This is a genomic window from Streptomyces herbicida (assembly GCF_032656585.1).
GTDB classification, from domain to species: Bacteria; Actinomycetota; Actinomycetes; order Streptomycetales; family Streptomycetaceae; genus Streptomyces; species Streptomyces herbicida.
On record NZ_JAUYWJ010000035.1, the window covers coordinates 1 to 55729 of the forward strand.

Below are 55729 nucleotides of genomic sequence, written 5' to 3' on the forward strand. Positions count from 1 at the left end.
ACGCTGTTGAGTTCTCAAGGAACGGACGCTTCCTTTGTACTCACCCTCTCGGGCTTTCCTCCGGGCGCTTCCCTTCGGTCTTGCGTTTCCGACTCTATCAGACCTTTTCTCGATCCGATTTCCTCGGCGCTTTCCAGGTTCCCGCTTCCGCGTTTCCCTTTCCGGCGGTTCCGACTCTATCAGATCCTTTCGGGCCTGATTCCCAGTCAGCAGGGTTTGTCTTCCCGGCCGTTGAGCCGTTCCGACGAGTGAGACTTTAGCGGATTCCTGGCGCCCGAGCTAATCGGGGCCTGCGCCCTTTCGAACGCGGATTCCTCATTTCGCAAATACGCACGCCAAAGCGCACGGCGACGGATCGCCGATTGACGTTGGTACCTGCGGAATGGCTGTCCGGGGACCGACCGGAGTCGGTGCTCACGTCGGACAACTCGGAGAACACTACGTATCCGGTTGGGGTGTGTCAACTCACGGCCAGGTGGCGCCCCAAGGGCGTAGCCTGGCCGACGTGATGACGCGTACGTGCACCCGGCAGTGGTGGCCCGCCTGACGGCGGCCGTACTCACGTATGCACTCAACGGCCGCCGCCCCGGCGGCCGTTCTCGTATCCCCCTCCAGGGCTCCTGAGAGCCGGCCGGCCGGGCCGGCGGTCTCGACCAGGAGGTGGAACAGGGATGACACGGGTCTTCAGCGGGATCAAGCCGACCGGGCACCTGACGCTGGGGAACTATCTGGGAGCCATGCGGCAGTGGGCCGCGGTGGACCAGCACCAGTCCGATGCGGTGTTCTGCATCGTCGATCTGCACGGGATGACCGTGGACCACGATCCGGCACGGCTGCGCAGGCTCACTCGTCAGGCGGCGACGCTGTTGCTGGCGTCCGGGCTCGATCCCGAGCTGTGCACCGTGTTCGTACAGAGTCATGTGGACGAGCACGCTCGGCTGTCGTACGTGCTGGAGTGCGTGGCGACCGACGGCGAGATGCGGCGGATGATCCAGTACAAGGAGAAGGCCGCGCGGGAGCGGGCCAGGGGCGGGAGTGTGCGGCTGTCCCTGCTGACGTATCCGGTGCTGATGGCGGCGGACATCCTGGCGTACGGGGCGGACGAGGTGCCGGTGGGGGACGACCAGGCGCAGCACGTGGAGCTGTGCCGGGATCTGGCGGTGCGCTTCAACCAGCGGTACGGGCACACGTTCGTGGTGCCGAAGGCGACGCTTCCGCGGGTGGCTGCGCGGGTGATGAACCTTCAGGAGCCGACGGCGAAGATGGGGAAGTCGGACGACTCTGGGCCGGGCATCGTCTATCTGCTCGACGAGCCGGACGTGGTGCGCAAGAAGGTGATGCGGGCCGTTACCGACAGCGGGCGGGAGGTCGTGTACGACCGGGAGGGGCGGCCGGGGGTGACGAATCTGCTGGAGATTCTCGCTGCGTGCACGGGTGGGAACCCTGAGTCACTGGCGGACGTTCACCAGTCGTACGGCGCTTTGAAGAAGGACACCGCGGAGGCGGTGGTCGAGGTTCTCAGGCCCGTGCAGGCCAGGCACAAGGAGTTGTGTGCCGACCCGGGATATGTCGAGGAGGTGCTGCGGCATGGTGCGAAGAAGGCTCGGGCGATGGCGCGGCCGACCGTCGATACCGCTTACCGGGCGATCGGGCTGCTGCCGCCGGTGGCGAAGCCCGCGCTGAACGCGGCCCGGTAGGCGCGCGGGCTGGTGGCGAGGCGCGATGCGAAGTGCTGGCGCATCGTGACCTCGCTGCCGAAGCCGGCGCGGCGGGCGATCTCGGGCATGGGCAGGTCGGTGCGTTCGAGGAGTTTCTGGGCCGCGGCGATGCGCTGGTCCAGGAGCCACCTCAGCGGTGTCGTGCCGGTGGCGGCCGTGAAGTGGCGGGCGAAGGAGCGCGGCGACATGCCCGCTCGGGCGGCCAGATCGGCGACCGTGAGCGGTTCGTGGAGGTGGCGCAGGGCGTGTTCCTGTACGGCGGCGAGGGTGTCGGCGTCGCGGTCCGCGCGCGGGGTGGGGTGCTCGATGAACTGTGCCTGCGTGCCGGTGCGGAAGGGGGCGGTGACCATCGAGCGGGCGATGGTGGCGGCCGCCTCGGCGCCGTGGGACCGGCGTACCAGGTGGAGGCAGAGGTCGATGCCGGCCGCGGTGCCGGCGGCGGTCCAGATGTTGTCGTCCTCGATGAAGAGGGCGTCGGGGACGACGGCGATATGGGGGTGGTGGGCGCGCAGGAGCTCGACGAGGTTCCAGTGGGTGATGGCTCGGCGGCCGTCGAGGAGGCCTGCCTGGGCGAGGGTGAAGGCGCCGCCGCAGAGGGCGGCGAGGGTGGTGCCGCGGGCGTGGGCGCGGCGCAGGGCGTCGAGCACGGGGGCGGGTGCGGGAGTGAGGTGGTCGTCGAGGCCGGGGACGACGATGAGATCGGCTCGGTTCAGCCAGTTCAGAGTGCGGTCGGCGTACAGGGCGAAGCCGCCGCGCATGGGGATGGGGGTGGTGGTGTCGGTGGCGACTCTGCGCAGGTCGAAGGCGGGGGCGCCGCGATCGGTGCGGTCGGTGCCCCAGACCTCGGTGATGACGGAGACGTCGAAGGCGCGGACACCGGGGAAGGCGACGAGGGCCACGCGGTACGGGGCTGTGGTCACGTCTGGCAGTAAACCATCGATCGCTGTCTTCTACCCTTCTGGGGCGGGCGTGCCTGCGGCGGCAGGATCGAGGGCATGGAGATCGCAGAGAACGCAGCGCTGGTGGTCGTCGACGTGCAGAAGGGCTTCGAGGAGGCCGAGTTCTGGGGGCCGCGCAACAATCCCGGGGCGGACGACAACCTCGCCTCGCTGATCGACGCATGGCAGGGGGCGGCGCGGCCGGTCGTCTTCGTGCGGCACGACTCGTCGAAGCCGCAGTCGCCCTTGCGGCCGGGATACGTGGGCAATGACTTCAAGGACTATGTGGAGCAGCGGCGCGGGAAGGGGGACGGCAGTGAGCTGCTGATCACGAAGACCGTGAACTCCGCCTTCCTCGGCACGCCGGATCTGGCGGCCTGGCTGAGGGCGCAGGGGATCGCGCAGGTGGTACTGGCCGGGATCCAGACCAATATGTGCGTGGAGACGACGGCCCGGATGGGCGGGAATCTCGGGTTCGACGTGCTGGTCGCGTACGACGCGACGTACACCTTCGACCTGGAGGGGCCGTTCGGCTGGCGGCGCACCGCGGACGAGCTGGCGCAGGCGTCGGCGGTGTCCCTGCACGGGGGCGGCTTCGCACGGGTGCTGACCACGAAGGAGATCGTGGACGCGGCGGGCTGAGGTGCCGCCCCCCGGGGGACGGTTCCGGGTCAGTCCTTCTTGCCGGAGGCCAGTTCGCGGCTGCGGTCGCGGGCGGCTTCGAGGGCGGCGATCAGGGCGGCTCGTACGCCGTGGTTCTCCAGTTCACGGATGGCGTTGATGGTGGTGCCCGCGGGTGAGGTGACGTTCTCGCGGAGCTTGACCGGGTGTTCGCCGCTGTCGCGGAGCATCACCGCGGCGCCGATGGCGGACTGGACGATGAGGTCGTGGGCCTTGTCGCGGGGCAGGCCGAGGAGGATGCCGGCGTCGGTCATGGCTTCGACCAGGTAGAAGAAGTAGGCCGGGCCGGAGCCGGAGAGGGCGGTGCAGGCGTCCTGCTGGGACTCGGGGACGCGGAGCGTCTTGCCGACGGCGCCGAAGATCTCCTCGGCATGGGCCATGTGTTCGGCGGTGGCGTGGCTGCCCGCGGAGATGACGGACATGGCCTCGTCGACGAGGGCCGGGGTGTTCGTCATGACCCGGACGACCGGGGTGCCCGCGGCCAGGCGCTCCTCGAAGAAGGAGGTGGGGATACCCGCGGCTCCGCTGATGACCAGGCGGTCGGTGGGGATGTGCGGGGCGAGTTCGTCGAGGAGGGCGCCCATGTCCTGCGGCTTGACCGTGAGGATCAGGGTGTCGGCGTTCTTGGCGGCCTCGGCGTTGCTGACCGGGGTTACTCCGTAGCGGGTGCGGAGTTCTTCGGCCCGTTCGGAGCGGCGGGTGGTGACCAGGAGGTCGGCGGGGGCCCAGCCGGCTCGGATCATTCCGCTGAGCAGGGCTTCGCCGATCTTGCCGGTGCCGAGGACTGCGACTTTCTGGGTCATGGTGCGGGTGCCCTCCGGGGGTTGCGTCGTCCGGGTTCATCCTCGCACCGGTGCGCAGGAGCGGGGTTTCGCTGTCCGGTGGGCGGACGTCCGTTGCCGGGTTGCCGTCGAGGGTCCGCGCCCCCGCCGCCCCTGCCCGTCCCGTCCCGTCCCGTCCCCAGGGGCTGCCGCTCCTTCGACCCCGCCCGGGGGCTGCGCCCCCAGACCCTCGCTTCGGCCTGAACGGCCGCGTCCTCGAACGCCGGACGGGCTGCACGGTGCTGGCCTTCTCGAAGCGAGCCGTTACGCCGTCCGGCGTCGCAGGGTGGCCGCTCCCAGTCCCAGTACCAGTACCGCGGACCCGGCCACGATCAGGACGTCCCTGAGGAAGGTCGTCGTCATGTCCGTGTGGTGCAGGACCTCGTTCATGCCGTCGACGGCGTAGGACATGGGGAGGACGTTGGAGATGCCCTCCAGGACGGGGTGCATGTTGGAGCGGGGGGTGAACAGGCCGCAGAGCAGGAGTTGGGGGAAGATCACCGCGGGCATGAACTGGACCGCCTGGAATTCCGAGGCCGCGAAGGCCGAGACGAAGAGGCCGAGGGCCGTGCCGAGCAGCGCGTCGAGCAGGGCGACCAGGAGCAGCAGCCATGCCGAGCCCGTGACGTCCAGGCCCAGGAACCACACGGCCAGGCCGGTGGCCAGTGCCGACTGGACGATGGCGAGGCCGCCGAAGGCGAGGGCGTAGCCGGCGATGAGGTCGCCCTTGCCGAGGGGCATGGCGAGGAGGCGTTCGAGGGTGCCCGAGGTGCGTTCGCGCAGGGTGGCGATGGACGTGACCAGGAACATCGTGATCAGCGGGAAGATCCCGAGCAGTGATGCGCCGATGTTGTCGAAGGTGCGGGCGCTGCCGTCGAAGACATAGCGGAGCAGGAACAGCATCAGGCAGGGGACGAGGATCATCAGCGCGATCGTGCGCGGGTCGTGGCGGAGCTGGCGCAGCACCCGGGTCGCGGTGGCGGTGGTCCGGGAGAGGTTCAGGGCGCTGGTGGGGGCGGGCGCGGTGGTCGTGCTCATCGGGCTGTCTCCTTGGTGCGGCCGGCGGCGACCGCTTCGTCCACCAGGTGCAGGAACGCCGCCTCGACGGTGTCCGCTCCGGTACGGGTGCGCAGGGCGTCGGGGGTGTCGTCGGCGAGGATCTCGCCCTCGCGCATGAGCAGGAGCCGGTGGCAGCGTTCGGCCTCGTCCATGACGTGGGAGGAGATGAGGAGGGTGGCGCCGCGGGTGGCGGCGATGTCGTGGAAGAGGTTCCACAGGTCGCGGCGCAGGACCGGGTCGAGGCCGACGGTGGGTTCGTCGAGGATCAGGAGTTCGGGGGTGCCCAGCAGGGCCACCGCGAGGGAGACGCGGCTGCGCTGGCCACCGGAGAGGTTGCCGGCGAGGGCGTCGGCGTGGCTGGTGAGGTCGACGTCGTTGATGGCCCGGGTGACGTTCTCGCGGCGGCGTTCGGCGGCGATGGGGGTCCCCCCGCGCGAGCGAGTTCGAGCGTGGGGGAGGCCGGGGTCGAGTATCGCGGCGAAGTAGTCGAGGTTCTGGCGGACGGTCAGGTCGTCGTAGACGGACGGGGCCTGGGTGACGTAGCCGATGCGGGTGCGCAGGAGGGGGTCGCCGGCGGGCCGGCCGAGGACCTGGAGGGTGCCCGTGACCTTGGCCTGGGTGCCCACGATCGAGCGCATGAGGGTCGACTTGCCGCATCCCGAGGGGCCCAGCAGGCCGGTGATCTGACCGCGCGGGACGGTGAAGTCGAGGCCGCGCAGGACGGTGCGGGGACCACGGACGACGGTGAGGGCGGCGGCCTCGACGGCCGGGGTCTCCGGTGGCCCGGACGAGTAATTCATCATGCGATGAATAATCCTCGCGGGGCCGTATGCCGTCAAGTGGGGTGCGTTCGGTGGCACGCAGGCGCTGTGGGGTGGCCGGAAGAGTGCGGTCCGCTCGTGCGCACCCGTCTTCACCAGGTGGCCACACGAACCGGGCGGCACTCCAACTCCCTTTTCCGACAATGGATTTCACTGCCATTCGTGCCCTCGCGGGCTTCGCGTTCCTCGTCATCGGAGGTGCTGCCGTCATGCGCCGTGTCGTAGGCAAGGCCGATCTCTTCTCGTCCCTCGTTGTGTTCCTCGTCGCGCTGCCGCTGTGTGTGGGCGTGGCCATGGCCTCCGGTGTCCCGGCCGAACTGGGGCTGGTCACCGGGATAGTGGGCGGGCTGGTCGCCGGGGCGCTGCCGGGCAGCAGCCTGCAGGTGAGCGGCCCGGCGGCGGGGCTGACCGTGCTGGTGTACGAGGCCGTGCGGGAGTACGGGGTCGAAGGGCTCGGCGTGCTGGTGCTCGCAGCCGGGCTGGTGCAGATCGGCCTGGGACTGCTGCGGCTCGGGCGGTGGTTCCGGGCGGTGTCGGTGGCGGTCGTGCACGGGATGCTCGCCGGCATCGGGCTCGTGCTGGTGGCCGGTCAGGTCTACGCCCTCGGGGACGCGGCCGCTCCGGCGGGCGGGCTCGCCAAGATCGCCGGGCTGGTGTCGCTGCCCGCGCGGGTGGGACCGGTGGCGTTGTCGGTGGGCGGTGCCACCATTGCCGTACTGGTGCTGTGGCCGCGCTGGCGGCGGGGAGCCCGGCTGGTGCCCGCGCCACTGGTGGCGGTTGCCGGGGCGACGGCGGTGACCTGGCTGTTCGATCTGGATGTGCGGCGCGTCGAGGTGCGCGGTGTGCTGGATGCCGTACGGCTCCCGGAGGTGGTGGACTTCGGACGGCTGACGGAAGTGGGCGTGCTCGGAACCGTCGCCGCCTTCGCACTGATCGCGTCCGCCGAGTCCCTGTTCAGCGCGGCGGCGGTGGACCGGCTGCACCAGGGACCGCGGACGGAGTACGACAAGGAGCTGATCGCACAGGGAGCGGGGAACGCGGTGTGCGGGGTGCTGGGTGCGCTACCGATGACCGCGGTGATCGTACGGAGCGCGGCGAACGTGCAGGCGGGAGCCCGGACGAAGGCGTCGCGCGTACTGCACGGGGCATGGCTGCTGCTGTTCACGGCGCTGCTGCCCGGTGCGCTCGGGGTGGTTCCGGTGGCGGCGCTGGCCGGACTGCTGGTGCACGCGGGGTGCCGGCTCGTGCCGGTGCGGGAGCTGCGCGGGCTGTGGCGCGGACATCGGGGAGAGGTGGTGGTGCTCTCGGTGACGGCGATCGTGATCGTCGTCGGGAACCTGTTCGAGGGGGTGCTGGTCGGCCTCGTGCTGGCGGTGGCGAAGACCGCGTGGGAGGTCAGCCATGTGCACGTGGAGAGCGAGGACCGGGGAGAAGCGGGGATCGTCGTGCGGGTGCTGGGGCATGCGACGTTCCTGCGGCTGCCGAAGCTGCTGGACGCGTTGGAGGCGGTCCCGCGCGACCGGAAGGTCCGGCTGGAGCTCGGCGGCCTGCGGTATGTGGACCGGGCGTGCGCGGCGGCCCTGGAGGGGTGGGCCGCCGAGCGGACAGCCCTCGGGTCAGGTGTGGGTGGCCACCAGTAGCAGGACGTCGTAGGTCTCCTCGACGACGCCGTCCGGGAAGACCTTCAGCAGATGGGCGCGCTCCTCGTCGAAGAAGGCGGTCCGGCGCTCCTGCGGCGTGAGGAGGAAGACCGAGTGGCTGCCGACGTTGGCGAGATGTGTGGCAAGGGGGACACGGCGGCTCCAGCGGACCTCACGGCGCGTGAAGCGCAGACGGCCGCTGGGGTCGGCGAGTTCGGTCCGGGCGGCCCGCTCCCTCTCGGCGGCGACGTCGTTACCGAAGAAGCGGCCGGCGCGCTCGGCGGCCTCGGCGATCCACTCGACGTCGAGGGCGTGGGTGTTCCACCACAGCGCCAGCGCACCGCCCGGGCGCAGCACGCGCAGCGCCTCCGGCACCGACCGGGCCGGGTCCGTCCAGTGCCAGGCCTGCGCATAGGTGAGGAAGTCGGCGCTCGCGTCGGCCAGGGGGAGGGCGTCGCCGCTGCCCCGGACGATCGGGATGCCGGGCAGGGCGTGGCGGAACTGGGCCGCCATGCCCTCACCGGGCTCCACCGCGACCACATCGGCACCCCGGGCCCGCAGCAGCGCCGTCGCGATACCGGTACCGGCACCCACGTCCACGACCCGGGCACCGCCGAGGGGGCGGGCGGCGAGTTCCTCGACGGCGTCGAAGAGGGCGGGCGGATAGGAGGGCCGGTTCGCGGCGTACTGGGCCGCGGCGGCGTTGAAGGAGTGGGCCCGGTCGGGGGTGGGGGAAGGCGGAGGCGTCATGGTCATACGGCCATGGTGGTGAGGAAGGGGCGCCCGACGACAGCGGGTTTCCCGCCGCCGGCGTCCGCGGGCTATTTCCTCCGGCGCTTCTTCGAGGGGTTCCCGGTGCGCCGCGAGGAGCGGCGTTCGTATTCCTCGCGTGCCTTCTCGTACTCCTCGCGGTGGAGCTTCTCGCCCGGGGCCTCGGTGAGGGAGCGGAAGAAGTAGGCGAGCAGCGAGCCGACGAAGCCGATGGCCAGGAGCCCGCGCAGGGAGGCCTGACGGTCGGGGTCGAGGCGCTTGCCGAACCCGTCCCAGGTGTTGCGGAAGGCCAGCGCGCTGCAGATCGCGAACATCGCCACGACCAGCACGTTCACAAAGGAGCCGGTGCCGGCGATCTGCAGGCCCTGGTAGGCGAACCGGAGCACGAACGCGGACGCGACGGCCGCGGCCAGCGAGCCGGCGGCCACGGCGGCACGCCGGCCCGGGTAACCGTTGTCGTGGTTCACCCAGGACGTGCCGAAGAAGCGCAGGGGCTCGGGGCGGGGCCCGCTCCGGGCTCCGTCGGCGGAGCCCGCGGGGGTGTCCGTGGTGCCGGGTTCGTCGCTCACGGGACGATTATGGCTCCGCGGCGCCGCGGGCTCCGTGCGGGGTCAGCCGCAGCGCGGGGCGATGTAGCCGTCGCTGCCCGTGTTCACGTAGGAATCCGAGACGTACTCGCCGTTGTCGATGTTGTCCCAGATGTTCGTGGTGCCGTAGTAGCCCGCGACCCTCGTGCCCGGCGACTGGCAGTAGATCGCGACCTTGGCGCCCTCGGGCAGGACGCGGACGATGTTGTAGCCGGTGCCCGGGCCGCTGCGGACATTGAGCCTGAGGCCCGGGGCGACCGAGTAGTAGTGCAGGGACGCCGTCGCGGCCGCCGTCGCCACGGCCTCCCCCTCGCCGGCTCCCTCGACCTCTTCGACACGCTCAACAGACATGCGATTCCTCCCCCGTTGGCCCCATGACTGTCATGGGGTCCCGTTCATTCCCCTCTTGCGCGGCACGAAACGCCCTTGTGCAACACGCACGCGGAGGCTAGCAAGCCGACTCCGACTCGTACGAATCATCGACTAGGCTCCCTGCGTCGCGCGCGCGGACGAACAGCACGGGGGTGGTCCCATGGCGCCACAGCGCAACACCGGAGCGGGCGCGGAAGCGGAACTTCCCGAGTACGCCGGTCACTACCGCCTGGAGTCATGCCTGGGCTCGGGCGGCATGGGTGTGGTGCACCTGGCCCGGAGCACCTCCGGGCTGAAGCTCGCGGTGAAGGTCGTACACGCCGAGTTCGCCAAGGATCGCGAGTTCAGGGGCCGTTTCCGGCAGGAGGTGGCCGCGGCCCGAAAGGTCAGCGGCGCCTTCACCGCGCCCGTGGTCGACGCCGACCCGGAGGCCGAACGGCCCTGGATGGCCACGCTGTTCATCCCCGGCCCCACGCTGTCCGATCACGTCAAGCGGAACGGCCCGATGCCCACCGCGCAACTGCGCCGGCTGATGGCCGGGCTCGCGGAGGCGCTGCGCGACATCCACCGGGTCGGGGTCGTCCACCGGGATCTGAAGCCGAGCAACGTGCTGCTCGCCGAGGACGGGCCGAAGGTCATCGACTTCGGCATCTCCCGGCCGAAGGACAGCGAACTGCGCACCGAGACCGGCAAGTTGATCGGCACTCCGCCCTTCATGGCGCCGGAGCAGTTCCGGCGGCCGCGCGAGGTCGGGCCCGCCGCCGACATCTTCGCGCTCGGTTCGGTGCTGGTGCACGCGGCCACCGGGCGCGGGCCGTTCGACTCCGACAGCCCGTATGTCGTCGCCTACCAGGTCGTGCACGACGAGCCCGACCTGACCGGGGTGCCGGAGAGTCTCGCGCCGCTGGTGGTGCGCTGTCTCGCCAAGGAGCCGGAGGACCGGCCGACTCCGGACGAGCTCATGCGCGAGCTGCGGTCGGTGGCCGCGTCGTACGACACCCAGGCGTTCATACCCGCTCAGCGCGCGACGGACGGACCTGCTTCGGAGGCCGGTGCCGAGCCTGCTGGGCAAGCCGGGCACGCCGGCGAGAGCAAGGAAACCGGGGAAACCGGGGAAGCGAAGAAAGCCGCGGATGCCGAACGGCCGTCCAGGCTTCGCGCCGGCCGGAAGGCGGCGCTGGGCATCGGTGCGCTCGGACTTGCCGTGGCCGCCGTGCTGGCCTCGGTCCAGGCGTTCGGCGGCAGCGAACCCGCGCCGACGAGCACGAGTCCTCGTACCGGCGCGGCCGCCTTCAGCGCCTGGCACACGAAGCCCGCGCCCGAGGCGGCGGGGATGCCGCAGTGTGCGTACGGCGCGAAGAAACTGCTCTGTGCGCAGCCCGGCGTGATCTTCGCGCTCTCCCCCACCGACGGGAAGGTGCTGTGGCGGCACTCGGTGGCCACGAAGACCACCAGCGGCCCGCCGGTCCTCGCGGGCGGTCTGATCCAGCCCTACACCGGCGGCGGCTCGCGTCTGACGGCGCTGGACCCCGCCACCGGCAAGGAGGTCTGGAAGCGGCGTCTGCCGACGGACACGATGGTGCGCTACGTCGGCGGCACGGCCCTGCTCACCGCTGCCGACGGAACGGTCACGGGCCTGGACGCCGCGTCGGGCGACACCAGGTGGAGCGGCCGGATCGCGGGCCAGAGCCGCCCGTTGTTCGTCTCGTTCCCCAAAGACCCGCTGGCGTACGCGACGAGCACGTCCGCCGACGGGTCGGGCACGCGGGTGACCGCCGTCGATCCGCTGACCGGTGACGTGCGGTGGGATGCCCGGCTGAAGGGGACACTGACGCCCTTCGGCGCCGAGGACGGCTCGCTCTTCTTCCAATCGGTCGACCGGGTCTACGGGGAAACGACGGCGGTCGTCCGCTACACCCCCGGCTCCCGGGCGGTACGTCGTGTGGCGCTGCCCGTCGCGGCGGCGGGCGCCCACGCCACCGTGCGGGGAAGCGTGGTCTATGTGCTGGCCACCGGCGGCTCCCTGGAGGCCGTGGACATGGCGGCGGGCAAGTCGCTGTGGCATCTGGAGACCTCGGTGACCCGCGGTTCGGACCCGGTCACCGACGGCGAGCACGTCTTCTTCACCGCGGGCGACGGGCGGCTGCTCGCCGTCGACGCCCGCAAGGGCAGGCTCGTCGGGCAGACCCCGGCGCGGCTGGGCGCGAACTCGGCAGAGGTCATGGGAGCGCCGCCCGCCCCCGTGATCAAGAACGGGCGCGTCTGCGCCACCGCCCCCGACGGCACCGTGTTCGCCGTGGACGCGGCCGACCCGTCGGCCTGGTGACACGCGAAGGGGCCGCCCCCGGGGAGGGAGGCGGCCCCTTGCGAAGGCCGGAGCGTCAGCCCAGCTTGGTCACGTCACGGACGGCGCCCTTGTCCGCGCTGGTCGCCATCGCCGCGTAGGCCCGCAGCGCGGCCGAGACCTTCCGCTCCCGGTTCTTCGGCGCGTACGCCCCGTCCAGCGCCTGCTCTCGGCGGGCCAGCTCGGCCTCGTCGACCAGGAGCTCGATCGTGCGGGCCGGGATGTCGATGCGGATGCGGTCGCCGTCCTCGACCAGGGCGATCGTGCCGCCCGAGGCCGCCTCGGGGGACGCGTGGCCGATGGAGAGGCCGGACGTGCCGCCGGAGAAGCGGCCGTCGGTGATCAGGGCGCAGGTCTTGCCCAGGCCGCGGCCCTTGAGGAAGGACGTCGGGTAGAGCATCTCCTGCATGCCCGGGCCGCCCTTCGGGCCCTCGTAGCGGATGACCACCACGTCGCCGTCGGTGACCTGCTTGTTGAGGATCTTCTCGACGGCCTCCTCCTGCGACTCGCAGACCACCGCCGGACCCTCGAAGGTCCAGATCGACTCGTCGACGCCGGCCGTCTTCACCACGCAGCCGTCGACGGCCAGGTTGCCCTTGAGGACGGCCAGGCCGCCGTCCTTGGAGTACGCGTGCTCGACCGAGCGGATGCAGCCGCCCTCGGCGTCGTCGTCCAGCGCCTCCCAGCGCTCGGACTGCGAGAAGGCCTCGGCGGAGCGCACGCAGCCGGGGGCCGCGTGCCACAGTTCCACGGCCTCGGGGGACGGGGAGCCGCCGCGCACGTCCCACGTCTTCAGCCAGTCCGCCAGGGACGGGCTGTGGACCGCGTGCACGTCCTCGTTGAGCAGGCCCCCGCGGTGCAGCTCGCCGAGCAGGGCGGGGATGCCGCCGGCCCGGTGCACGTCCTCCATGTAGTACGTGCGGGTCTTGGCGACGTTCGGGGCGACCTTCGCCAGGCAGGGCACGCGGCGCGAGACCGCGTCGATCTGCTCCAGGCCGAAGGGCACGCCCGCCTCCTGGGCCGCCGCCAGCAGGTGCAGGATCGTGTTCGTGGAGCCGCCCATCGCGATGTCGAGCGCCATGGCGTTCTCGAAGGCCGCGAAGGTGGCGACGTTGAGCGGGAGGACCGTCTCGTCGTCCTGCTCGTAGTAGCGGCGGGTGATGTCCATCACCGTGCGGGCCGCGTCGACGTACAGCTGCTTGCGGGCCGTGTGGGTGGCCAGGACCGAGCCGTTGCCGGGCAGGGACAGGCCGATCGCCTCGGTCAGGCAGTTCATCGAGTTCGCGGTGAACATGCCGGAACAGCTGCCGCAGGTCGGGCAGGCGTTCTCCTCGATACGGAGGATGTCCTCGTCGGAGATCTTGTCGTTGACGGCGTCGGAGATCGCGTCGACCAGGTCGAGGGTGCGGACCGTGCCGTCGACGAGCGTGGCGCGGCCGGCCTCCATGGGTCCGCCGGAGACGAAGACCGTCGGGATGTTCAGGCGCAGGGCCGCCAGCAGCATGCCCGGGGTGATCTTGTCGCAGTTGGAGATGCAGACCAGGGCGTCGGCGCAGTGCGCCTCGACCATGTACTCGACCGAGTCCGCGATCAGGTCGCGGGAGGGCAGGGAGTACAGCATGCCGCCGTGGCCCATCGCGATGCCGTCGTCGACGGCGATGGTGTTGAACTCGCGCGGGATGCCGCCCGCCTCCGTGATCGCCTCGCTGACGATCCGGCCGACCGGCTGGAGGTGGGTGTGGCCCGGCACGAACTCCGTGAAGCTGTTGGCGACCGCGATGATCGGCTTCCGGCCGATGTCCGCACCGGGTACACCGGAGGCGCGCATAAGGGCGCGGGCGCCCGCCATGTTGCGGCCGTGGGTGACTGTGCGGGACCTCAGCTCGGGCATCTCGCTCGCTCCTTCAGAGACTGCGATCAGAGAGACTTCTGATTGCCAACGAGCGTACGCCGGTCATCCAGGGATCGGGACGAGGTGTCCGGAATGCGGGATGAGCGTCTCGGGAAATCCGACCGTCGCTCTCGGGATATCCGGCGGTCGCTCTCGGGAAATCCGGCGGTCGCTCTCGGGAAATCCGGCGGTCAGGGAGCCGTGAGATGTCCTTGGACCACGGGTGCCACCCGGGCCACGATCTGCTCCAGGTCCGCCGAGGCCAGCGGCTCCACCTTGATCACGTACCGCAGCATCGCGCACCCCACCAGCTGCGCCGCCGCCAGCTCGGCCCGCAGCTCCGCGTCGGGCAGGTCCAGCTGGGAGGCGATGCGGCGCAGCAGCTGGGAGGCGACCAGGCGGCGGAAGACGGCGGCCGCGGTCTCGTTGTTGACCGCGGAGCGGACGATCGCCAGCAGCGGCGTGCGGGTGGTGGGATTCTCCCAGATGCCGAAGATGAAGCGGGTGAGCCGCTCGCCGACCCCCTCGAGGGGACCGTCGGCGATCGCGGTCGGCGCGTTGAGCGCGGGCGCGAAGGCGACCTCGATGGCCGCCTCGAACATCTGCTCCTTGGTGCCGAAGTAGTGGTGGACCAGCGCGGAGTCGACACCGGCGGCCTTGGCGATGCCGCGTACCGAGGTCTTCTCGTAGCCGCGCTCGGAGAACTCCTCGCGGGCCGCGGCCAGGATGCGGTCGCGGGTATCGGCGGACTCGGTGCGCGGGGGACGGCCGCGGCGCCTGGAGTTCGCCTCGGTGCGGCGCGGGGTGATGCCGGTCATCGTCGGGGCACCTTCACCGCGGAGGCCAGGTGCAGGCGTGTGTAGGCCAGCGCCTCGGCCAGGTCGGCCTCGCGTTCGGCGCTGGACATCGCGCGCCGGGTGTTGACCTCGATGACGACGTGGCCGTCGAAGCCGGTGAGCGCGAGCCGCTCCAGCACCTCGGCGCAGGGCTGGCTGCCGCGCCCGGGCACCAGGTGCTCGTCTTTCGCCGACCCGTTGCCGTCGGCGAGGTGCACGTGGCCCAGGCGGTCGCCCATGCGGTCGATCATCTGGAGGGCGTCCGTGCGGGCGGTCGCCGTGTGGCTGAGGTCGATCGTGAAGTGGCGGTAGTCGTCGTTGGTCACGTCCCAGTCGGGGGCGTACGCCAGCATCTCGCGGTCGCGGTAGCGCCACGGGTACATGTTCTCGACGGCGAACCGTACGTCCGTCTCGTTCGCCATCCGCCAGATCCCGGCGACGAAGTCACGGGCGTACTGCCGCTGCCAGCGGAACGGCGGGTGGACGACGACCGTGCCGGCGTCGAGCTTCTCGGCGGCCGCCCGGGCGCGCTGGAGCTTGACCCAGGGGTCCGTGGACCAGACGCGCTGGGTGATCAGCAGGCAGGGGGCGTGGACGGCCAGGATCGGGATGCGGTGGTAGTCGCTGAGCCGGCGCAGCGCCTCGATGTCCTGGCTGACCGGGTCGGTCCACACCATGACCTCGACCCCGTCGTACCCGAGGCGCGCGGCGATCTCGAAGGCCGTCGCCGTCGACTCCGGGTAGACGGAGGCCGTCGACAGGGCGACCTTCGCATCCGGGATGCGGACAACGTCCCTTGGTTCTGCCACGGAGACAGATTACGGGGTGAGGTTGGCGGAGCGCGGGGTGCCCGTTGGCCGTTGTGTGCTTTGCCATAGCCGCGGGCGGGCCACCTGCGGCTGGTCGTGCCCGTGCGGCGGAGCCTCGGACGTCATCGCCCCGCGCCCCTTCGGGGGCGCGGTCGCCGACGTCGGTTTCAGGCCGATCCCATGTGGTCGAGCCGTCGCAGGATCACGCCCTCGCGCAGCGCCCAGGGGCAGATCTCCAGGTTCTCCACTCCGAACAGATCCATCGCCCCCTCGGCCACCAGCGCCCCCGCCAGCAGCTGGCCGGAGCGGCCCTCGGAGACGCCGGGCAGTTCCGAGCGCTGTTCGGTGGTCATGCCGGCCAGGCGCGGCACCCAGGCCTCCAGGGACTCCCGCTTCAGCTCGCGCTGGATGTAGAGGCCGTCGGCGGTGCGGGGGGCGCCGGCGATACGGGCCAGCTGCTTGAAGGTCTTGGAGGTGGCGACCACGTGGTCGGGGGCGCCGAAGCGGCTGAACTCTCCCACCGTGCGTGCGATCTCGGCCCGTACATGACGGCGCAGAGTCCTTATCGCCTCGGTGCCGGGCGGGTCCCCGGGCAGCCAGGACGCGGTCAGCCGCCCGGCGCCGAGCGGGAGCGAGACCGCGGCGTCCGGCTCCTCGTCGATGCCGTACGCGATCTCCAGGGAGCCGCCGCCGATGTCCAGGACGAGCAGCTTTCCGGCCGACCAGCCGAACCAGCGGCGGGCGGCGAGGAAGGTGAGCCGGGCCTCCTCGGCGCCGGTGAGGACCTGCAGCTCGACGCCGGTTTCGGCCTGCACGCGCTCGAGGACGTCGTCGGCGTTGCTGGCCTCGCGTACGGCGGAGGTGGCGAACGGCAGCAGTTCCTCGACGCCCTTGTCCTCGGCCGCCTGGAGTGCCTCGTGGATGACACCGATCAGCTTGTCGACCCCGTCGGGGCCGATGGCAGCGTCCCCGTCGAGGAGTTGGGCCAGTCGCAACTCCGCCTTGTGCGAGTGCGCCGGCAGCGGGCGCGCGCCTGGATGCGCATCCACCACCAGCAGATGCACCGTATTAGATCCCACGTCGAGGACACCGAGTCTCATGTACGAAACGCTACTGCCACCTGGGCGCTCGGCCGTCCCCGGAGCGGTCTCGGGCGACTTACCCTGGACGGGTGCCAAAGACGAAAAAGGCGAAAGACCACAAGGCCACCAAATCCTCCAGCGATTCTTCTCGGGTGAAGCCACCGAGGCAGTCGAAGAAGGACCTGTCAGCCGACGAGAAGGGGCTCGACTTCGCACGCGCGTGGGTGGAATTCCCGGATCCGGCGGACGACGAGCAGGTCTTCCGGTGTGATCTGACATGGCTGACCTCTCGCTGGAACTGCATCTTCGGCAGCGGCTGCCAGGGCATCCAGGCGGGCCGCGCGGACGACGGGTGCTGCACGCTGGGCGCGCACTTCTCGGACGAGGACGACGAGAAACGGGTCGCCGAGCACGTGGCGAGGCTCACCCCGGACGTCTGGCAGCACCACGACGAGGGCATGAAGCACGGCTGGGTCTCGGAGGACGACGAGGGCTCCCGCCAGACCCGCCCCTACAAGGGCTCGTGCATCTTCCAGAACCGCCCCGGATTCGAGGGCGGCGCGGGCTGCTCGCTGCACATCCTGGCTCTCAAGGAGGGCCGGGAGCCGCTGGAGACCAAGCCGGACGTCTGCTGGCAGCTGCCGATCCGGCGGACCTTCGACTGGATCGACCGTCCCGACGAGACACGTATCCTGCAGGTCTCCATCGGTGAGTACGACCGCCGGGGCTGGGGTCCGGGCGGCCACGACCTGCACTGGTGGTGCACGTCGGCGACGTCGGCGCACGGCGCGGGCGACCCGGTGTACGTCTCCTACCGGGCCGAGCTGACCGAGCTGATGGGCAAGGCCGGCTACGACCGTCTGGTCGAGCTGTGCGAGGAGCGGCTGGCGTCCGGGCTGCCTCTGCTGGCACCGCACCCGGCGGACCCGACGGCCTGACCGACTGCCGGTCACCGCGCGGGAGCCCCTGATCACGGGTTCTGGCCGTCCGAAGGGCTCGGGTCGCCGCTGTCGGCCGGTGGTGGGGTCGAGCCACCGGAGGGGGTCGGGGACGGGTCGGTGGGTGTCGGGGTCGGCTCGGGTGACGGCGGGTCGCTCGGCGAGGGGCCGGTGGGGGTCGAGCTGGTGGGCGTCGGGTCCGGGGCGGAGGTCGGGGGCGGGTTTCCCGGATTCGTGGGGCCGGTGGGCGCGGTTCCGTAGCCGTCGATCGAGACGACGGCGCCCGCCGGTGACACCGCCACCTGGGCGCTCCAGTGGCCGGACGGCTCGCGCAGATGGTCGACGTACACCTTGATCGTCAACGACTCGCCGGGCCGGAGGGTTCCCGAGGACTGGCTGAGGTAGAGCCAGCGGGCCGAGGTGGCGGCGGACCAGCGGACCGGCGCGGCGCCGGAGGCGGTGAGCGTGATCAGGGTGGTGTCACCGCTGTTGCCTGCCGACACCGCGAGCTGCCCCGCCCCCTTCTTCCCGGCCCCGGAGACACTGATCACCTGCACGGAGACGTCGGACTTCCCGTTCCTGCCCACGTGGGCGCCGGGTCCGAGGTCGGCGTTGCCCGCGTTCTCGTAGTCGTCGGCCGGGTGGCCGCCCAGGCTGTCGGGTCCGTGTGCCTCGCTGGCGGTGGCCGTGTGGCCCTCGGGGTCGTCCCCGGCCGGGGAGCGGTAGGCGGCCCACAGGGCGAGCACGGGGGCGGCGACCACGGTGGCGACGACGGTCGTCGTGACGGCACGCGCGCGTAGCCGGTCGCGGCGGGCGGCACGGTCCTTCGGGTCCATCGGGAAGCCGCGCCGGTCGAAACGCGGAAGCGCCGCGCCCCGCGCGCGCGAGTGGTGCGCCGACGCGCCGTGCAGGGCGGCGCGGGGCGCCTCCAGGACGGGCAGCTCGGCGGGCGTGACGCTGGCGCCGGGCCAGCGGCCCGGGACCGCGCGTTCGGCGGTCCGGCGGCATCGCGGGCAGTCGTCGACGTGCCGGACCAGCTCACGCCGTACGGCCGTGCTGAGGACGAGCTGGTTGTCCCCGGTGAGGAGGGCCACGCCGGGACAGCTGCCGGTCTCGACGACGGCGAGGGCCGCGCGGGTGCGCTCCACCTCGCAGGCGGCGGAGGCCAGCAGCTCGCGGGCGACGGTCCGGTCCATGCCGAGGACGGCGGCGACCTCATGGGCGGCGAGGTGGTGCCGGACGGCGAGTTCGAGCGCCTCGCGCTGTTCCGGGGTGGTCCCGGCGGCCTCCGGCCAGGCGAGCAGCGCGAGTTCGCGCCGACGCTGCTCCTGGACCTCGCCGGACGCGGGCGGGGCGGTGGCCTGCGGGCCCCGCCGCTGCGCTCCCGCACGGCCCGCCGCGTGGGTGCCCTGACGTTTCTGCTTGGCCTCGGCCAGCTTGCGCAGGCACGCCCAGCGGGCCAGCGCGTAGAGCCAGGCCCGGCGGTCCGCCTCGTCCGGGACGCGCTGCCCGCGCCGCCCGGCCAGCGCGAGCACGTCGCCCAGCGCGGCGGTCGCCGTGTCGTGGTCGCACAGCACCGACAGGCAGTAGGTGAACAGACCGTCCAGATACGGCTCGTAGCGCGCCGGCGTCCGCTGCGCCGGCGTGCGCGCCGCAGCACGGTCACGCGCCTCCCGGTGCGCCCGGTGCGCGCCGGTGGTGCGGGTCGAGGTCTCCCTGGTGCTGCTCGTCACCTGTGCGACCGTAGGCGGCGGTGGATGGCCCCTTCTTCCCACTTGAGCACTTTTAATCCGTACGGGTGAAACGATCCCTCATAAGGGGACAGGAACCCTTCATTCCGTGGCTCATTCGCGACGGCGAGTGGCCGGTCCGGTCCCGTACCGGTCCGGCGGTCGGTGCGCTGTCAGTGCCTGCGGCTACGGTTTCCGCATGGCTGCCCGTACCAAGACCACCAAGGACCGCCCGTCCTACCGCTGCACGGAGTGCGGCTGGCAGACGGCCAAGTGGCTCGGCCGGTGTCCCGAGTGCCAGGCCTGGGGGACCGTCGAGGAGTACGGCGCGCCCGCGGTGCGGACCACGACGCCGGGGCGCGTCACCACGTCCGCGCTCCCCATCGGCCAGGTCGACGGGCGCCAGGCCACCGCGCGCCCGACCGGTGTGCCCGAGCTGGACCGGGTGCTCGGGGGCGGACTCGTGCCCGGCGCGGTGGTGCTGCTGGCGGGCGAGCCCGGCGTGGGCAAGTCGACGCTCCTGCTCGACGTGGCGGCCAAGTCCGCGAGCGACGAGCACCGCACGCTCTATGTGACCGGCGAGGAGTCGGCGAGCCAGGTGCGGCTGCGCGCCGATCGCATCAAGGCCATCGACGACCATCTGTATCTCGCGGCCGAGACCGACCTGGCGGCCGTCCTCGGCCACTTGGACGCGGTGAAGCCGTCCCTGCTGATCCTCGACTCCGTGCAGACGGTCGCCTCCCCCGAGATCGACGGGGCGCCCGGCGGCATGGCCCAGGTGCGGGAGGTGGCGGGGGCGCTGATCCGCGCCTCGAAGGAGAGGGGCATGTCCACGCTCCTTGTGGGCCATGTCACCAAGGACGGCGCCATCGCCGGTCCCCGTCTGCTCGAGCACCTCGTGGACGTTGTGCTGCACTTCGAGGGCGACCGCCACGCGCGGCTGCGGCTCGTGCGGGGCGTCAAGAACCGGTACGGCGCCACGGACGAGGTCGGCTGCTTCGAGCTGCACGACGAGGGCATCACGGGCCTTGCCGACCCCAGTGGACTCTTCCTGACCCGTCGTGACGAACCGGTGCCCGGCACCTGCCTGACGGTGACCCTGGAGGGCCGCCGCCCGCTGGTGGCGGAGGTCCAGGCGCTGACCGTCGACTCCCAGATCCCCTCCCCCCGGCGCACCACCTCCGGCCTGGAGACCTCCCGTGTCTCGATGATGCTCGCCGTGCTGGAGCAGCGGGGCAGGATCAGCGCGCTCGGCAAGCGGGACATCTACTCGGCGACGGTGGGCGGGGTGAAGCTCTCGGAGCCCGCCGCGGACCTCGCCATCGCCCTGGCCCTCGCCTCCGCGGCCAGCGACACCCCGCTGCCGAAGAACCTCGTCGCCATCGGTGAGGTGGGTCTCGCGGGCGAGGTCAGACGGGTCACGGGCGTGCAGCGCAGGCTCGCGGAGGCCCACCGTCTGGGCTTCACGCACGCGCTCGTGCCGGGCGATCCGGGCAAGATCCCTCCCGGTATGAAGGTTCTGGAAGTCGCCGACATAGGGGACGCGCTCAGGGTCCTTCCCCGCTCTCGTCACCGAGAGGCCCCACGGGAGGCGGAGGACCGCCGGTAGACTTTGCCCTGGTCTCGCCCGTCCGTGCGAACCGAGTGCGCGAACGGCAGCGCCCAGAACCTGCGACCGGAGGAGTGCAGTGGCAGCCAACGACCGGGCAGCAGCTCCCGGAAAGTCCGGTGGGACTGCCGGTTCCGATGGCCTGATGCGCGCCTCGCTGAGTGCCGTGGCACCCGGTACGGCCCTGCGTGACGGGCTCGAACGCGTACTGAGGGGCAACACGGGCGGACTCATCGTGCTCGGCTCCGACAAGACCGTCGAGGCGATGTGCACCGGCGGTTTCGTCCTGGACGTGGAGTTCACCGCGACGCGCCTGCGCGAGCTGTGCAAGCTCGACGGCGGCATCGTGGTCTCCTCGGACCTGTCGAAGATCCTGCGGGCCGGCGTCCAGCTGGTCCCGGACCCCACGATCCCCACGGAGGAGACGGGCACCCGGCACCGCACGGCGGACCGCGTCTCCAAGCAGGTCGGCTTCCCTGTGGTCTCCGTCTCCCAGTCGATGCGCCTGATCGCCCTGTACGTCGACGGGCAGCGCAGGGTGCTGGAGGACTCGGCGGCGATCCTGTCCCGCGCCAACCAGGCCCTGGCCACGCTGGAGCGCTACAAGCTCCGCCTGGACGAGGTCGCGGGAACGCTGTCGGCGCTGGAGATCGAGGACCTGGTGACGGTCCGCGATGTGTCCGCCGTCGCACAGCGCCTGGAGATGGTGCGCCGCATCGCCACCGAAATCGCCGAATACGTGGTCGAACTGGGCACGGACGGACGCCTCCTGGCGCTCCAGCTGGACGAGCTGATCGCGGGCGTGGAGCCCGAGCGCGAGCTGGTGGTCCGGGACTATGTGCCCGAGCCGACGGCCAAGCGTTCCCGCACGGTCGACGAGGCCCTGTCGGAGCTCGACGCCCTCAGCCACGCCGAGCTCCTCGAACTGCCCACGGTGGCCCGTGCCCTCGGCTACACCGGCTCCCCCGAGGCCCTCGACTCGGCGGTGTCCCCGCGGGGCTTCAGGCTCCTGGCCAAGGTGCCGAGGCTGCCGGGCGCGATCATCGACCGTCTTGTGGAGCACTTCGGCGGTCTGCAGAAGCTCCTCGCGGCGAGCGTGGACGACCTCCAGACCGTGGACGGCGTGGGCGAGGCCCGGGCGCGCAGCGTGCGGGAGGGCCTGTCGCGGCTGGCGGAGTCGTCGATCCTGGAGCGCTACGTCTGAGTTCGGGCCGGGCGCGCCCGCGCGGCGGAGCCGCCCATGTCACCGCCGGGCACCCCTGCCGGGGCGCTCGGCCCCGCACGGCACGACCTAGTCCGCCGACAGCACGAACGACGTCGGCGCGATGCTGAACCCCGAGGCCTTCGCCTCCAGCAGATAAGTGCCCGCCTCCGCCGACCCCGCCGGAGGCGTGGCGCACTGCGGAGCGCTCGGCTTGCGGTCCCACTTCACGGTGTAGGTGATGCTGCTGCCCGCCGGCACCCGGTACACCAGGCTCCCGGCGCCCTTCGGACAGTCGGCCGACGACCAGTACGAGTCGCTGCCGTGGGCCTGGGTGATCGTCAACACCGCGCTCTTCGGACCGAGATCGACCTTGCAGTCACCGGACGACGAGTTCTTCGCGGTGAGTTCGAAAGTCGGGGTCTGATCGGGCGAGTACGAGTTGTGCCGGCTGCGCAGGCTCAACGTGACCGCTCCGGAGGAGCAGTTGGGCAGCCCGGAGGAGGCAGGCAGCGTGGCCGCCGCATTGACGCTGCCGCCGGAGGAGGAACCGGAGCCCGACCCGGAACCGCCGTCCGAACCGCTCCCGTCCGTGGAGCCGGAGCCACCGCCGTCACCCGACCCGCCGTCACCGGACCCGGTGTCGCCCCCGCCGGAGTCGCTCCCGCCGGTGCCCCCGCCCCCCGACTCGTCACGGCCGCCGGGGTGTTGGCTGTTCACCGGCCCGCTGCCGGACGGTCCCGGCGTGATCGTGGACGCGGGATTCTTGCCGTCGGCCCCGCCGGCGTTCTTCTTGCCGCCCCCGCCCCCCGCCGTGGCGATCCAGGCGATCAGCAGCGCCAGAACGGCGACCACCGACAGCATGACGACCCTCCGTCGCCAGTAGATGGAGGAGGGAAGCGGCCCGACCGGATTGCGCAGAGATCCCACGGCGCAAACTTTACGAGAGATCGGCCCGCTTGCTGGCGCCACCCGCCGCCCGAAACCAACTTTTCCGGATCATCATCACGGCAACTTCCCACGAAAGAGCTTCGCTTCACGCTCCGCACGCCCCGCCCCGGCGCCGCCACGGACCGTGTCCGGCCAATGCGTGGCAGGATCGGAAGGGCCATGACTGAGATGCTCCACGCCCCCGTGATCGCCTGGTTCGACACCCACGCCCGCGACCTCCCCTGGCGCCGCCCGGAAGCGGGCCCGTGGGGCGTGATGGTCAGCGAGTTCATGCTCCAGCAGACCCCGGTCAGCCGGGTCCTGCCCGTCTACGAACAGTGGCTGGCCCGTTGGCCCCGCCCCGCGGACCTGGCCGAGGAGGCGCCCGGCGAGGCCGTCCGCGCCTGGGGCCGGCTCGGCTACCCGCGCCGCGCACTGCGTCTGCACGGCGCCGCGGTCGCCATAACGGAGCGGCACGGCGGCGACGTACCGACGGACCACGCACAGTTGCTCGCGCTGCCCGGCATCGGCGAGTACACGGCCGCGGCGGTGGCTTCCTTCGCCTACGGGCAGCGGCACGCCGTGCTGGACACCAATGTCCGCCGGGTCTTCGCCCGCGCGGTCACCGGTGTGCAGTACCCGCCGAACGCCACCACCGCCGCGGAGCGCAGGCTCGCCCGTGAGCTGCTGCCCCAGGACGAGGGCACCGCCGCCCGCTGGGCCGCCGCCTCCATGGAGCTGGGCGCACTGGTGTGCACGGCGAAGAACGAGACCTGCCCGCGCTGCCCGATCGCCGCCCAGTGCGCCTGGCGGCTCGCGGGCAAGCCGGAGCACGAGGGCCCGCCGCGTCGCGGCCAGACGTACGCCGGTACGGACCGCCAGGTCCGCGGCAAGCTCCTCGCCGTACTGCGCGAGGCGCACGCCCCCGTGCCGCAGCCGGCTCTGGACCGGGTGTGGCACGAGCCGGTGCAGCGTGCCCGGGCGCTGGACGGGCTCGTCGCGGACGGTCTGGTGGAGCCGCTGCCGGGCGGCCTCTATCGGCTGCCGCTGAGCTGACACACAGACAAGTCACAGAGCCCGGGGGTTGTTTCACAGCCACCCAGCCCACCAAATCGACCCGTACCAGGGCAATACAACCGCACCCCTTACCCCGAACCCACTTCCGTTACACAACCGACGGACAGCCGAGTGCTTCCCGCAGGCTGCTTCGGACAGCGCCGTGACAACAGCTCCGTAGCTTCATTCCTGTGCCCGGCACGACCAACCGGAGCACCGCAGGACAGGCACAGGGCCGGAGAAAAACGGGGAACGGAGGCGGTTGATCATGGCGCAGGGCGAGGTGCTCGAATTCGAAGAGTACGTCCGCACTCGGCAGGACGCGCTGCTGCGCAGCGCACGCCGTCTGGTCCCGGACCCGGTCGACGCGCAGGACCTGCTCCAGACGGCGCTGGTGCGGACGTACGGCCGCTGGGAGGGCATCGCGGACAAGCGGCTCGCGGACGCCTATCTGCGCCGCGTGATGATCAATACGCGTACCGAGTGGTGGCGGGCCCGGAAGCTGGAGGAAGTCCCGACCGAGCAGCTGCCGGACGCGTGTGTGGAGGACGCCACCGAGCAGCACGCGGACCGCGCGCTCCTGATGGACATCATGAAGGTTCTCGCTCCGAAGCAGCGCAGCGTCGTCGTGCTGCGACACTGGGAGCAGATGTCCACGGAGGAGACGGCCGCCGCCCTCGGCATGTCGGCGGGAACGGTCAAGAGCACGCTGCACCGGGCGCTCGCCCGGCTCCGCGAGGAGCTGGAGGCCCGCGATCTGGACGCACGCGCGCTGGAGCGTGAGGAGCGGGAGCGGTGCGCGGCCTGCCCGCCGATGTGCCGACCGCGGCTCGCGGGGTCTACCAGGCGGCGATCACGGCGGTGGCCGTGATCGCCGCCCTCGGCCTTTTCGTCGCCGCCTGTGCCACCGGCGGCACCGGCGCCCGTGACGAGGGCCCGGCACATGCCGACTCGGTGGCGGGGGCGGGCCCCGTGGCCTCCCCCACCATCGCCCCCTCCGACACGTACAGGGCCGTGGACGCGGTCTCCCTGGTCCGGCACGATCCGCTTGTCTCGGCCGAGGTCAAGCGGTATCTCAAGCCGTGCGGCGACGAGTACCCGGTCGACGTGTCTTACGGCGATCTGACCGGCGGCTCGGTCGACGACATCGTGGTCAATGTGCTGACCTGTGCCGACGCCGTGGGCGTCGGCTCGTACGTGTACCGCGAGTACGACGGCAGGTACGAGAATGTGTTCAAGGCCGAGGAGTCCCCGGTCTACGCGGAGATAGACCGGGGCGACCTGATGGTGACCAAGCAGGTGTACGACAAGGGCGACCCCGTGTCGAATCCGTCCGGCGAGAACGTGATCACATACAGCTGGGAATCCGGGCGCTTCGTCCAGGAGGACTACCACCACACCGACTACAGCAACGCGGTCGGTGGCAAACCGTCGCCGGTGCCGTCCGGCTGAAGTGAACCCGGCACCCGATTCGTACGTCACCTCCGTGACAGCACGAAGAACCCCCACGAGGACTGAGAGCAGCGGGATGGCAGACCAGACCCATGTCCTGTTCGTCGAGGACGACGACGTCATCCGCGAGGCCACCCAGCTCGCCCTGGAGCGGGACGGTTTCGCCGTCACCGCGATGCCGGACGGGCTGTCGGGGCTGGAGGCGTTCCGCGCGAACCGCCCCGACATCGCGCTCCTGGACGTCATGGTCCCGGGCCTGGACGGGGTGAGCCTGTGCCGGCGGATCCGCGACGAGTCGACGGTGCCGGTGATCATGCTGTCGGCGCGCGCCGACTCCATCGACGTCGTCCTGGGACTGGAGGCGGGCGCCGACGACTATGTGACCAAGCCGTTCGACGGCGCTGTCCTGGTCGCCCGCATCCGTGCGGTGCTGCGCCGTTTCGGGCACGCCGGCGGGGGCGCACAGACGGGGGCCGACCCATCGGCGATCGACGGTGGCGTACTCACGTTCGGCGAACTGGAGATCGACACCGAGGGCATGGAGGTACGCCGGGCCGGTCAGCCGGTGGCGCTGACGCCCACCGAGATGCGGCTGCTGCTGGAGTTCTCCTCGACGCCGGGCACGGTGCTCTCACGGGACAAGCTGCTCGAACGCGTGTGGGACTACGGCTGGGGCGGCGACACACGTGTCGTCGACGTCCATGTGCAGCGGCTGCGTACAAAGATCGGCCAGGACCGGATCGAGACGGTCCGCGGCTTCGGTTACAAGCTGAAGGCCTGAGCGGGGCGGACATGCGGGGGATCATTCGGCGGCCGCTCGGAGGGTGCATGGAGCGCGCGGGCATCCGCACAGGGCTCAGATGGAAGCTCAGCGCGGCCATCGCGATGGTCGGTGCGCTGGTGGCGATCGCGCTCAGCCTGGTCGTGCACAACGCCGCCCGCGTATCGATGCTGGACAACGCGCGCGACCTCGCGGACGAGCGCCTCCAGATCGCCCAGCGCAACTTCGACCTGTCCGGGCGGCCGAACTTCCCCAACATCGAGGTCGACGCCCCGGACCTGCCGCCCGCGCTGCGCGAGAAGGTCGAGGAAGGCCGCCGGGCCACGTACGTCACCGACCGCGGCGGCGACGTTCCGGACATCTGGGCGGCGGTCCCGGTCAAGGGCGGACATGTCCTGTCGCTCCACAGCCACTTCACCGACCGCAGCACGAACGTGATGAAAGACCTCGACCAGGCCCTGGTCATCGGCTCCATCGCGGTCGTGCTCGGCGGCAGCGCGCTCGGTGTACTGATCGGCGGGCAGTTGTCGGGCCGGCTGCGCAAGGCGGCGTCCGCCGCGAACCAGGTCGCCAGGGGCGAGCCGGACGTCCGGGTGCGGGACGCCATCGGCGGTGTCGTACGGGACGAGACCGACGACCTCGCCCGGGCGGTGGACGCCATGGCGGACGCGCTGCAGCAGCGGCTGGAGGCCGAGCGCCGGGTCACCGCCGACATCGCGCACGAGCTGCGCACGCCGGTGACGGGGCTGCTGACGGCCGCCGAGCTGCTGCCGCCGGGGCGGCCGACCGAGCTGGTGCTGGACCGGGCCAAGGCGATGCGCACCCTCGTCGAGGACGTGCTGGAGGTGGCCCGGCTGGACGGCGCCTCCGAGCGGGCCGAGCTGCAGGACATCATGCTGGGCGAGTTCGTCGCCCGGCGCGTGGCCGCCAAGGACCCGGCGATCGCCGTACACGTGGTGCACGAGTCGGAGGTCACGACCGACCCCCGGCGGCTGGAGCGGGTGCTGTTCAACCTGCTCGCCAACGCCACCCGGCACGGCAAGCCGCCCATCGAGGTCACCGTGGAGGGCCGGGTCATCCGGGTCCGCGACCACGGCCGCGGCTTCCCCGAGGAACTGCTCGCCGAGGGACCGAGCCGCTTCCGCACCGGCAGCAAGGACCGCGCCGGGCAGGGGCACGGCCTGGGCCTGACCATCGCGGCGGGACAAGCCCGGGTACTCGGCGCCCGCCTGACGTTCCGCAACGTACGCCCCGCGGGCGCGCCGCCCCATGTACCGGCGGAGGGCGCGGTGGCCGTCCTGTGGCTCCCGGAACACGCCCCGACGAACACGGGCAGCTATCCGACGCTGCCGTAGCAGCCGTCGCATCGATCCGCTGCCGCAGCGCCGGGCTTAGCGGAACAGGCGCACGCGCCGGCGCGAAGGTGACGACGGATCGCTGAGGGGGCGGCGACACCCTCCGGCGGCCGCGGGGCTCAGCAGACCCGGAGCGACCGGCGAAGCGAACGCGGCGAGGGGCCGCTGAGGGCCGGGCGCCGCCGGGGATCAAGGCCGTCTCGCCCGGGCGTCGCGGGCAGCCATCGATGGACCGCCCCGAGAAATCGCCCGCGCGGTGCGCATGCCGGCCGCCAGGGACTTCCTCACCGACGTGATCCCGGATGCGACCGGTCGCGCGAAGCCGGGCGACGGGCCGCTTCGAAAGCCGGGCGTCGCCGCGGATCAACCCCGTCTCACCCCGCGCGGCAAGCCGCAGCGGCTCAGCAGGCCCAGTCCTTGTCCATGTCGAGGCCCCCCTCGCGGGGCTGGGTGAAGGAGAACCAGTTGCCGGAGTCGTCGCGGAACAGGGCCTCCGTGCCGTAGGGACGCTCCTGCGGCTCCTGGAGGAATTCGACGCCGCGGTCCTTGAGCCTCTTGTAGTCGCCGTGGATGTCGTCGGTGGTCAGCACACCCGCGCCCAGCGCGCCCTTGGCGACCAGCTTCTTGACCATCTCGGCGGACTCGGGATCCATCGCCGGCGGCCCGGGCACCATCAGCGTGAGCTCGACGTCGGGCTGGTCCGGGGAGCCGACGGTGAGCCAGCGCATTCCGCCGTCGCCCATCGACATGTCCGTACGGGCCTCCAGGCCCAGCTTCTCGGTGTAGAACTCCTTGGCCCGGTCCTGGTCGAGTACCCAGACGGTCGAAATCTTGAGTCCCTTGATCATGGCGTGCTCCTGTCCGCGGGGATCGGCTGTTTGCCCCGCCACCGTAGGCAGCCGGGATCACAGCCGGCTTCTCCAGAATTGCTCCGGGCACTGCCGGGGCCGCTTCTGAATCCGCCCGCCCAGAGCATGGCGTAGCAGCCCGGTATCAGCGCGGCCCCGCGGCCCACGTGCTTGACCCGGTACTCGCTGGGAGTCAGCCCGGTCCACGCCTTGAACCGCGTCGAGAAGGTGCCCAGGCTGCTGAAGCCGACCAGATGGCAGATCTCGGTCACCGACAGATTGGCGGTGCGCAGCAGGTCCTCCGCCCGCTCGATGCGGCGGTGCGTCAGATACTGGCCGGGCGTCTCGCCGTACGCCTCCTTGAAGGCGCGGATGAAGTGGTACCGCGAATACCCGGCGTGCGCGGCCACCGCGTCCAGGTCGAGCTCCGGGTCGGCCCAGTCGCGGTCCATGGCGTCCTTCGCCAGGCGCAACTGGCGCATCTTGTCCATACCGCGATGGTGGCACGGGCCACTGACATCGGGTCCCGGGCAGGAAGAAGGCCCCCGGGGCGGACACCATCCGGGGGCCTTCGTTCAAGGGCGGATCAGACGGCCTCGATCACCGGGGCCGCCGCGTCGGCGCTGTCGGCCGCGGACTCCGGCTTCTGGGGTCCGCTCTTGAGCGGGACCTCCTTCACGAACAGCGCCGCCGCCAGCACGATCACGGCGATCACCGCGCCCAGCAGGAACGCCGAGTGCGTACCGGCGGACACCGCGTGCTGGTACGCCTCTCGCACCGGTGCGGGCAGCTTGGCCAGGCTGGCCGCGTCCAGCTGTGCGGACTTCGCGGTCGTCCTGGCGGCGAGCGCACCGCCCCGCTCGGCCATGACGTCCTGGACCCGGTGGTTGAACAGCGCGCCCATGATCGCGACACCGAAGGAGGAGCCGAGCGTACGGAACAGGGTCGTCGACGAGGACGCGACGCCCATGTCCTTCATCTCCACGCTGTTCTGCGCGACCAGCATGGTGATCTGCATCAGGCAGCCCATGCCGAGACCGAGGACGGCCATGTACACGCCCGAGGTGAACCGGGAGGTGCCGGTGTCCATCAGCGACAGCAGGTACAGGCCCGTGATCATCAGGACGGCGCCGACGATCGGGAAGATCTTGTAGCGGCCGCTGGTGGTGGTCACCCGCCCGGCCACCATCGAGGTCACCAGCATCGCGCCGAGCATCGGCAGGAGCAGCAGACCGGAGTTGGTGGCGGAGGCGCCCTGGACCGACTGCTGGTACAGCGGCAGGAACAGCGTGGCGCCGAACATCACGAAGCCGGTGATGAAGCCGATGACCGACATCAGCGTGAAGTTGCGGCTGCGGAAGATGTGCAGCGGCAGGACCGGCTCGGCGGCCCTCGTCTGCCAGAACACGAAGCCGACCAGGGCGACGACGCCGATGGCGATCAGTTCCATGATCCGCGCGGACGTCCAGGCGTACTCCGTGCCGCCCCAGGTCGTGACGAGCACGATCGAGGTGATGCCGACGGTCAGCAGGATGACGCCGAGGTAGTCGATGCCCGCCTTGGTCCGCTTCTTCGGCAGGTGCAGCACGGCGCTGATCAGCAGCAGCGCGACGGCGCCGAGCGGCAGGTTGATGTAGAAGGACCAGCGCCAGCCCCAGTTGTCGGTGATGGTGCCGCCGACCAGCGGGCCGCCGATCATCGCGAGCGCCATGACACCGGCCATCATGCCCTGGTACTTGCCGCGCTCCCGCGGCGGGACGAGGTCACCGATGATCGCCATGACGCCGACCATCAGACCGCCGGCGCCGAGGCCCTGGACGGCCCGGAACCCGATCAGCTCGCCCATGTTCTGGGCCATACCGCTCAGCGCGGAGCCGATCAGGAAGATCACGATCGAGGTCATGAAGGCGCCCTTGCGCCCGTACATGTCTCCGAGCTTGCCCCAGATCGGGGTGGCCGCCGCGGTGGCCAGCGTGTAGCCGGTCACCACCCAGGACAGGTGCTCCAGGCCGCCCAGCTCACCGACGATCGTCGGCATCGCCGTGCCCACGATCATGTTGTCGAGCATCGCGAGCATCATCGCGATCATCAGCGCGAGCAGGACGACCCGCACGCTCCGCTGCTTCTTGCCCTGCTGCTCGCCGGAGACCCCTTCGGGTGACTCCTGGCCCGCCAAGGCCGCTTGTGTGTCCGCCATCTTTCTTTCCCACTCCCCCAGCGACCGCTACTTACTTGCCGACCGGCTAGTTGTCTACACTGGGAAGTTAGCCGCGGAACTAGCCGGGCGTCAAGTAAGTTAGCTAGTCGGGCGGCAAGTAAGTTTCCGCGGGAGCGCGAGGAGTACGAGGATGGGCGGCACCATGGACGGCACCAAGCAGCAGCGCCGCGGCAATACCCGCCAGCGCATCCAGGACGTCGCGCTCGAACTCTTCGCCGAGCAGGGCTACGAGAAGACGTCATTGCGAGAGATCGCCGAGCGCCTCGACGTGACCAAGGCGGCGCTCTACTACCACTTCAAGACGAAGGAAGAGATCATCGTCAGCCTCTTCCAGGACCTGACGAAGCCGATGGAGGACCTGATCGAGTGGGGCAGGCAGCAGCCCCACACCCTGGAGACCAAGCAGGAGATCGTACGGCGCTACAGCCAGGCGCTGATCGGCGCGGAACCGCTCTTCCGCTTCATGCAGGAGAACCAGGCGACGGTCCGCGAACTGCGCATCGGCGAAACCTTCAAGGACCGGATGCACAGTCTGCGGGACATCATGATCGACCCCGCGGCACCGCTCGTCGAGCAGGTCCGCTGCGTGAGCGCGCTGTTTACGCTGCACGCCGGGATGTTCGTGATGCAGGACCTGGAAGGCGACCCCGAGAAGCGGCGCGAGGCCGTTCTCGAAGTCGCCGTGGACCTCGTCACGCAGGCGCACCGGGGCGCCCAACGGGAGGAGCAGGTCAGACCTTGACGCCCTTGGCGTGCAGGAAGGAGACCGGGTCGATCGCGGAGCCGTAGTTCGGGGTCGTACGGATCTCGAAGTGCAGGTGCGGACCGGTGGAGTTGCCGGTGCTGCCGGACAGGGCGATGTGCTGGCCGGTGCTGACGACCTGCCCGATCTTGACGTCGATCCGGGACAGGTGGGCGTACTGCGAGTAGGTCCCGTTGCCGTGCTTGATGACGACGGCGTTGCCGTACGCGGGACCGTCACCGGCGCCGTTGCCGCCGGCCTTGACGACCGTGCCGCCGTGCGCGGCGACGACCTCGGTGCCCGTCGGCACGGCGAAGTCCTGGCCGCTGTGCTTGGCGACCCAGTGGCTGCCGGACTGCATGAAGCTGGCCGAGAGCGTGTACTTCTTCACCGGGTCGACCCAGGAGGTGGCGGACGCGGTGGCGGCGCTTGCGACCCCGGTTCCCACGACGGCCGTGGCACCCAGACCGGCGGCCAGGACGGCCACCCGGGTGCGGAGCTGGGACGTGCGGGTGGAACGGGACGTAACGCGCTTGAACATCTAGACCTCGTGGAGTCGGGGACTTGGAACCACCCGGCGCACAACCGTCCGCCGGATGGGGCATCTCTTGGTAACCCGCGATCCCGCCTGGTCTCAAACCCCCCTGTCTACGGCGAAAGCTAGTACTTGGTGGTGTTATCGCCAGATTCTTGACAGGTGGGAGTTTTCGGGCATCACTGCGCCGACGTCGTCCGTTCACGGGGGATTGGGACGTAAAAATCCCTTTTACCCTGATGGAAAGTCCCACTATCTCCGCTAGTAACGGACATATCGCCTGTGCGGCATGTCACCGACTCCCAAGATCGACGGACACCGGAATGTGACCGGCGCTACACCGGCCGGCGATCGCGCGACCAAGGGAGTGGAGGGGATGGATCCGGCAGCGCTCGGCACCGGGCACGCGTAACCCGCTGCCACGTCGTGGCAAGTGGTGTTCCTGTCTTCGCGGTGAGGGCCTTGCATCAATGCCGGGCACCCCACCCGGAGATGCAGGCCGGGTCGACCGCACACCACTCGACCGGCAGCAGCTCCCAGCCCCTGGCCAGGGAGCGGATCCCCGCGCTCCTTCCCCAGCCGGCCGAGTGGCACATCCTCGGCGGCGAGGACGTCGGGCAACGCCTCGGCCTCGAACCGCTCCTGGAATTGCCCCACTTGGAGTGGGTCCTCGTCCCGGCCGGAACCGCCCCGGTGCGCGGACTCGACCAACTGTTGTGCAGACAGGTCCAGTTCCTGGGCGCAAGCGGGGCGCGCCATGGAACTCACGGCGTCAGACGGCGAGTTCCGGGCCGCGCCCAGAATTCACAGCCCGGTGTGACGCAGATCTCTGTACGCCTACCCTCCGGTAACCTTACGGTTCCCCTCGCGCCACCCTCACCCAAGATCATGCCCCTGACAGGCCTGTACGGACGTGAGAGGACCCCCACCGATGACCAGACGCCCCTGGGCTCGCCGACTATCCGTGACCGCCATCTCGGTGGCCGCATTCGCGGCCATGGCCACCCCCGCCGACGCCGCGACCGCCGCCAAGGTCGACTACGCGACCTGGCAGAAGGACTGCCAGACCGTGATGGGCCAGGCCCTGCCGTATCTGAAGGACCGTATCGACGACGCCAAGCCCGGCGAGAAGCAGGCGATCGTCTTCGACATCGACAACACCACGCTGGAGACCGACTTCGGCTTCAGCTACCCCCAGCCGGCCAACAAGCCGGTCCTGAACGTCGCCGAGTACGCCCAGGAACACGGCGTCTCCCTGTTCTTCGTGACCGCCCGCCCGGGCATCATCGCCGCGCCCACCGAGTTCAACCTCGAGTACGACGGCTATGACGTCTCCGGTCTCTATGTCCGCGGCTTCTTCGACCTCTTCAAGGACGTCGCCGCGTACAAGACCGCCCAGCGCGTCGCCATCGAGAACAAGGGCTACACGATCATCGCGAACATCGGCAACAGCGCCACCGACCTGTCGGGCGGCCACGCCGAGAAGACGTTCAAGCTGCCCGACTACAACGGTCAGTTGTCGTAACCGCGGGTCTTCCCGGCGCAGCGCATGCGAAAGGGGCCGGTGCTCGAGAGCACCGGCCCCTTTCGTCGGCTCGACCCGCGGGGGGTCAGGCGTCCTTGCTCAGGTTCGGCCCGGCTCCGCCGGCCGCCTGCTCGATCGGCGGGACGTCGGGCAGCGCCGACTTCTCCTCGCCGCGGAAGGTGAAGGTCTTGTTCTCACCCTCGCCCTCGGTGTCCACGACCACGATGTGACCGGGGCGCAGCTCGCCGAAGAGGATCTTCTCGGAGAGCGAGTCCTCGATCTCGCGCTGGATGGTGCGGCGCAGCGGCCGGGCGCCCAGCACGGGGTCGTAACCCTTCTTGGACAGCAGCTCCTTGGCGGACTGGGAGAGCTCGATGCCCATGTCCCGGTCCTTCAGGCGCTCGTCCACCTTGCCGATCATCAGGTCGACGATCCGCAGGATGTCCGCCTGCGTCAGCTGCGGGAAGACGACCACGTCGTCGACGCGGTTCAGGAACTCGGGGCGGAAGTGCTGCTTGAGCTCGTCCGACACCTTGTTCTTCATGCGCTCGTAGTTGGACTTCGTGTCACCCGTGGCCGCGAAGCCCAGGTTGAAGCCCTTCGAGATGTCCCGGGTGCCGAGGTTGGTGGTCATGATGATGACCGTGTTCTTGAAGTCCACGACCCGGCCCTGGGAGTCGGTCAGACGACCGTCCTCCAGGATCTGCAGCAGCGAGTTGAAGATGTCCGGGTGGGCCTTCTCCACCTCGTCGAAGAGGACGACGGAGAACGGCTTGCGACGGACCTTCTCGGTCAGCTGGCCACCCTCTTCGTAGCCCACGTAGCCGGGGGGCGAACCGAAGAGACGCGACACCGTGTGCTTCTCGCTGAACTCCGACATGTCGAGGGAGATCAGCGCGTCCTCGTCACCGAAGAGGAACTCGGCGAGCGCCTTGGACAGCTCGGTCTTACCGACACCGGACGGGCCGGCGAAGATGAACGAACCACCCGGACGCTTCGGGTCCTTGAGGCCCGCGCGCGTACGGCGGATCGCCTTGGACAGCGCCTTGACGGCGTCGTCCTGGCCGATGACCCGCTTGTGCAGCTCCTCCTCCATGCGGAGCAGGCGGCTGGACTCCTCCTCGGTCAGCTTGAAGACCGGGATGCCGGTGGCCGTGGCGAGGACCTCGGCGATCAGCTCGCCGTCGACCTCGGCGACGACGTCCATGTCGCCGGCCTTCCACTCCTTCTCCCGCTTGGCCTTGGCGGCCAGGAGCTGCTTCTCCTTGTCGCGCAGGGAGGCGGCCTTCTCGAAGTCCTGCGAGTCGATCGCGGACTCCTTGTCCCGGCGGACGGCGGCGATCTTCTCGTCGAACTCGCGCAGGTCCGGCGGAGCGGTCATCCGGCGGATGCGCATCCGGGAGCCGGCCTCGTCGATCAGGTCGATCGCCTTGTCCGGCAGGAAGCGGTCCGAGATGTACCGGTCGGCCAGGGTGGCGGCCTGGACCAGCGCCTCGTCGGTGATGGAGACGCGGTGGTGCGCCTCGTAACGGTCACGCAGACCCTTGAGGATCTCGATCGTGTGCGGCAGGGACGGCTCGGCGACCTGGATGGGCTGGAAGCGGCGCTCCAGGGCCGCGTCCTTCTCCAAGTGCTTGCGGTACTCGTCCAGCGTGGTCGCACCGATGGTCTGCAGCTCACCGCGCGCCAGCATCGGCTTCAGGATCGAAGCGGCGTCGATGGCGCCCTCGGCGGCACCCGCACCGACCAGCGTGTGGAGCTCGTCGATGAACAGGATGATGTCGCCGCGGGTGCGGATCTCCTTGAGCACCTTCTTCAGGCGCTCCTCGAAGTCACCGCGGTAGCGGGAGCCGGCGACCAGGGCACCGAGGTCCAGCGTGTAGAGGTGCTTGTCCTTGAGCGTCTCGGGCACCTCGCCCTTGACGATGGCCTGGGCGAGACCCTCGACGACGGCGGTCTTGCCGACGCCGGGCTCACCGATCAGGACCGGGTTGTTCTTGGTACGGCGGGACAGCACCTGCATGACCCGCTCGATCTCCTTCTCGCGCCCGATGACCGGGTCGAGCTTGGACTCACGAGCGGCCTGGGTGAGGTTCCGGCCGAACTGGTCCAGGACGAGGGAGGTCGAGGGGGTGCCCTCGGCCGGGCCGCCGGCGGTGGCGGTCTCCTTGCCCTGGTAGCCCGACAGCAGCTGGATGACCTGCTGGCGGACACGGTTGAGATCAGCGCCCAGCTTGACCAGGACCTGGGCGGCGACGCCCTCGCCCTCACGGATCAGGCCGAGCAGGATGTGCTCCGTGCCGATGTAGTTGTGGCCCAGCTGAAGGGCCTCGCGGAGCGACAGCTCCAGGACCTTCTTGGCACGGGGGGTGAAGGGGATGTGCCCGGACGGGGCCTGCTGGCCCTGGCCGATGATCTCCTCCACCTGCTGGCGGACCGCCTCGAGCGAAATCCCGAGGCTCTCAAGGGCCTTGGCGGCGACACCCTCACCCTCGTGGATCAGGCCCAGGAGGATGTGCTCGGTGCCGATGTAGTTGTGGTTGAGCATCCGGGCTTCTTCCTGAGCCAGGACGACAACCCGCCGCGCGCGGTCGGTGAACCTCTCGAACATCGTTAATCGCTCCTCAGAGCGGTCAGGCAGTGGGGGGAACTTCCCCTCCCTGTCCTTCCGCAGCTTAGTCCCGCAAGCGGGGACCGCTCATTCCAACTGCCGACACCGTCGATGGCCTCCTGACCCCGAACGCCGACATCTGCTCCAACCCGATGGTGCGAGACGATGTTCCCGCAGGCCAGACAGTTACCCCTGTCTCCAGTACGCCGATGGCGAACGTGAGACGGCCCGTCCTGCGTGTCGCCCCCTCCCACTAGGGATGTCTTACCCGTACGGACTGACACTCCATGCCGTGCGCACCGGTTCCCTCCGCTATGGGCGAACAACCTTGCGTCTGCCCGGGCCCCTGCGAGCCCTCTGATCGGAGACTCTCTGCAATCGATTGAACACTCAGCGTAACCTGCAAGGGTCTTCGGCGGTTGCACTTGGCATGGCTGGCGCAGTCCCCGTGCTTCCTCCCCCTCGTCGTCCACTCGATGCGCACGATCCCTCCGGTCCGCACGACCCGTACGATCCGGCCGGTCCGGGCGACCCCGGGGCCCGGATCCGGCACTGGTACGAGAACGAACTGGGGTGGCCGACAGTGCCCGGTGAGCCGGTTCGGCTCGTCACCGGGCTGCGCTTCGACGTGCTGGACGTGCCGGCCGGGGCGGGCGCCGTGGCGCTGCGGCGCCTGGGGCCGGACTCTCCCGTGGCCCTTCAGGGCGACCGGATGCGGCTGCTGGTGGCCGCGGGCAGCGCGGAGGAGCTTCCGGGGCTGCTGGACTGGCTGGAGTGGGGCACGCTGGCCCTCGATCTCGTCGCGTTGGGCGCGGGCGGGCGCATGGACGCGCCACCGCCTCCCGAGCGGGCCTTCACCGGCTCTCGACCGATTCCCCCGGGCCGCTCCGGTGCCGATCGCGCCCTGCGCACCCCTGGTCCCATGGAGGGGGCCGCCGTGTGGCTGCGGCCCCCCGAGCCGGGGCGCGGGGCCGAGGCTTCGCTGCCGACTCTGTCGGCCATGGGGGGCGTGGGGGGCGCCCCCGATCTCGTACGACTCGTGGACACGGTGGCGACGCAGTGCCACCGGATCCGGCTGCGGCGCGTATGCGCCGGGCCGTCGGTTTCTCAGCCGTTGGCCTTCTCGTAGGCCTCGCGGATGGACGCGGGAACACGGCCGCGGTCATTGACCTCGTAACCGTTCTCCTTCGCCCAGGCGCGGATCTGCGCGGTGTCCTGGCTGCCACCGGAAGCGACACGGGCCTTTCCGCGCCCACCCGAAGCACGGCCACCGGTACGACGACCGCCCTTCACATAGGGCTCAAGAAGGCCACGCAGCTTGTCCGCATTGGCAGTCGTGAGGTCGATCTCGTACGTCTTGCCGTCCAGCGCGAACGTCACGGTCTCGTCCGCCTCGCCGCCGTCGAGGTCGTCGACAAGAAGGACCTGAACCTTCTGTGCCACCGGATTTCCTTTCATCGATAACTTCAAGGGCCGGGGGTCTGCGGCGTCCGCCGTTTCGCCGCCCCCTGTTATATGCAGTACTGCAGTACGTCGGAAAGCAAACCGCTTTTGCTGGAAAAACACAAACCCCTGGGAGAGACTCAGGGGCTGCCCCTACCCCGGAAACATGCGCGTTTCGGACATAGGGAACCTGGGCATGGCCGGAGGGCCGGAATACCGACCAAGCGCGGCGATCACAGATGCAGAAGCATCCGGCTGTTGCCCAAGGTGTTCGGTTTCACTCGTTCGAGACCGAGGAACTCCGCGACACCCTCGTCATAGGAACGCAACAGCTCCGTGTAGACATCGGTGTCGACCGGCGTCTCGCCGATCTCCACGAAGCCGTGCTTCCCGAAGAAGTCGACTTCGAAGGTCAGACAGAAAACGCGGCGAACGCCGAGCCAGCGCGCGGTGTGCAGCAACTTCTCCAGCAACTGATGGCCGACACCGGCGCCCTTCAGGCCCGGCTTCACCGCGAGAGTGCGGACTTCCGCGAGGTCTTCCCACATCACGTGCAGTGCGCCGCAGCCGACCACCTCGGCGTTGTCGTCCCGTTCCGCGACCCAGAACTCCTGGATGTCCTCGTAAAGCGTGACGGTCGCTTTGTCGAGCAGGATGCGGTCACGGACGTACACGTCGAGGAGGCGGCGTACGGCCGGCACATCGCTGGTCCGGGCCCGCCGGACCGTGATGGCTTTAGCGGTGACTTCGGGACGCTCTGCTGACATGAGCGGACGCTATCGCCCGCCGCCGTCCTGAGGGGAGCCGGGGTTCTCGTCGCCGGTATCGGTGGAGGTATCCATGGTTTCCGGGCCCTGGACGATCCGCACCGCGTCCCTGAGGGCCTGTCGCTGTTCGTCGCTCATCATCCCGAAGAAGGCGACGAGAGCGGCGGCCGGGTTGTCGCTCTGCGACCAGGCGTCGTTCATCAGGGCGGCTGCGTACGCGGCTCGTGTGGAGACGGCCTCATATCGATAGGCCCGGCCTTCCGCCTCGCGGCGCACCCAGCCCTTCTGATGGAGATTGTCCAAAACGGTCATCACCGTGGTGTACGCGATGGACCGTTCCTGCTGAAGGTCTTCAAGGACTTCTCGAACGGTCACCGGGCGGTTCCACTTCCACACCCGCGTCATGACCGCGTCTTCGAGTTCTCCCAATGGGCGAGGCACAGCTCAGAACAATAGTGGGAGATCCCGACAATGGCGTGCCGGACGTGCACTTTCGGCGACAAACACGAACAAAAGGGGCGCACGACTCGAAGTGCGCATGCCGGGAGTCGTACGCCCTGGCTCCGGGCGTCGTCGAACGCCCGTCGGTGACCGTCAGGCGTCGGTGCCGGCGGAGGCCTTCGCACCCTCCGCGCGCGCGATGGCGTCGACGACGGCGTCCTCCTTGGCCTTGGCGGCCCCGCCCTGGGTCTTCACGATCACACGGACCAGACCGATGAAGAACACGGCCATGACGACCGGGGGCACGAGCGCGGAGACGTAGTCCATGCGTCCAGGGTAGCCACGGGGGGACGATCGGCCGGGTTGGGGTGGACCCATCCCTGTTTCGGCAGGTCGCCCCGCCCCTTCGCCCTGCCCCTCCGCCGCGCCCTTCAGCCCGCCGCGAGCCGGTGCCGCGGTGGATCGGCGGGCGGCTGGGACGGCTTCCGGCGCGGGAAGACCTCTCCCGGGGTCGGAATGGGCCGCGACGGCTTCGGGGCGGCGGGCTCTTCGGGCTCGGGCCCCGGACGCTCCGCGGGGCGCTCGGCGGGCTTTTCCGCGGGCTTCTTGCCCTGCTCCTCGCTCGCGCCCCCGGGAAGGGCCATCAGCCGTGTACGGCCCTGTGCGGGCGTACGGCAGGCGGGCACGCTCGGAAGCCCGGCCCCTCGGCCCGCGCCGCGCACAGGCCCCTCACAGCGCTCCAGGAGGGCCGCGGCGGCCGGATTCCCGCTCAGCGCACGCAGTGCGGCGAGGTCGTCCCCGACGGGCCGGTACCCGGTCTCCAGCGCCTCCTCCAGAAGCGTGAAGTACCCGGTGGCGGTCCCGGGCAGGGCGGCGCGGTACCGGGCGAGGTCGGCCACCAGGAAGGCGCGCAGCCGGGCGCCTTCCCGCATCGCCTCGTCGAGCGAATCGGCGAGGCTCAGACAGTCCTGCACGTCCTCTGCCGAGGTGGGACCGGGGTGAAGGGCGAGGGCGAGAGCGCGGCGGAGCACACGCAGCTCCGCCACACCGAACACCATGCCGCCGCGGGATCCGTATGGCGTGGGCATGCACCGAAGATACGCACTAATCAGACAAACCCGACACAGAAGAGCGGGCGTGGCGCCCACAAGCCACCCGGCTGGCCGGTGCCACGACCTGCCGGTCCGACCCGGACGTCCGCACGGACGCCGTCGCGGCAGGAGCAGGGCCCGCGGAGAGGCACCCGCCCGACGCGCGCAAGGCACGGGCACGAGACCGCGCCGAACAGACCGCGCCCGCGTCGGCGCCTGCCGGCACAAAGGCCCGGCACCGCAGTGGGCCGGTGCCCGGCTCACATCCGCGAGACGTTCCGCTCGTACACCAGGCGCAGCCCGATCAGGGTCAGCCACGGCTCGTGTTCGTCGATGACGGACGACTCTCCGAGGACCATCGGCGCCAGGCCGCCGGTCGCGATCACCGTCACGTCCTCTGGCTCGCCGGCCAGCTCCCGGGACATCCGGCTCACCACGCCGTCGACCTGCCCGGCGAACCCGTAGACGATGCCCGCCTGCATGGCCTCGACCGTGTTCTTGCCGATCACGCTCCGGGGCCGGGCGACCTCGATCTTGCGCAGCTGCGCGCCCCTGACGCCGAGCGCCTCGACGGAGATCTCGATGCCGGGCGCGATGACACCGCCGACGTACTCCCCGCGCGCGGACACCGCGTCGAACGTCGTCGCCGTACCGAAGTCCACGACGATCGCCGGGCCCCCGTACAGCTCGACGGCCGCCACCGCGTTGATGATGCGGTCCGCGCCGACTTCCTTGGGGTTGTCGGTGAGGATCGGCACGCCGGTCTTCACGCCGGGCTCCACCAGCACCGCGGGCACGTCGCCGTAGTAGCGCCGGGTCACCTCGCGCAGCTCGTGCAGCACCGACGGCACGGTCGCGCAGATCGCGATGCCGTCGATGCCGTCCCCGAGGTCGTCGCCGAGGAGCGGGTGCATGCCCATCAGGCCCTGCAGCAGCACCGCCATCTCGTCCGCCGTGCGGCGCGGGTCCGTGGAGATCCGCCAGTGCTCGACGATGTCGTCGCCGTCGAACAGGCCGAGAACGGTCTGGGTGTTGCCCACGTCGATCGTGAGGAGCATGGCCGTTACTCCGCCTCGCGCAGGTCCAGGCCGATGTCCAGGATCGGCGAGGAGTGGGTCAGGGCCCCGACGGCCAGGTAGTCCACGCCGGTGTCCGCGTACGCCTTGGCGTTCTCCAGCGTGAGCCGGCCCGAGGCCTCCAGCATCGCCCGGCCGTCGACGATCGCCACCGCCTCCTCGCACTCCAGGGGCGTGAAGTTGTCGAGCAGGATCAGGTCGGCGCCCGCGTCGACGACCTCGCGCAGCTGGTGCAGGGTGTCGACCTCGACCTCGATCGGCACGTCCGGGAAGGCCGCGCGCACGGCCTCGAAGGCCTGGCGGACGCCGCCCGCGGCGACCACGTGGTTGTCCTTCACCAGGGCCGCGTCGGACAGCGACATGCGGTGGTTGACGCCGCCGCCGCAGCGCACCGCGAACTTCTCCAGCGACCTGAGGCCCGGCGTCGTCTTACGGGTGTCGCGCACCCGGGCCTTCGTGCCCTCAAGGACGTCCGCCCACGCGCGCGTGGCACTCGCGATGCCCGACAGACGGCACAGCAGGTTGAGCGCGCTGCGCTCACCGGTCAGCAGGTCACGGGTGCGCGTGGTGACCGACAGGAGCTTCTGCCCGGCCTCCACCCGGTCGCCGTCCTCGACGTGCCGCTCGACCTCGAACTCGTCCGTGCAGACCACGGAGAGCACGGCCTCGGCGACCCGCAGGCCGGCCACCACGCCCGCCTCGCGCGCGGTGAAGTCGCCGGTGGCCACGGAGTCCTCGGGGATGGTCGCGACGGTCGTCACGTCCACGCCGTGGGCGAGGTCCTCCTGGATGGCCACGTTGGCGATGTCCTCGACCTCCACCGGGTCGAGTCCGGCGTCGGCCAGGAGCTGCGCGAGCGCGGGGTCGAGCCCGCACTCCAGGTACGCGTCGTCTTCTTCGGCACCCTCGGCGCCGCAGGCGCAGCCGTCGCCGCAGCCGCCGGCGGGGGCGAGGGGAAGGTCGTCGGTGCTCACTTCTGTCACTGCTCCTGGGGACGCGGGTGGTGCTGGGTAGGGGGGAAGTCTGCGGTGTCGGTGGTGCGTGCGGCCAACGTGCGGTCCGGATTCAGCCGTACGACGATGTGGCGCCGCCAGCCGGCGTCGTCGCGGTCGGCGCGGTCCTCGCGCCAGTGGCAGCCGCGGGTCTCCTCACGCAGCCGCGCGGCGGCGACCAGGACGCGGGCCACGCACATGAGGTTGGTGGCCTCCCAGGTGTCGACGCCCGGCTCGGCGGTCTTGCCGTTCTCGTCGAGGGCGTCGCGGGCCTCGGTGTGCAGCTGCTGGAGCTGGTCGGCGGCCTTGGCGAGGGACTCGTCCGAGCGCAGGACGCCCGCGCCCTCGGTCATGATCCGCTGGATCGCGAACCGGGCCTCGGAGGCGAGGAGCGGGTGGGCGGGGGTCTCGGGGTGCTCGACCGGCTCGGGCACGCGCGCGTGCAGCCCGTTGCCCGCGTGGCTCGCCGCGATGTCGGCGGCGATCCGCTCGGCGTAGACGAGCCCTTCCAGGAGGGAGTTGGAGGCGAGCCGGTTCGCGCCGTGCACACCGGTGCAGGCGACCTCGCCGCACGCGTACAGGCCCGGGACGGTCGTGCGGCCCCGGGCGTCGGTGCGCACGCCGCCGGAGGCGTAGTGGGCGGCCGGGGCGATCGGGATGGGCTCGGTGACCGGGTCGATGCCGTTGGCGCGGCAGGCGGCCAGGATCGTCGGGAAGCGGTGCTCCCACATGTCGGTGCCGAAGTGCCGGGCGTCGAGGAACATGTGCTCGGCGTCGTGCTCCTGCATGCGCCGCATGATGCCCTTGGCGACGATGTCCCGGGGCGCGAGCTCGGCCAGTTCGTGCCGGCCGACCATGAAGCGCACTCCGTCGGCGTCGACCAGGTGGGCGCCCTCGCCGCGCACCGCCTCGGAGACCAGCGGCTGCTGGCCCTCCGCGTCGGGGCCGAGGAACAGCACGGTCGGGTGGAACTGCACGAACTCCAGGTCGGAGACCTCCGCGCCGGCGCGGAGCGCGAGGGCCACGCCGTCGCCCGTGGACACGGACGGGTTGGTGGTCGCCGAGAAGACCTGTCCCATGCCGCCGGTCGCGAGGACCACGGCGGGGGCGTGCACGGCGCCCACGCCGTCGTGCTGGCCCTCACCCATGACGTGCAGGCTGACGCCCGCGGTACGGCCGTCCGCGTCCGTCAGAAGGTCCAGGACCAGCGCGTTCTCGATCGTACGGAGGCCACGCGCGCGTACGGCCTCGACGAGGGCGCGGGAGATCTCCGCGCCGGTGGCGTCGCCGCCGGCGTGTGCGATACGGCGGCGGTGGTGGCCGCCCTCGCGGGTGAGTTCCAGCCTTCCTTCGGAGGACTCGTCGAAGTGCGCGCCGGTGTCGATGAGCCGCCGTACCGCGTCGGGCCCCTCCGTGACGAGGATCCGTACGGCGTCCTCGTCGCACAGGCCCGCGCCCGCGACCAGGGTGTCGTCCAGGTGCTGTTCGGGGGTGTCACCCTCGCCGAGGGCCGCGGCGATGCCGCCCTGCGCCCAGCGCGTGGAGCCGTCGTCGAGCCGCGCCTTGGTGACCACGACGGTCTTCAGGCCGGCGGCCTCGCAGCGCAGGGCCGCGGTGAGGCCGGCGACCCCGGAGCCGACGACCACCACGTCCGCGGAGATGGACCACCCGGGGGCGGGCGCGTGCAGTCGTATGCCTGTGCTGGTCACGAGGCGGCTCCGAAGGTTCCGAAGGTGAGGGGGAGGTTGTCGATCAGCCGGGTCGTCCCGACCCGGGCGGCGACGGCGAGGACGGCTTCGCCGGTGAAGTCGTCACCGATGTCGGTGAAGTCGGACGGGTCGACCAGGGCGAGGTAGTCCAGTTCGAGCGGCGGGTCGAGGCGGGCGGCCTCGTCCAGGACCAGGCGGGCGGCGGCCCGGACGGCCGCGGCGGCCCCGGGCACGGCCTTGGCGACGGCGTGCGCGTCGGCGGCCGCGCGGGACTCCCCTATGGCGCTGAGCGCCTCGGCACGCGCGCGCGTGGAGGGCACTTCGAGGGCCCGCGCGCGCAGCGCCTCCTGCGCGGCGTGCCGGTCACGGCCGGCGAACAGGGCCTGGGACAGGGCGAGGGCCGTGTGCCGCTCCTGGGGCGAGAGATACCGGTTGCGGCTCGACAGGGCGAGGCCGTCCTCCTCGCGCACGGTCGGTACGGCGACGATCTCGACGCCGAAGTTCAGGTCCCGCACCATGCGGCGGATCAGGGCCAGCTGCTGGGCGTCCTTCTGGCCGAAGAGGGCCACGTCGGGGCGGGTGAGGTGGAGCAGCTTGGCGACCACGGTGAGCATGCCGTCGAAGTGCCCGGGCCGCGAGGAGCCCTCCAGGCGCTCGCCCATGGGGCCCGCGGTGATGCGTACCTGGGGTTCGCCGCCGGGGTAGACCTCGTCTGCGGAGGGGGCGAACACGGCGTCCGCGCCCGACTGTTCGGCGGTCTTCAGGTCGGCTTCCAGGGTGCGCGGGTAGCGGTCGAGGTCCTCTCCCGCGCCGAACTGCAGCGGGTTGACGAAGACGGTGACGACGACCTCGCCGTCCGGCCCGGCGATCTCGCGCGCGCTGCGGATGAGCGTGGCGTGACCCTCGTGCAGGGCCCCCATGGTCATCACCACGGCACGGCGACCGCGTCGCACACGCGCGTGCAACTCGTCGGCGGTGCTCAGCAGGGCGGTGGTCATCGGAAGTCTCCGTTCCGGGGCACGCGCGTCGTCGGGCGGCCCTCCCTCGCGGTAGGGGACCCGGCCCGGCTCATCGGGCGTCCCCCTCGGTCCGGCCGGCGAGCACCCCGAGGAGGTCCTCCGCGAGTTCCGGCTTCAGCAGCCCGTGCGCGAGCGCGCGGTCGGCGGTCGCGCGGGCCATCGCCAGGTAACCCGCGACGGTCTGCGGGGAGTGCCTGCGCAGCTCGGCGACATGTGCGGCGACCGTGCCGGCGTCGCCGCGCGCGACCGGCCCGGTCAGCGCCGCGTCGCCGGAGCGCAGGGCGTTGTCCAGGGCGGCGCCGAGCAGCGGGCCGAGCATCCGGTCCGGAGCCTCGACGCCGGCGGTGCGCAGCAGCTCCATGGACTGGGCGACCAGGGTCACCAGGTGGTTGGAGCCGAGGGCGAGGGCCGCGTGGTAGAGCGGGCGGTTCTCCTCGGCGATCCACTCGGGCTCGCCACCCATCTCGATGACGAGGGCCTCGGCGGCCAGCCTCAGTTCCTCGGGGGCGGTGACGCCGAAGGAGCATCCGGCGAGCCGCTGGACGTCCAGCGGGGTGCCGGTGAAGGTCATCGCGGGGTGCAGGGCCAGCGGCAGCGCGCCCGCGCGCAGAGCGGGGTCCAGGACCTTCGCGCCGTACCGCCCGGAGGTGTGCACGAGCAGCTGGCCGGGCCGTACCGCGCCGGTCTCGGCGAGGCCCGCCGCCAGGCCGGGCAGGGTGTCGTCGGGGACCGTGAGCAGCACCAGGTCGGCGCGCTGGAGCACCTCGGCGGGCGGGACGACCGGGACGTCGGGGAGCATCAGTGCGGCACGGCGGCGGGAGGCGTCGGAGACCGCCGAGACGGCCACCGGGCGGTGCCCGGCGAGCTGGAGGGACGCGGCCAGCGCGGGGCCCACGCGGCCGGCGCCGACGACGCCGACGGTGAGCCGCGCGGGTCGGTCCTTGAGGTCTGGCTGCTGGTCTGTACTCACGCGACGGTGGCCTTCCCGTTCCAGTCCGCTCTGGGTACCGGACGATTTCTCGTCATGTTAACGCTATCGGCTCGAGGGCCGATCGCGTTGTCCACAGGCTGTGGGTTTCCACACGTCCGCGCGCCGGGCCCGGGCGGCACCTCACCCGGCGTAAATCCGGCTGCCCGCGCGGAAGCCGACAGGGCATGATCCGGCGCATGACTGATACGGGAGAGCAGGGCGAAGAGCGCTCGGCACAGGAGCGGTTGCGGGAGCGGCGGATGACCGCCCACCGGAAGGCCGAGCGCGTCCTGTCGCGCGCGGGCTGGCGGGGCACGATCCGCGAACGGCTCGCGCTGCTGCAGGAGACGGCGCCCGAGGTGTACGACCTGGACGAACCGGCGGACGTGTACGGCGACCGGATCGTCGCGTCCCTGGAGGAACGGGTCGCCGCGCTGCTGGGCACGGAGGCGGCCGCGTTCTTCCCGACCGGCACGATGGCCCAGCAGGTGGCCCTGCGCTGCTGGGCGGGCCGCACCGGCAACCCCACGGTGGCCCTGCATGCGCTGGCCCACCCCGAAGTGCACGAGCGGAATGCGTTCAGCCAGGTCAGCGGGTTGCGCCCGGTCCGTGTGACCGATGCGCCCCGGCTCCCCACCGCCGAGGAGATACGCGACTTCCCGGAGCCCTTCGGGACGCTGATGCTGGAACTGCCCCTCAGGGACGCCGGTTTCGTGCTTCCTTCGTGGGGGGAGCTCACCGAGGTCGTGGCGGCCGCCCGTGAGCGCGACGCGGTGGTGCACTTCGACGGCGCGCGCCTGTGGGAGGCCACCGTCCACTTCGACCGCTCCCTGGATGAGATCGCGGGCCTCACGGACAGCGTCTACGTCTCGTTCTACAAGTCCCTCGACGGCTTCGGCGGAGCCGCGCTCGCCGGTCCGAAGACACTGGTGGAGGAGGCGAAGACCTGGCGGCACCGGTACGGCGGCATGATCTTCCAGCAGTTCCCCACGGTGCTGTCGGCGTTCGCCGGACTGGAGCGGGAGCTGCCCCGGCTGCCGGACTATGTGCGCCACGCGCGCGTGGTGGCCGCCGCGCTGCGCGAGGGGTTCACGGAGGCCGGGGCGCCGTGGGCGCGGGTGAACCCCGAGGAGCCGCACACCCACGAGTTCCAGGTGTGGCTGCCGTACGACCCCGAGGTGGTGGCGGAGGCGGCGGTGCGCCAGGCCGAGGAGACCGGGACGCTCCTGTTCTGCAACGGCTGGCAGCCGGGCGGCCCCGGCCTGGCCGTCACCGAGGTCACGGTTCGCTCCGCGGGCCTGGAGTGGACGGCGGCCGACGTACGGGCAGCCGTCGCGGACTTCGTGACCAGGCTGTCGGAGAAGGCCTAGCCACAGGGAGCGCGGGCGAAGCCACCGGCCAGGCCGCGCCGCTCGGGGCGGGAAGTCCCCGATTGACGGCCGCCGTCAATCGGGGACGGGCTTGTCAGTGGCGGCGTGCACCATGGGGGCATGAGCGTGCGCATCGACATCGCGGGGCTGCGGCCGGAGAGGGTCGCCGTCGTGCCCTCGCCCCTGGCCGAGCTCGGCATGGCGCTGCACGCGCTGTCCGAGCCGGGGCACCACCCGGGGCTGCAGGGCTGGGTCACGAGCGTGACCGCCCGGCTCGACTCGCATCTGGCCGACCGGATGTGCGAGGCCGACTTCCTGTGGCGGACGACGTTCTCCGATCTGTTCCTGCCGTTCGCGGGCATCCCGGGCGGGTCCGAGCTCCCGGGCGCCACGCTCGCCGAGGAGCTCGACCTGCTGGACAAGCTGACCGACGAGCAGTTCGTGGACGCGGCGCTGGAGTTCACCTGCGCGCTTCCCTACGGCCTGCCGGGCCCCGGCCCGCTCGCCGACGCCGAGCTGCGCCGACGCGCCGTGGAGCTGGCCGCCGCACGGGGGCCGCAGCAGATGCGCTTCGCCGAGCGGCTGCTGGCCGACCCGCCCCGGATCCGGGGCTGGCTACGGCAGTTCCTGGAGGACTGCGACGAGGCGTTCTTCGCAGAGACCTGGTCCCGGCTGCGCCACCAGCTCACGGCGGACGCCCGGCACAAGACGGAGCTGCTGCGCCGCAAGGGCCTGGCGGAGGCGCTGGCGTCGGTGTCCCCGGTCGTGACCCTGGACGAGGCGGAAGGCCGGATCACGGTCGACAAGCTGGGCGAGGGGCGTACGGCCACGGCGGACGGCGGCCTCCTGCTCGTACCGACGAGCCTGGGCTGGCCCCACCTGATGGTGCTGCACCGGTACGCGTGGCAGCCGGTCCTGCACTACCCGGTCGGCTCCCCCGAACTCGCCGCCCCGCCCTCCGTCGAGCAGCTCACCCTGCGGATGACCGCCCTGTCCCACCCCGTCCGCATGCGCATCTGCCGCAATCTCGCCCGCAGCGCGTACACCACGAGCGAGCTGGCCCAGGTCCATGGCGTGACCGCCCCCGAGATATCCCGGCACCTGAGCGTCCTCAAGAAGGCGGGCCTGATCACGACCCGGCGCCGCGGGCGGTACGTCCTGCACCAGCTGGACGTGTCGGTGGTGGCGCGGCTCGGCAGCGACTTCCTGGAAGGGATCCTCAGATAGCCGGGCAGCCGGTCAGTCGAAGCGGATGTGCTTCACACCGACCCCGGCCTGCCTGAGCCGGGTCCGCAGCGCTCCCTCGGTGTTGGGCCTGAGGGTCAGCCCGGCCAGGACAGCGATCCGGTCCGCGGTCTTGGGCACGGTCGAGTGGTCGGTCCACAGGTGCTCGGCGAACTCCGGCTCGCGCAGCCGCTCCAGGCAGTGGTCGAGCTGCCGCACGGCCCAGCTCTCCCGGCGCAGACCGGCGTTCTTCCCGGCGACATGGCGCAGGAGGTGCCCGAAGCCGCGCTCGCGCAGCCGCCTCAGGACCGTCTCGCGCTGGGCGAGGAGCGTGAAGTGGCGTACGTCGTGGCCGAGTTCGCGCAGCCGGCCGACCGTCTCCTCGAAACAGCCGGGGTCGGTGACCGTCATGGGGGCGATCACCGCGCCGTCGCGCTTGGCGAGGGCGAGGTCGAGGACCTCGACGACGCCCTGCCGCCAGGAGGTCAAGTCCCGGAAGTCTCCGCGCAGTTCGGGCGGGAGCGTGCGGTGCAGGCCGAAGCCGGCGTGCTCCGGATCGCAGATCACGCTGCCCGGAAGCCGACGCTGGATCTCGTGTGCGGTCTGTGTCTTGCCGCCCCCGAAGGGGCCGTTGATCCACAGGAGCATGCGCAGACCCTAGTGCGCGCCGGGCACGCGGGAGTCACCTTTCCGGGAGTCGTCCAGGAGTCACCGCCCATGGACTCAACCGTGCCCGCCGGCCCGTACCAGCCCCGTCTCGTACGCCAGGACCACCACCTGCACCCGGTCCCGCAGCCCCAGCTTGGTCAGGATGCGGCCCACGTGGGTCTTCACCGTCGCTTCGGACAGCACCAGCCGGGCCGCGATCTCGCCGTTCGACAGACCCTGCGCCACCAGCACCATGACCTCGCGCTCACGGTCGGTGAGCCGCTCCAGGTCCTTGTGCCGGGGTTCCCGGCCGGTGGCGGGCAGCATCGGGGCGAAGCGGTCGAGCAGGCGGCGGGTGGTGGAGGGGGCGACGACGGCGTCGCCGCTGTGCACGGCGCGGATCGCGGTCAGCAGTTCACCGGGCGGCACGTCCTTGAGCATGAAGCCGGAGGCGCCCGCCTTCAGCCCGGAGAAGGCGTACTCGTCGAGGTCGAAGGTGGTCAGGATCAGCACCTTCGGCGGGTCGGGCTCGCAGCAGACGCGGCGGGTGGTCTCCACGCCGTCCAGCTTCGGCATGCGGACGTCCATCAGCACCACGTCGACGGGGGTGGAGCGCAGCACCTGCAGGGCCTCGACGCCGTCGCCCGCCTCCGCGACGACCTCCATGTCCGGCTGGGCGGCGAGCACCATCCGGAAACCGGTGCGCAGCAGCACCTGGTCGTCGACGAGCATCACGCGGATCGTCATCGGGGCCTCTTCCGTTTCCGTCTTTCCGACTGCTTGCCGGTCTGTCTGTGGGTCTGCTTGTGGGTCTGCTTGTGGGTCTGCTTTGTGCGTCTGCGTGGGCGTGACAGGCGTCAACAGGGGGTGGTGCTCTGCTGCGTCAGTGCGCCGGCTTGAGCGGGAGCAGGACGCTGATACGGAAGCCTCCCCCGGGACGCGGTCCCGCGTCGAGGGTGCCGCCCACCATGCCGACCCGCTCGCGCATGCCGATCAGGCCGTGGCCCTGGCCGTCGGCACCGCCCTCCTCGTACAGCTCGTGCGGGGCGCCCTTGCCGTCGTCCTCGACGAGCAGGCCCAGTCCGTCGTCGAAGTAGACCAGGCGCACACTGGCACCCGCGTTCGGCCCGCCGTGCTTGCGGGTGTTGGTCAGCGCCTCCTGCACGATGCGGTACGCCGTGAGCTCGACGCCGCTGGGCAGCGGGCGCGGGGTGCCCTCGACCTTGAAGTCGACGGGCAGGCCGGAGCTGCGGCACTGCTCCACGAGGTCGTCGATCTGCTCGACGTCGGGCTGCGGGACGTACTCACCGACCTCCTGGTGCTCACCGGTGCGCAGGACGCCCAGCAGGCGGCGCATCTCGGCGAGGGCCTGGCGGCCGGTGGAGGAGATCGTCTCCAGGGCCTTCTTCGCCTGGTCGGGCGCGGCGTCGAGGACGTAGGCGGCGCCATCGGCCTGCACCACCATCACCGACACGTTGTGCGCGACCACGTCGTGCAGCTCGCGCGCGATCCGGGCGCGCTCGGCGGCGACCGCGACCTTGGCCTGTGCCTCGCGCTCCTTCTCCAGCCGGGCGGCGCGCTCCTCCAGCTGCTCGAAGTAGGCACGGCGGGTGCGCATCGAGTCGCCCAGCACCCAGGCGAGGGCGAACGGCACCGTCTGGAACACCGCTATCGCGACCTTGCTCAGGAGGCTCGCCTCCGCGGCGGGCCAGCGGATCTGTGCCAGGGGGGCCGCGCACAGGCTGATGGTCAGGGCGAAGCGGGAGGCCCAGCGCGCCCCGACGGTGGCCACCGTGTAAGTGATCACCAGCATGGCGAAGTCGGCGACGGTCGTCTCGATGTCCAGGACCAGCTGCGCCAGTCCGGTGGCGGCGGCCAGGAGCAGCATCGGCTCCGGGAAGCGGCGGCGCAGCGCGACGACGACGCACAGCACGGCGGACGCCGCGAGTCCCGCGGCTACCGATCCATGGTGGTCCGGGGCCCCGTTGACGCTGGTCACGCTCACGCCGGAGATCCCGAAGAGGACGACGGCCCAGAAGGTGTCGACCCACGTCGGGTGCCTGCGGAGGAAGTCATAGAGGCGCTGCACGTAACCCAGAGTAGGGAAGCGAGATGTGTGCAGGGGTCAACCGGAGGACCGATCCGGGCCCGACGCGCATACTCCGCAAGGTGGAGGCAGTGATCATCTGTGCGCCTAGTCTGTTCCGGTGACCGACGAAACGGCGGACGAAACGGCAGGCGGGGCTGCGGGCGCCTGGCGTGGCTGGCGGGCCGCGGCCGAGACGGCCCTGTACGGGCCCGCCGGCTTCTACCGGCGCCCCGAGGGCCCGGCCGGGCACTTCCGTACGTCGGTGCACGCCTCGCCGCTGTTCGCCGAGGCCGTGGCGGGGCTGCTGTGCCGGGTCGACGAGGCGCTGGGGCGGCCCGGAACGCTGGACTTCGTCGACATGGGTGCCGGGCGGGGCGAGCTGGTCTCGGGCGTGCTCGCCGCGCTGCCCGACGGCGTATCCGCCCGCGCGCGCGGATACGCCGTCGAGGTCGCCGACCGCCCCGAAGGCCTCGACCGGCGGATCATCTGGCTGAGCGAACCCCCGGAGGGGATCACCGGGCTGCTCTTCGCCAATGAGTGGCTGGACAACGTGCCCGTGGAGGTCGCGGAGGTGGACTCCACGGGCGTCCCGCGCCTGGTGCTCGTACGGGAGGACGGGGCCGAGCGGCTTGGGGAGCCCCTGGCGGAGGCGGAGGCTCAGTGGCTCGCGCGATGGTGGCCGCTGTCGGCCGAGGAGGGGCTGCGCGCGGAGATCGGGCTTCCCCGGGACACCGCCTGGGCGTCGGCCCTCTCGCGTGTCGCGCGGGGGCTCGCGGTGGCGGTGGACTACGCGCACACGGTGGACGCACGCCCCCCGTTCGGGACGCTCACCGGCTTCCGGGAGGGGCGAGAGACGGCGCCCGTGCCGGACGGGACGTGCGACATCACGGCACATGTGGCGCTGGATGCCTGCGCCGCGCTCCACACGGCGCGCGCGCTCCCCGGCGCGCGCCTGCTCACGCAACGCGAGGCATTGCACACCCTGGGCATCGCAGGCGCACGCCCCCCGCTCGCGCTGGCCTCCACCGACCCCGCGGCCTACGTGCGCGCCCTCGCGAGCGCCGGCGAGGCCGCCGAGCTCACCGCGCCGGGCGGACTCGGCGACTTCGGCTGGCTGCTCCAGCCGGTTGGAATTCCGGACGCACCGCTCTAGGGCGGGCCGCACCGCTCTGGGGCGGCCCGCGCGGCGGACGCCGTGCTTGCCGGCGGACTACTTGTCGATGTCCCCGACCACGAAGAACATCGACCCCAGGATCGCCACCATGTCGGCGACCAGCGTTCCCGGCAGCAGCTCGGTCAGGGCCTGGATGTTGTTGTACGAGGCCGAGCGCAGCTTCAGCCGGTACGGGGTCTTCTCACCCTTGCTGACCAGGTAGTAGCCGTTGATGCCGAGCGGGTTCTCGGTCCAGGCGTAGGTATGGCCCTCGGGCGCCTTCAGGACCTTCGGGAGCCGCTGGTTGATCGGGCCGGGCGGCAGCTCGGTGAGCCGGTCGAGGCAGGCGTCGGCCAGGTCCAGGGCGTTGTGGGTCTGCGCCAGGAGGCACTCGAAGCGGGCCAGGCAGTCGCCCTCGCTCCGGGTCACCACCTCCAGGGTGTCCTGGAGCTCTCCGTACGCGAGGTAGGGCTCGTCGCGCCGCAGGTCGAAGTCGACGCCCGAGGCACGCGCGATGGGGCCGCTCACGCCGTACGCGTGCACGATCTCCGACGTGAGCTCACCCACGCCCCTCGTACGCCCCCGGAAGATCTCGTTGCCGAGCACCAGGTCGTCGAAGACGTCCATGCGCGAGCGCACGGCGGCGACGGCCGCACGCGCGCGTGCGGCCCATCCGGCCGGCAGGTCCTCCTTCAGACCGCCGACGCGGTTGAACATGTAGTGCATGCGTCCGCCGGAGACCTCCTCCATGACGTTCTGGAGGACCTCGCGCTCCCGGAACGCGTAGAAGACCGGGGTGATGCCGCCCAGCTCCAGCGGATAGGACCCGAGGAACATCAGGTGGTTCAGCACCCGGTTCAGCTCTGCCAGCAGCGTGCGCGTCCACACCGCGCGCTCGGGCACCTCCATGCCGAGCATCCGCTCCACCGCGAGCACCACGCCCAGCTCGTTCGAGAACGCCGAGAGCCAGTCGTGGCGGTTGGCGAGCATCACGATCTGCCGGTAGTCGCGGGCTTCGAAGAGCTTCTCCGCGCCCCGGTGCATATAGCCGATGACCGGCTCCGCGTGCACGATGCGCTCGCCGTCCAGCACGAGCCGCAGCCGCAGCACTCCGTGCGTGGAGGGGTGCTGCGGACCGATGTTCAGCACCATGTCGGTGCTCTCCGCGGCGCCGCCGATCCCGACCGTGGTCTCCGTCGTAGGAGTCATGGACACAGTCTCCCCTACGTAGGCTTGCCACATGGAGACGGGGAGCCCGGAAAATGCCGAGGCGACGGGGGCGGAGCCGGTCTGGACCGGGCTGCCGCCGGGCCTGCTGCGCATGCGGCGACTGCTGCTGGCGGTGTGGCTGGGGCCGACGGCCCTGGTCGTCGGGCTGCTGCTCGGCGTGCTCGCGGGGCCGGGGTGGGCCGGGTTCGCGCTGCTGCCGCTGGCCCTGCTGGTGTGGGGCTGGGTGCTCCTCGGTCGCAACTGGCGCTCCTGGCGCTACGCCGAGCGTGCCGACGACCTGCTGATCAGCCGCGGAGTGCTGTGGCGCGAGGAGACCGTCGTGCCGTACGGGCGGATGCAGCTCGTGGAGGTGAGATCCGGCCCCGTCGAGCGGCACTTCGGGCTGGCCTCCGTGCAGCTGCACACCGCGGCCGCGGCCACCGACGCGACGATCCCCGGCCTCGACCCGGCCGAGGCGGAGCGGCTGCGCGACCGGCTCACCGAGCTGGGCGAGGCCCGATCGGCGGGCCTGTGACGACGCCCGGTCTCGACGAGGTACGACAGGGGCCGGCAGTGACCGAGCGGCGGCTGCACCCCGTGACGCCGTTCCGGCGCGCGTGGGCGCCGGTCGCCGTGACAGCCGGGTGGGCGGTGCACGACCCGAACCAGGCCCAGGAGCAGCTGACGAGGCTGACCACGACCATGCTGCTGGCCGGGCTCGCCGTTCTGGTCCCGGTGGCCGCCCTCTACGGCTTCATGTCCTGGTGGTTCACCCACTTCTCGGTGACCGACAACGAACTGCGCATCCGTACCGGCCTGTTGTTCCGGCGCACCGCACACATCCGGCTGGAGCGGATCCAGGCCGTCGACGTGACTCAGCCGCTCCTCGCGCGCGTGGCGGGTGTGGCGAAGCTCAGGATCGACGTCGTCGGGGCGGACAAGAAGGACGAACTGGCCTTTCTGGGCGAGGACGAGGCCCGCGCGCTGCGCGCGGAGCTGCTCGCGCGTGCGGCCGGTTTCGCGCCCGAGACGGCGCACGAGGTCGGCGAGGCGCCGACGCGCGAGCTGATGCGGCTGCCCGCGCGAGAGCTCGCGATCTCGCTGGTGCTGACGGGCGCGACCTGGGGCTCCCTGGCCGCGGCGCTCGTCGTACCGCCTGTGCTGTGGCTGGCCACCCACAGCGTGGTGACGGTCCTCGCCACCGGCCTGCCGCTGCTCGGCGCGGCGGGCGCGAGCAGCGTAGGACGGTTCGTCGCCGAGTTCGACTGGACGGTGGGCGAGTCCCCGGACGGGCTGCGCATCGACCACGGGCTGCTCGACCGCACGCACGAGACGGTGCCGCCGGGGCGGGTGCAGACCGTACGGATCGTCGAGCCGCTGCTGTGGCGGCGGCGCGGCTGGGTGCGGGTGGAACTGGACGTGGCCGGGTCCTCGAACTCCGTCCTCGTGCCGGTCGCCCCGCGCGCGGTGGCCGAGTCGGTCGTCGCGCGCGTGCTGCCCGGGGTGACGGTGCCACCGCTCCGCTCCCTCGTCCGGCCACCGGGGCGGGCCGGACGGTGCGTGCCCCTGTGGTGGCGCGGTTACGGCATCACGGTCACGGACGCCGTCTTCGCCGCACGGCACGGCCTGCTCCGTCGGCGCCTGTCCCTGGTCCCGCACGCCAAGGTCCAGAGCGTACGGCTCACCCAGGGCCCCTGGGAACGCCTCTGGCGGCTTGCCGACGTCCACGTGGACACGGGAGCCAACAAGACGGTGACAGCCCGCCTGAGGGATGCCCGGCAAGCGGCAGTCCTGCTCCAGAGCCAGGCAGAGAGATCCCGAACGGGCCGCCGGGACGCCCGCCCGGACAGATGGATGACCTGAGCAACCCGCCGACGGCCCCGGCGAATGCCTTCAACCGGGCCGAAGCGCAAGCCCCGAACCGGTCACCCGACACCGAGCCGAGCGCACACACGGCCGACACCGGTCTCCCGGTGTCGGCCGTGTGTGCGCGCGGCGCAGGGAGCCGCGGGGGGCCGGGTGGGCCTGTCGATCTGTTCCGTCTCGTCGTGGGCCGTCAGGTCGATGACCTGGCCGACGGCGCGCGACCCCTCGTCGGCGGGCTTGAACGCGGCCTCGGACTCGGCCTTGTGGAGGGCGAGCGCCTCCTGGCCCACCACGTCGGCGAGGTCCTCGTTCTGCACGGCAGCCAGCTCGGCGGACTCCTTCTGCGTACCGAAGAAGTCGAACCCGCCCGTGACCAGCGGACGCGGCATGGGCGCGGCCGGCAGCACGGCCACCGCGGTCGGCACCGTGAAGTGCCCGGCGGGCTGCTGCACGTTCTTGCCGGTCTCGGCCGGCACCGTCGTGGTGGCGGCGGCCGCGTGCTCGTGCCCGTCGGCCGCCTCGGGCTGCCCCTGTGCCTCGTCCTCCTGGGCGGCCTCCCGGACCGTCTCCCGGACGGATTCCGCCCCGGCGCCGTCACCGGCCGTCGCTTCGGTCGTCGTCGCTGCGGTCGTCGTCGCTGCGGTGGACGGCGCCTCCGCGGACGGCGCTTCCGCGGACGGCTCCTTCACCTCGTCCGCGACGCCGTCCCCTTTGGCGGCGGATCCGGCCTCGGCCGGCTCCTCGCCCTCGTCGAACCGGGA

53 protein-coding genes (1 of these 53 cut by a window edge) are annotated in these 55729 nt (G+C 71.2%); 20 read left to right on the top strand and 33 right to left on the bottom strand.

What is annotated here, in order from left to right; genetic code table 11:
- The first annotated feature begins 671 nt into the window (after positions 1-671).
- The gene (gene trpS / locus Q8A52_RS44100; RefSeq protein ID WP_316763183.1) at positions 672-1697 is read left to right on the top strand and encodes a tryptophan--tRNA ligase; all 1026 of its coding nucleotides are present in this window, start codon (positions 672-674) and stop codon (positions 1695-1697) included.
- On the opposite strand, the gene Q8A52_RS44105 is transcribed toward trpS, so the two are convergent.
- On the bottom strand, positions 1637-2638 hold the full coding sequence (locus Q8A52_RS44105) for a GlxA family transcriptional regulator (RefSeq protein ID WP_316763185.1): 1002 nt from the start codon (positions 2636-2638) through the stop codon (positions 1637-1639). The two genes, trpS and Q8A52_RS44105, sit on opposite strands and share 61 nt — an antisense overlap.
- A 75-nt stretch (positions 2639-2713) precedes the next feature.
- On the opposite strand from Q8A52_RS44105, the gene Q8A52_RS44110 reads away from it, so the two are divergent.
- The gene (locus Q8A52_RS44110; RefSeq protein ID WP_316763188.1) at positions 2714-3298 is read left to right on the top strand and encodes a cysteine hydrolase family protein; all 585 of its coding nucleotides are present in this window, start codon (positions 2714-2716) and stop codon (positions 3296-3298) included.
- Positions 3299-3327: 29 nt separating this feature from the next.
- Here the strand turns inward: Q8A52_RS44110 and proC are convergent, their stop codons facing one another.
- The 3 genes from proC to Q8A52_RS44125 form a co-directional block, all read right to left on the bottom strand.
- The gene (gene proC, locus Q8A52_RS44115) at positions 3328-4140 is read right to left on the bottom strand and encodes a pyrroline-5-carboxylate reductase (protein ID WP_316763191.1); all 813 of its coding nucleotides are present in this window, start codon (positions 4138-4140) and stop codon (positions 3328-3330) included.
- Between the two features lie 282 nt (positions 4141-4422).
- Entirely contained in the window at positions 4423-5196 is a 774-nt protein-coding gene (locus Q8A52_RS44120; RefSeq protein WP_316763194.1) for an ABC transporter permease, read from the bottom strand.
- Positions 5193-6020 carry an ABC transporter ATP-binding protein gene (locus Q8A52_RS44125; RefSeq protein ID WP_316763197.1) on the bottom strand — a complete coding sequence of 276 codons (828 nt, stop codon included), beginning with the start codon at positions 6018-6020 and terminating at the stop codon, positions 5193-5195. The genes Q8A52_RS44120 and Q8A52_RS44125 overlap by 4 nt, the downstream gene beginning before the upstream one ends.
- Positions 6021-6247: 227 nt before the next feature.
- Between Q8A52_RS44125 and Q8A52_RS44130 the strand changes: the two genes are divergently transcribed.
- Positions 6248-7678, top strand: coding sequence for a SulP family inorganic anion transporter (locus Q8A52_RS44130; RefSeq protein WP_316763200.1), 1431 nt, complete (start codon positions 6248-6250; stop codon positions 7676-7678).
- Here the strand turns inward: Q8A52_RS44130 and Q8A52_RS44135 are convergent.
- The 3 genes from Q8A52_RS44135 to Q8A52_RS44145 form a co-directional block, all read right to left on the bottom strand.
- On the bottom strand, positions 7655-8428 hold the full coding sequence (locus tag Q8A52_RS44135) for a class I SAM-dependent methyltransferase (protein ID WP_316763373.1): 774 nt from the start codon (positions 8426-8428) through the stop codon (positions 7655-7657). The two genes, Q8A52_RS44130 and Q8A52_RS44135, sit on opposite strands and share 24 nt — an antisense overlap.
- A 71-nt stretch (positions 8429-8499) precedes the next feature.
- Complete coding sequence (locus Q8A52_RS44140) at positions 8500-9018, bottom strand: EamA/RhaT family transporter (RefSeq protein ID WP_316763203.1); 519 nt, start codon at positions 9016-9018, stop codon at positions 8500-8502.
- A 42-nt stretch (positions 9019-9060) separates the two neighbouring features.
- Entirely contained in the window at positions 9061-9387 is a 327-nt protein-coding gene (locus Q8A52_RS44145) for an SH3 domain-containing protein (RefSeq protein WP_316763206.1), read from the bottom strand.
- A 181-nt stretch (positions 9388-9568) separates the two neighbouring features.
- Here Q8A52_RS44145 and Q8A52_RS44150 point away from each other — a divergent pair, with 181 nt between their 5' ends.
- Positions 9569-11734 carry a serine/threonine-protein kinase gene (locus tag Q8A52_RS44150; RefSeq protein WP_316763209.1) on the top strand — a complete coding sequence of 722 codons (2166 nt, stop codon included), beginning with the start codon at positions 9569-9571 and terminating at the stop codon, positions 11732-11734.
- A gap of 55 nt (positions 11735-11789) precedes the next feature.
- On the opposite strand, the gene ilvD is transcribed toward Q8A52_RS44150, so the two are convergent.
- From ilvD to Q8A52_RS44170, 4 genes are all read right to left on the bottom strand, one after another.
- On the bottom strand, positions 11790-13643 hold the full coding sequence (gene ilvD, locus Q8A52_RS44155; protein ID WP_316763212.1) for a dihydroxy-acid dehydratase: 1854 nt from the start codon (positions 13641-13643) through the stop codon (positions 11790-11792).
- 191 nt (positions 13644-13834) lie between these two features.
- Positions 13835-14461, bottom strand: coding sequence for a TetR/AcrR family transcriptional regulator (locus tag Q8A52_RS44160; protein ID WP_316763216.1), 627 nt, complete (start codon positions 14459-14461; stop codon positions 13835-13837).
- The gene (locus Q8A52_RS44165) at positions 14458-15288 is read right to left on the bottom strand and encodes a sugar phosphate isomerase/epimerase family protein (protein WP_316763218.1); all 831 of its coding nucleotides are present in this window, start codon (positions 15286-15288) and stop codon (positions 14458-14460) included. Before Q8A52_RS44165 ends, Q8A52_RS44160 begins: the two co-directional genes overlap by 4 nt.
- Before the next feature lie 167 nt (positions 15289-15455).
- Positions 15456-16388, bottom strand: a complete 933-nt coding sequence (locus Q8A52_RS44170) for a Ppx/GppA phosphatase family protein (protein WP_316763221.1) — start codon at positions 16386-16388, stop codon at positions 15456-15458.
- A 71-nt stretch (positions 16389-16459) separates the two neighbouring features.
- On the opposite strand from Q8A52_RS44170, the gene Q8A52_RS44175 reads away from it, so the two are divergent.
- Positions 16460-17308 (top strand): hypothetical protein, encoded by an 849-nt coding sequence (locus Q8A52_RS44175; RefSeq protein ID WP_316763224.1) that lies wholly within the window; start codon positions 16460-16462, stop codon positions 17306-17308.
- Between the two features lie 32 nt (positions 17309-17340).
- Here Q8A52_RS44175 and Q8A52_RS44180 read toward each other — a convergent pair whose 3' ends face one another.
- A complete protein-coding gene (locus Q8A52_RS44180) occupies positions 17341-19041 on the bottom strand; it encodes a BACON domain-containing protein (protein ID WP_316763227.1) in 1701 nt (566 codons plus the stop codon).
- Positions 19042-19237: 196 nt separating this feature from the next.
- On the opposite strand from Q8A52_RS44180, the gene radA reads away from it, so the two are divergent.
- Together radA and disA are read left to right on the top strand one after the other, a co-directional pair.
- A complete protein-coding gene (gene radA, locus Q8A52_RS44185) occupies positions 19238-20647 on the top strand; it encodes a DNA repair protein RadA (protein WP_316763228.1) in 1410 nt (469 codons plus the stop codon).
- A gap of 79 nt (positions 20648-20726) precedes the next feature.
- Positions 20727-21851 carry a DNA integrity scanning diadenylate cyclase DisA gene (disA, locus tag Q8A52_RS44190; RefSeq protein ID WP_316763231.1) on the top strand — a complete coding sequence of 375 codons (1125 nt, stop codon included), beginning with the start codon at positions 20727-20729 and terminating at the stop codon, positions 21849-21851.
- Between the two features lie 87 nt (positions 21852-21938).
- On the opposite strand, the gene Q8A52_RS44195 is transcribed toward disA, so the two are convergent.
- Positions 21939-22778, bottom strand: a complete 840-nt coding sequence (locus Q8A52_RS44195) for a hypothetical protein (RefSeq protein WP_316763233.1) — start codon at positions 22776-22778, stop codon at positions 21939-21941.
- 180 nt (positions 22779-22958) lie between these two features.
- On the opposite strand from Q8A52_RS44195, the gene Q8A52_RS44200 reads away from it, so the two are divergent.
- The 5 genes from Q8A52_RS44200 to cseC all read left to right on the top strand — a co-directional run bounded on the left by Q8A52_RS44200 (position 22959) and on the right by cseC (position 27422).
- Positions 22959-23834, top strand: a complete 876-nt coding sequence (locus Q8A52_RS44200) for an HhH-GPD family protein (protein ID WP_316763236.1) — start codon at positions 22959-22961, stop codon at positions 23832-23834.
- Between the two features lie 268 nt (positions 23835-24102).
- Positions 24103-24705, top strand: coding sequence for a SigE family RNA polymerase sigma factor (locus Q8A52_RS44205; protein WP_316763238.1), 603 nt, complete (start codon positions 24103-24105; stop codon positions 24703-24705).
- Positions 24630-25286: a hypothetical protein gene (locus tag Q8A52_RS44210; RefSeq protein ID WP_316763240.1), complete on the top strand. Its 657-nt coding sequence runs from the start codon at positions 24630-24632 to the stop codon at positions 25284-25286. Before Q8A52_RS44205 ends, Q8A52_RS44210 begins: the two co-directional genes overlap by 76 nt.
- A gap of 76 nt (positions 25287-25362) precedes the next feature.
- Positions 25363-26067, top strand: coding sequence for a two-component system response regulator CseB (cseB, locus tag Q8A52_RS44215; RefSeq protein WP_316763242.1), 705 nt, complete (start codon positions 25363-25365; stop codon positions 26065-26067).
- Positions 26068-26078: 11 nt separating this feature from the next.
- Positions 26079-27422 carry a two-component system sensor histidine kinase CseC gene (gene cseC / locus Q8A52_RS44220; RefSeq protein WP_316763245.1) on the top strand — a complete coding sequence of 448 codons (1344 nt, stop codon included), beginning with the start codon at positions 26079-26081 and terminating at the stop codon, positions 27420-27422.
- 401 nt (positions 27423-27823) lie between these two features.
- Here the strand turns inward: cseC and Q8A52_RS44225 are convergent, their stop codons facing one another.
- From Q8A52_RS44225 to Q8A52_RS44235, 3 genes are all read right to left on the bottom strand, one after another.
- A complete protein-coding gene (locus tag Q8A52_RS44225) occupies positions 27824-28270 on the bottom strand; it encodes a VOC family protein (RefSeq protein ID WP_316763248.1) in 447 nt (148 codons plus the stop codon).
- Positions 28267-28752: a helix-turn-helix transcriptional regulator gene (locus tag Q8A52_RS44230; RefSeq protein ID WP_316763376.1), complete on the bottom strand. Its 486-nt coding sequence runs from the start codon at positions 28750-28752 to the stop codon at positions 28267-28269. The genes Q8A52_RS44225 and Q8A52_RS44230 overlap by 4 nt, the downstream gene beginning before the upstream one ends.
- Before the next feature lie 104 nt (positions 28753-28856).
- Complete coding sequence (locus Q8A52_RS44235) at positions 28857-30467, bottom strand: MDR family MFS transporter (protein ID WP_316763251.1); 1611 nt, start codon at positions 30465-30467, stop codon at positions 28857-28859.
- Positions 30468-30618: 151 nt separating this feature from the next.
- Between Q8A52_RS44235 and Q8A52_RS44240 the strand changes: the two genes are divergently transcribed.
- Complete coding sequence (locus tag Q8A52_RS44240; protein WP_316763254.1) at positions 30619-31230, top strand: TetR/AcrR family transcriptional regulator; 612 nt, start codon at positions 30619-30621, stop codon at positions 31228-31230.
- Here the strand turns inward: Q8A52_RS44240 and Q8A52_RS44245 are convergent.
- Positions 31220-31771, bottom strand: a complete 552-nt coding sequence (locus tag Q8A52_RS44245) for a M23 family metallopeptidase (RefSeq protein ID WP_316763255.1) — start codon at positions 31769-31771, stop codon at positions 31220-31222. The two genes, Q8A52_RS44240 and Q8A52_RS44245, sit on opposite strands and share 11 nt — an antisense overlap.
- 925 nt (positions 31772-32696) lie before the next feature.
- Here Q8A52_RS44245 and Q8A52_RS44250 point away from each other — a divergent pair.
- Positions 32697-33290: an HAD family acid phosphatase gene (locus Q8A52_RS44250; RefSeq protein WP_316763258.1), complete on the top strand. Its 594-nt coding sequence runs from the start codon at positions 32697-32699 to the stop codon at positions 33288-33290.
- Positions 33291-33375: 85 nt separating this feature from the next.
- On the opposite strand, the gene Q8A52_RS44255 is transcribed toward Q8A52_RS44250, so the two are convergent.
- The gene (locus Q8A52_RS44255) at positions 33376-35901 is read right to left on the bottom strand and encodes an ATP-dependent Clp protease ATP-binding subunit (protein WP_316763261.1); all 2526 of its coding nucleotides are present in this window, start codon (positions 35899-35901) and stop codon (positions 33376-33378) included.
- 430 nt (positions 35902-36331) lie between these two features.
- Between Q8A52_RS44255 and Q8A52_RS44260 the strand changes: the two genes are divergently transcribed.
- Positions 36332-37030 (top strand): SCO3374 family protein, encoded by a 699-nt coding sequence (locus Q8A52_RS44260; RefSeq protein WP_316763263.1) that lies wholly within the window; start codon positions 36332-36334, stop codon positions 37028-37030.
- On the opposite strand, the gene Q8A52_RS44265 is transcribed toward Q8A52_RS44260, so the two are convergent.
- The 10 genes from Q8A52_RS44265 to Q8A52_RS44310 form a co-directional block, all read right to left on the bottom strand.
- Positions 37009-37344 carry a histone-like nucleoid-structuring protein Lsr2 gene (locus Q8A52_RS44265; protein ID WP_010986119.1) on the bottom strand — a complete coding sequence of 112 codons (336 nt, stop codon included), beginning with the start codon at positions 37342-37344 and terminating at the stop codon, positions 37009-37011. The two genes, Q8A52_RS44260 and Q8A52_RS44265, sit on opposite strands and share 22 nt — an antisense overlap.
- Before the next feature lie 233 nt (positions 37345-37577).
- Positions 37578-38111, bottom strand: coding sequence for an amino-acid N-acetyltransferase (locus tag Q8A52_RS44270; RefSeq protein WP_316763268.1), 534 nt, complete (start codon positions 38109-38111; stop codon positions 37578-37580).
- A gap of 9 nt (positions 38112-38120) precedes the next feature.
- Entirely contained in the window at positions 38121-38516 is a 396-nt protein-coding gene (locus tag Q8A52_RS44275; RefSeq protein WP_408649359.1) for a BlaI/MecI/CopY family transcriptional regulator, read from the bottom strand.
- Positions 38517-38705: 189 nt separating this feature from the next.
- Positions 38706-38879, bottom strand: a complete 174-nt coding sequence (locus tag Q8A52_RS44280) for a hypothetical protein (protein ID WP_316763273.1) — start codon at positions 38877-38879, stop codon at positions 38706-38708.
- A 104-nt stretch (positions 38880-38983) separates the two neighbouring features.
- Entirely contained in the window at positions 38984-39610 is a 627-nt protein-coding gene (locus tag Q8A52_RS44285) for a hypothetical protein (protein WP_316763378.1), read from the bottom strand.
- Positions 39611-39903: 293 nt separating this feature from the next.
- Positions 39904-40701, bottom strand: a complete 798-nt coding sequence (locus tag Q8A52_RS44290) for a type III pantothenate kinase (protein WP_316763276.1) — start codon at positions 40699-40701, stop codon at positions 39904-39906.
- A gap of 5 nt (positions 40702-40706) precedes the next feature.
- On the bottom strand, positions 40707-41693 hold the full coding sequence (nadC, locus tag Q8A52_RS44295) for a carboxylating nicotinate-nucleotide diphosphorylase (protein ID WP_316763279.1): 987 nt from the start codon (positions 41691-41693) through the stop codon (positions 40707-40709).
- A gap of 5 nt (positions 41694-41698) precedes the next feature.
- Positions 41699-43420 (bottom strand): L-aspartate oxidase, encoded by a 1722-nt coding sequence (locus Q8A52_RS44300; protein WP_316763282.1) that lies wholly within the window; start codon positions 43418-43420, stop codon positions 41699-41701.
- Positions 43417-44418, bottom strand: coding sequence for a pantoate--beta-alanine ligase (gene panC, locus Q8A52_RS44305; protein WP_316763284.1), 1002 nt, complete (start codon positions 44416-44418; stop codon positions 43417-43419). Before panC ends, Q8A52_RS44300 begins: the two co-directional genes overlap by 4 nt.
- Before the next feature lie 70 nt (positions 44419-44488).
- On the bottom strand, positions 44489-45409 hold the full coding sequence (locus tag Q8A52_RS44310; RefSeq protein WP_316763287.1) for a Rossmann-like and DUF2520 domain-containing protein: 921 nt from the start codon (positions 45407-45409) through the stop codon (positions 44489-44491).
- A 197-nt stretch (positions 45410-45606) separates the two neighbouring features.
- On the opposite strand from Q8A52_RS44310, the gene Q8A52_RS44315 reads away from it, so the two are divergent.
- Positions 45607-46779 (top strand): threonine aldolase family protein, encoded by a 1173-nt coding sequence (locus Q8A52_RS44315; RefSeq protein WP_316763290.1) that lies wholly within the window; start codon positions 45607-45609, stop codon positions 46777-46779.
- Positions 46780-46899: 120 nt separating this feature from the next.
- Positions 46900-48006 (top strand): DUF5937 family protein, encoded by a 1107-nt coding sequence (locus tag Q8A52_RS44320; protein ID WP_316763293.1) that lies wholly within the window; start codon positions 46900-46902, stop codon positions 48004-48006.
- Positions 48007-48018: 12 nt separating this feature from the next.
- Here the strand turns inward: Q8A52_RS44320 and Q8A52_RS44325 are convergent, their stop codons facing one another.
- The 3 genes from Q8A52_RS44325 to Q8A52_RS44335 form a co-directional block, all read right to left on the bottom strand.
- On the bottom strand, positions 48019-48651 hold the full coding sequence (locus Q8A52_RS44325) for an AAA family ATPase (RefSeq protein WP_316763296.1): 633 nt from the start codon (positions 48649-48651) through the stop codon (positions 48019-48021).
- A gap of 75 nt (positions 48652-48726) precedes the next feature.
- Positions 48727-49398, bottom strand: coding sequence for a response regulator transcription factor (locus Q8A52_RS44330; protein WP_316763298.1), 672 nt, complete (start codon positions 49396-49398; stop codon positions 48727-48729).
- A 136-nt stretch (positions 49399-49534) separates the two neighbouring features.
- Positions 49535-50740: a sensor histidine kinase gene (locus Q8A52_RS44335; protein ID WP_316763301.1), complete on the bottom strand. Its 1206-nt coding sequence runs from the start codon at positions 50738-50740 to the stop codon at positions 49535-49537.
- 118 nt (positions 50741-50858) lie between these two features.
- On the opposite strand from Q8A52_RS44335, the gene Q8A52_RS44340 reads away from it, so the two are divergent.
- Entirely contained in the window at positions 50859-51893 is a 1035-nt protein-coding gene (locus tag Q8A52_RS44340) for an SAM-dependent methyltransferase (RefSeq protein ID WP_316763302.1), read from the top strand.
- A gap of 57 nt (positions 51894-51950) precedes the next feature.
- On the opposite strand, the gene Q8A52_RS44345 is transcribed toward Q8A52_RS44340, so the two are convergent.
- On the bottom strand, positions 51951-53102 hold the full coding sequence (locus Q8A52_RS44345; protein WP_316763306.1) for an NADH-quinone oxidoreductase subunit D: 1152 nt from the start codon (positions 53100-53102) through the stop codon (positions 51951-51953).
- 31 nt (positions 53103-53133) lie between these two features.
- On the opposite strand from Q8A52_RS44345, the gene Q8A52_RS44350 reads away from it, so the two are divergent.
- Positions 53134-53637 (top strand): PH domain-containing protein, encoded by a 504-nt coding sequence (locus Q8A52_RS44350; RefSeq protein WP_316763309.1) that lies wholly within the window; start codon positions 53134-53136, stop codon positions 53635-53637.
- Complete coding sequence (locus Q8A52_RS44355) at positions 53634-54965, top strand: PH domain-containing protein (RefSeq protein WP_316763312.1); 1332 nt, start codon at positions 53634-53636, stop codon at positions 54963-54965. The genes Q8A52_RS44350 and Q8A52_RS44355 overlap by 4 nt, the downstream gene beginning before the upstream one ends.
- A gap of 62 nt (positions 54966-55027) precedes the next feature.
- Here Q8A52_RS44355 and Q8A52_RS44360 read toward each other — a convergent pair whose 3' ends face one another.
- A protein-coding gene (locus Q8A52_RS44360; RefSeq protein ID WP_316763315.1) for a hypothetical protein crosses the window boundary here: on the bottom strand, positions 55028-55729 show its 3' portion. Its footprint extends 639 nt past the window's final position; 702 of the gene's 1341 nt are visible here — the last part of the coding sequence; the start codon falls outside the window, past its right edge; it ends in the stop codon at positions 55028-55030.

Coding starts and splice junctions, on each gene's coding strand:
- trpS (WP_316763183.1), top strand. CDS start 672: ATGACACGGGTCTTCAGCGGGATCAAGCCGACCGGGCACCTGACGCTG.
- Q8A52_RS44110 (WP_316763188.1), top strand. CDS start 2,714: ATGGAGATCGCAGAGAACGCAGCGCTGGTGGTCGTCGACGTGCAGAAG.
- proC (WP_316763191.1), bottom strand. CDS start 4,140: ATGACCCAGAAAGTCGCAGTCCTCGGCACCGGCAAGATCGGCGAAGCC.
- Q8A52_RS44120 (WP_316763194.1), bottom strand. CDS start 5,196: ATGAGCACGACCACCGCGCCCGCCCCCACCAGCGCCCTGAACCTCTCC.
- Q8A52_RS44125 (WP_316763197.1), bottom strand. CDS start 6,020: ATGATGAATTACTCGTCCGGGCCACCGGAGACCCCGGCCGTCGAGGCC.
- Q8A52_RS44130 (WP_316763200.1), top strand. CDS start 6,248: ATGCGCCGTGTCGTAGGCAAGGCCGATCTCTTCTCGTCCCTCGTTGTG.
- Q8A52_RS44135 (WP_316763373.1), bottom strand. CDS start 8,428: ATGACGCCTCCGCCTTCCCCCACCCCCGACCGGGCCCACTCCTTCAAC.
- Q8A52_RS44145 (WP_316763206.1), bottom strand. CDS start 9,387: ATGTCTGTTGAGCGTGTCGAAGAGGTCGAGGGAGCCGGCGAGGGGGAG.
- Q8A52_RS44150 (WP_316763209.1), top strand. CDS start 9,569: ATGGCGCCACAGCGCAACACCGGAGCGGGCGCGGAAGCGGAACTTCCC.
- ilvD (WP_316763212.1), bottom strand. CDS start 13,643: ATGCCCGAGCTGAGGTCCCGCACAGTCACCCACGGCCGCAACATGGCG.
- Q8A52_RS44160 (WP_316763216.1), bottom strand. CDS start 14,461: ATGACCGGCATCACCCCGCGCCGCACCGAGGCGAACTCCAGGCGCCGC.
- Q8A52_RS44170 (WP_316763221.1), bottom strand. CDS start 16,388: ATGAGACTCGGTGTCCTCGACGTGGGATCTAATACGGTGCATCTGCTG.
- radA (WP_316763228.1), top strand. CDS start 19,238: ATGGCTGCCCGTACCAAGACCACCAAGGACCGCCCGTCCTACCGCTGC.
- Q8A52_RS44200 (WP_316763236.1), top strand. CDS start 22,959: ATGACTGAGATGCTCCACGCCCCCGTGATCGCCTGGTTCGACACCCAC.
- Q8A52_RS44205 (WP_316763238.1), top strand. CDS start 24,103: ATGGCGCAGGGCGAGGTGCTCGAATTCGAAGAGTACGTCCGCACTCGG.
- cseB (WP_316763242.1), top strand. CDS start 25,363: ATGGCAGACCAGACCCATGTCCTGTTCGTCGAGGACGACGACGTCATC.
- cseC (WP_316763245.1), top strand. CDS start 26,079: ATGCGGGGGATCATTCGGCGGCCGCTCGGAGGGTGCATGGAGCGCGCG.
- Q8A52_RS44225 (WP_316763248.1), bottom strand. CDS start 28,270: ATGATCAAGGGACTCAAGATTTCGACCGTCTGGGTACTCGACCAGGAC.
- Q8A52_RS44230 (WP_316763376.1), bottom strand. CDS start 28,752: ATGCGCCAGTTGCGCCTGGCGAAGGACGCCATGGACCGCGACTGGGCC.
- Q8A52_RS44235 (WP_316763251.1), bottom strand. CDS start 30,467: ATGGCGGACACACAAGCGGCCTTGGCGGGCCAGGAGTCACCCGAAGGG.
- Q8A52_RS44240 (WP_316763254.1), top strand. CDS start 30,619: ATGGGCGGCACCATGGACGGCACCAAGCAGCAGCGCCGCGGCAATACC.
- Q8A52_RS44245 (WP_316763255.1), bottom strand. CDS start 31,771: ATGTTCAAGCGCGTTACGTCCCGTTCCACCCGCACGTCCCAGCTCCGC.
- Q8A52_RS44250 (WP_316763258.1), top strand. CDS start 32,697: ATGACCAGACGCCCCTGGGCTCGCCGACTATCCGTGACCGCCATCTCG.
- Q8A52_RS44255 (WP_316763261.1), bottom strand. CDS start 35,901: ATGTTCGAGAGGTTCACCGACCGCGCGCGGCGGGTTGTCGTCCTGGCT.
- Q8A52_RS44260 (WP_316763263.1), top strand. CDS start 36,332: ATGGCTGGCGCAGTCCCCGTGCTTCCTCCCCCTCGTCGTCCACTCGAT.
- Q8A52_RS44270 (WP_316763268.1), bottom strand. CDS start 38,111: ATGTCAGCAGAGCGTCCCGAAGTCACCGCTAAAGCCATCACGGTCCGG.
- Q8A52_RS44275 (WP_408649359.1), bottom strand. CDS start 38,516: ATGACGCGGGTGTGGAAGTGGAACCGCCCGGTGACCGTTCGAGAAGTC.
- Q8A52_RS44280 (WP_316763273.1), bottom strand. CDS start 38,879: ATGGACTACGTCTCCGCGCTCGTGCCCCCGGTCGTCATGGCCGTGTTC.
- Q8A52_RS44285 (WP_316763378.1), bottom strand. CDS start 39,610: ATGGTGTTCGGTGTGGCGGAGCTGCGTGTGCTCCGCCGCGCTCTCGCC.
- Q8A52_RS44290 (WP_316763276.1), bottom strand. CDS start 40,701: ATGCTCCTCACGATCGACGTGGGCAACACCCAGACCGTTCTCGGCCTG.
- panC (WP_316763284.1), bottom strand. CDS start 44,418: ATGACCACCGCCCTGCTGAGCACCGCCGACGAGTTGCACGCGCGTGTG.
- Q8A52_RS44315 (WP_316763290.1), top strand. CDS start 45,607: ATGACTGATACGGGAGAGCAGGGCGAAGAGCGCTCGGCACAGGAGCGG.
- Q8A52_RS44320 (WP_316763293.1), top strand. CDS start 46,900: ATGAGCGTGCGCATCGACATCGCGGGGCTGCGGCCGGAGAGGGTCGCC.
- Q8A52_RS44325 (WP_316763296.1), bottom strand. CDS start 48,651: ATGCTCCTGTGGATCAACGGCCCCTTCGGGGGCGGCAAGACACAGACC.
- Q8A52_RS44330 (WP_316763298.1), bottom strand. CDS start 49,398: ATGACGATCCGCGTGATGCTCGTCGACGACCAGGTGCTGCTGCGCACC.
- Q8A52_RS44345 (WP_316763306.1), bottom strand. CDS start 53,102: ATGACTCCTACGACGGAGACCACGGTCGGGATCGGCGGCGCCGCGGAG.
- Q8A52_RS44350 (WP_316763309.1), top strand. CDS start 53,134: ATGGAGACGGGGAGCCCGGAAAATGCCGAGGCGACGGGGGCGGAGCCG.